This window comes from Brachybacterium horti (genome assembly GCF_054777615.1).
In genome coordinates, this window is sequence record NZ_BAAHAM010000002.1 from 395,216 (window position 1) to 449,823 (window position 54,608).

Sequence of the window (54,608 nt, forward strand, 5' to 3'; positions counted from 1 at the left end):
CGTCCGAGGTCAGCAGCTGCATGGGCTCACGGTAGCGGTGCAGCGGTGAGCTCGAGGGAGAGGTCCCAGATGCGCGAGGCGTCGGCAGTGCTGCGCAGGGGGCGGTACAGCGCGTGCCGGGTCGGCGCGCCGCCCAGATGGCCGAGCCCGCCCGGGCCGTACATCATGCCCTCGACAGGGGAGGGGTCCGTGGCGGCGAGCAGGGCCGGCAGGGCCGCGGACTCCGCGGTGCCCAGCAGGATCCCGCGCGAGGAGAGAGCGCCGATGAGTCGGCGGCTCAGGCTCGTCACGCCGCGGCCGTACTCGGGATGCGCGGCGAGCAGGTTCGTCGCGGCGACCCCAGGATGGGAGAGCACGCTCGTGAGCCCCCAGCCGGCGTCATCGCTGCGCCGCTGCAGCTCGGTCGCGAACAGGCCGAGCGCGATCTTCGAGCTCGCGTAGGCGCGGCCGGCGTCATAGGAACGCGCCGACTGCAGGTCCTCCCAGAGAACGGAGCCGCTGCGGGCGGCGACGCTCACCTGGGTGACGACCCGGGCACGACGCTCCCGCAGCAGCGGCAGCAGTCCTGCCACGAGGGCCACGTGCCCCAGATGGTTGGTGCCGAGCTGCAGCTCGAAGCCGTCGGCCGTCGTACGCCGCCCGGGTGGTGTCATCACACCCGCGTTGAGGACCAGCAGGTCGATGCCCTGCCCGTCCTCGAGGAGCCGTGCGGTGAGGGCGCGCACCGAGGTGAGGGAGGCGAGGTCGAGGGAGCTCAGATCGACCTGCGCGCCGGGGTGCTCGGTGAGGACGCCGTCGCGGGCGGCCGCTCCTTTGTCGGCGCTGCGCACGGGCAGGAGGACCTCGGCGCCCGCAGCGGCGAGACGGGTCGCGATGCGGCGGCCGATCCCGTCGCTCCCCCCGGTGACGAGGGCGCGGCGACCACGGAGATCGAGGAGGTCCAGGGTGGGTGCGGTGCGTGTCATGCGGCCAGCCTCGCGCCGCCCGCCGCGCGGATCCACACCCTGCCGGGGCATGGATACCCGCGGCGGCGCGGGGTAGGAAGGTCACATGGACCCCGCGACCCCCGCGACCCCCGCGACCCCCGCGTCGGCTTCGCTCGCCGACTTCCTGCGCTCGCGCCGGGAGCTTCTCACCCCCATGGAGGTGGGTCTTCCGCCGGGACGGCGGCGTCGCACGCCCGGGCTGCGGCGCGAGGAGGTCGCGGCGCTCGCGAGCATGTCCCCGGACTACTACGGCCGGCTCGAGCGCGGCGACGCCGATCGGCCCTCCGCGGCGCTGCTCGGCGCGCTCGCCCAGGCGCTCCGTCTGGACCGCGACGAGCGCGATCACCTCTTCCGCCTCGCCGGGCAGGCCGCTCCGCCGCGCGGGGCCGACGGCGGCGAGCACGTGGGACCGGGCATGCTGCGGATCCTCGACCATCTTCGCGATGCGCCTGCCGAGATCGTCACCGAGCTGGGCGAGAGCCTCGTGCAGACGCCGCTCGCCGTGGCCCTCACGGGGGACCTGGTGGCGCTCACGGGGCCGATGCGATCGATCGGCTACCGATGGTTCATGGACCCTGCTGTGCGGGAGCTCTACGACGAGCGGGACCACGAGCTGCTGGGACGCTCCTTTGCGAGCGGCCTGCGCGAGGTGCTGGGGCGCCGCGGCCCCGGCTCACGAGCTGCGAGGTATGCCGAGCTGCTGCTCGAGGGCAGCGCGGAGTTCCGGGAGGTCTGGGACCGGCGGGAGATCGGCGTGCGGCCAGCGGACATGAAGCGCTTCCGCCACCCGCAGGTGGGGCCGATCGAGCTGCGTTGCCAGACCCTGCTGGACCCCGAGGAGTCCCATCTCCTCCTCGTCTACACGGCCGCGCCGGGGAGCGGGAGCCGGGAGAAGCTCGAGCTGCTGGAGGTCCTCGGTGACGAGCGCGCGGAGCAGGTGGTCACCGCTCCGGGTGGACCGACTCCCCGGTGAGGTCCGCCTCGACCATGTCGCGGCGCAGCGGCGCCCCGGCCACGTAGCCCACGAGCGCGATCGCGACGATCACGCCGATCGTGCCGAGGGTCAGCGCCTCGAACGCCGCATAGGGCACGCCCATCGCCTCGGAAAAGTCGAAGTCCAGTCCCAGCAGTGTCTCGAGGGTGCCCGGGAACACGGAGACCCACGAGCCGAGCGCCACGAAGCCCGTGGTCACGATCCCGAAGGCGAGCATGACGCCGTTCCCGCCCGGCACCGTGAAGGGGCGCGGCTGGTCGGGGCGGGAGAAGCGCAGGCGGATCGCCGCCGGGATGACGATGAGGTAGCTGAACAGGTAGGTCGTGATCGCGACGGAGAGCACCACGTCGAACAGCGCCGCGGAGGTGCCCGTCAGCTGCATCGCGGCGAGCATGAACACCGTCGAGATCGTGCCGGAGAGCAGGTTCACGCGGATCGGGGTGCCGAGGGTCGCGTGGAACTTCCCGAAGAAGCCGCCGAAGAAGGAGCCGTCGGCCGCGGCGATCGCCTGCATGCGGTCGGACATGATCATCCACGCCGCTCCCTGACCCACGTTCGCGAGCAGGAAGAGCACCACCGCGAGGGTGAGCATGGCCGGTGCGGCCGGGCCGTAGACGTCGAACACCGTCGCGACGGCGGTGATGAGGCCCGTGAGGCCGTCGATGTCCTGGTGCGGGATGACCAGCAGGATCGTCAGAACCGGGACGAGATAGAGGACCCCGGCGAGGGCGGAGGAGCGCAGCACCGCGAAGGAGACGTCCTTCGAGGCGTCCTTCATCTCGCCCGAGGCGCTCGAGCCGGACTCGAAGCCCAGGAACGCGAACAGCAGCAGCGGGGTGAGGGTGATGAAGCCGGAGACGGTGGGGGAGAAGTCCCCGAGGGCGAGGCCCTGCACCCCGTGCTCCGCGGCGTAGACGACGGCCGTGACGATGAAGATCCCGAGGAACACGATCTTGCAGACGGCGCCCATCGAGGGGATCCACTTCGCCCGGCGCAGCGACAGCACCGCGGCGAGCACGGTCGCCCAGATGATGAGCAGCTTCACCGCGTAGTCGGCGACGGAGCCGGCCTCGAAGGCCACGAGGTGCTCGCGCACCGCCTCGGTGCTGAGGAAGGCCATCGACCCGCCCACCCAGACCGGCTGGGTGATCCAGGTGAACGCGGAGGCGACCGCCGCGGCGGGCCGGCCGAACGCCTCCCGCACCCACAGGTACACGCCGCCCTCGCCCACGAAGGCGCTGCCGGTCTCCGCGAAGATCAGCGCGTAGGGCACGAGGAACACGAGGATCAGGATGACGAGCCAGGTGAAGGTCTCCGGGCCCTGCGAGGAGACCGAGCCGAGCATCTCGAGGCCCACCACGGCGGAGACGACGATGAAGACGATGTCGAAGCGGCCCAGGGTCCGATGCAGCACCTCGTTCTGCTTCTGCGCGAAACGGGTGGTGCCGGAGGACCGGGGCGTGGGCATGCGGGAGCTCTTCTCGGATCGGGGAGGGGAGGGGCCGACGGCGGCCCTCGGGCAGGGTAGCGCTCGCGCGGCGGTCCCCGCAGTGCCGTCCTCCCCGGCCACGGCCCGCGGGGCCTGCCCGCCGGTGCCGGGCTCAGTCGCCGTCGGGCAGCAGGCGGTACCCCATCCCGGCCTCGGTGAGCAGGTAGCGGGGGCGGGCGGGGTCCGGCTCGAGCTTCCGTCGCAGCTGGGAGACGTAGAGGCGCAGGTAGCCGGTGTCCTCCACGTGCTCGCCGCCCCAGATCGAGGTGAGCAGAGTGCCGCGGCTCACGAGGGTCCCCGGGTGGCGGGCGAGCACCTCGAGCACCTTCCACTCCGTGGGGGTGAGACGGATCTGACGCGGCGCGGCGTGCCCCTCGTCGCCGTCCGGGGCGGCGTGGACGGAGCGGGCGGCGAGGTCCACCGTGATCGTGCCGAGGCGCACCACGGGTCCCGCGGTCTCGTCCTCCCCGGCGCGGCGGGCCAGGGCGCGGAGCCTGGCGAGCAGCTCGTCCACCGCGAAGGGCTTGGTGACGTAGTCGTCGGCGCCCGCGTCGAGCGCGTCGACCTTGTCGGCGGAGTCGGTGCGGCCGGAGACCACGAGGATCGGGGCGCGGGACCAGCCGCGCAGCGCCTGGATGACCTCGATCCCGTCGAGGCCGGGCATGCCGAGGTCCAGCAGCACAAGGTCCGGCGGATGGTCCGCGGCGTGGGAGACGGCCTGGGCGCCGTCGGCCGCGGTGATCACCTCGTAGCCCTTCGCGCCGAGGGTGATGCGCAGGGCGCGCAGGATCTGCGGGTCGTCGTCGGCGACGAGGATCCTCATCGGGGGCTCCCTCCGGGCGGGGCGAGCGGCAGCGAGATCACCATGGTGAGACCGCCGCCGGGCGTGTCCTCCGGGGTGAGGGCGCCGCCCATCGATTCGACCACACCGCGGGACAAGGCGAGGCCCAGCCCCAGCCCGGCGGTGTTGTCCGTGTCGCCGAGACGCTGGAAGGGCCGGAAGACCGCCTCGAGCCGCTCCGCGGGGATGCCCGGGCCGTGGTCGATCACCCGGATCTCCGCGCGGCCGCCGAACACGCTCGTCGTGACGCGGATCGTGCCGGCGGCGCCCCCGTGGCGGTCCGCGTTCGCGAGCAGGTTCACGACGGCGCGGCGCAGCAGCACGGGATCGGCGAGGACGAGCTCCTCCTCGTGCCCGAGGTCGAGGTCCACCCGGTCCGGTCCCATGCCGAGCTCGTCGAGCGCCGCGGCGAGCGCCTCGGAGGGGTCGCAGGGCCGTGGCCGGACCTCCAGGGCCCCCGCCTCGACGCGGCTCACGTCGAGCAGGTCCGTGAGCAGGGAGGAGAGCGCCACGAGGCTCTGATCGGCCGTGGCGAGCAGTTCGTCGCGCTCCTCCGGGCGGAGGGAGTGACCGGCCTCGCGGAGCCCGCCGACGGCGGTGCGGGCGGCGGCGAGCGGACGCCGGAGGTCGTGCCCGAGGGCGGAGAGCAGCGCCCCGCGCACCTTGTCCGAGGCGGCGAGGGGCGCGAGGTCGCTCGCGGTCTCCTCGAGCCGCTGGTGCTCGAGGGCCGTGCTGAGCTGCGCGGCGGCGACCGCGAGCAGGCGCCGCTCCGAGGCGGGCAGGTCCGGGCCGCGCCAGTCCAGACGTGCCCCGTCGGCGAGCGGCAGGGAGGCGGTGACGCCGCCGGCGAGCGAGCCGACCTCCGCGAGCACCGTGCCCGCCGCGCCGCCCGTGCTGCCACCGCTGGACGTGCCGGCCTCGACGACCGCGAGACCCTCGAGGCGCAGGGCGCGGGCGGTGCGCTCGGCGACCGCCTCGACGGCGTCCCCGCCGCGCAGCACGCTCCCGGCGATGTCCTGGATCAGCTCGGACTCCGCCGCGGAGCGCTGCGCGGCCCGGGTGCGGCGCGCCGCCCGGTCCACGACGAGGCTCACGAGCGCCGCGATGACGACGTACAGGCCGAGCGCGAGCGTGTGGCGAGGGTCCGCGATCGAGACCGTGCGCACCGGGTCGATGAAGAAGAAGTCGAGGGTCACGCCGGAGAGCACCGCCGCGAGGAGCGCCGGCCACAGCCCGCCGAGGAGGGCGACGAGGACCACCAGCAGCTGGTAGGAGAGCACCTCGCCGGTGATCGACTCGGGCCCGCGCAGCGGGATCATCACCGCGGTGAGGAGCGGCCCGCCGAGCAGCGCGAGGGCGAGGCCCAGCAGCCGGCGGCGCACGGAGAGCGCACCGCCGATCCGCGGGAGCGGACCCCCGCGGGCGGCACCCGCATGGGGGACCATGTGCACGTCGATGTCCCCCGCGGCGCGGACCACGCTCGCCCCGATCCCTGGACCGGTGAGCACGGTGGCGAGGGCGCCCCGCCGGCTCGCGCCCATGACCAGCTGGGTCGCGTTGACGGAGCGGGCGAAGTCGAGCAGTGCCGCCGGGACGTCCTCGCCGATCACCTGGTGGTAGCCGCCGCCGAGGGATTCGCACAGCGCCCGCTGCCGCTCCAGGGCGGCCGGGTCCCCGGTGCGCAGCCCGTCCTGGCCGCCGACGTGCACCGCCAGCAGCTCCCCGCCGGAGGAGCGCGCGGCGATCCGGGCCCCGCGCCGCAGCAGGGTCTCGCCCTCGGGTCCGCCCGTGAGCGCGACGACCACCCGCTCCCGCGTCTCCCAGGTGCGACGGATGCCCTGCGCGTCCCGGTAGGCGATGAGCGCCTGGTCGACCTCGTCCGCGAGCCACAGCAGCGCCAGCTCCCGCAGCGCCGTGAGGTTGCCGAGGCGGAAGTAGTTCGACAGCGCCGCGTCGATCCGCTCCGCGGGGTAGACGAGACCGCCGGAGAGCCGGTCCCGCAGCGCCTGCGGGTCGAGGTCCACGACCTCGACCTGGTCCGCGGCCCGCAGCAGGGAGTCCGGGACGGTCTCCTGCTGGGGGACTCCGGTGATCTCCTCGACGACGTCGTTGAGCGAGGCGATGTGCTGGATGTTCACGGTCGTCAGCACGTCGATCCCGGCGTCGAGCAGGGAGGCGACGTCCTCGTGCCGGCGCTCGTGGGGAGAGCCGGGCGCGCAGCGGTGGGCGAGCTCGTCGACGAGGGCGACCTGCGGGGCGCGGGCGAGCACGGCCTCGAGGTCCATCTCCTCGAGCTCGACCCCGCGGTGCCGCAGCCGCCGCCGGGGCACCGTCTCGAGGCCCTCGGCGCGGGCGGCGGTGGCGCGCCGGCCGTGGGTCTCCAGGACGGCCACGACCACGTCGCGGCCCTCCTCCCGGAGCCGGTGCCCCTCCTCGAGCATGGTGTACGTCTTGCCCACGCCCGGGGCGGCGCCGAGCAGCACCCGCAGGTGACCGCGTGCGCTCATGCACCACCGTCCTTCTCGTCGAGGGCCAGGTTAAGCGCGGCGACGTCGACCACGGGCTCCCCGATCACACCGAGCAGCGGCTCCCGGGTGCAGGCGGCGACCTCAGCGCGCACCACCTGCGGGTCCAGTCCCCGCTCCCGGGCGACCCGGTCCACCTGCAGCGCCGCGTAGGCGGGGCTGATCTGCGGGTCCAGCCCGGAGCCGGAGGCCGTGAGCGCGTCCGCCGGGACGGCGGCGGGGTCCACGCCCTCCCGCTCGGCGATCTCGGCCCGGCGCTCCTCGATGCTCGCGACGAGGTCCCGGTCCTCGGGGCCCTGGTTCGATCCGCCCGAGGCGGTCGCGTCGAAGCCGTCGCCGGCGGCGGAGGGACGGGACTGGAAGTACTGCGGCAGGGCGTTGCCCTCCGCGTCGGTGAACGACTGGCCGATGAGGGTGCTGCCCGCGGCGGTGCCGTCGGAGCGGAGCAACAGGGAGCCGTCGGCCCGGCCGGGCATCAGCAGCTGCCCGATCCCCGTGAGGACGAGCGTGTACCCCGCCCCGAGGACGAGCGTGGACAGCAGCAGGGCGCGCACGGCGACGGCCGCGGTGCGCAGCCCCGAGCGGGTGCCAACGGGCCGGCGGCTCCGGGCCGGCGCGATGACAGGGGAGGGGACGGTGGTGGTTCCGGTGGACATGGTTCCTCGATCCGTGGAAGGGACGGGCCGGCTCAGAAGCCGGGCAGGAGGCGCACGAGCTGGTCGATCGCCCAGATCCCGAGGAACGGCGCGATCACCCCGCCGAGGCCGTAGACGAGCAGGTTCCGGCGCAGCAGGGCGGCCGCCCCGCCGGGACGGTGGCGCACGCCGCGCAGGGCCAGCGGCACGAGCGCGACGATGACGAGGGCGTTGAAGATCACCGCGGAGAGCACCGCGGAGGCCGGCGAGTGCAGCCCCATCACGTTCAGCGCCTGCAGCTGCGGCAGCGAGGAGGCGAACAGCGCCGGCACGATCGCGAAGTACTTCGCGAGGTCGTTCGCGATCGAGAAGGTCGTCAGCGCGCCGCGGGTGATGAGCAGCTGCTTGCCGATGCCGACGATCTCGATGAGCTTCGTGGGGTCGCTGTCGAGGTCCACCATGTTCCCGGCCTCCTTCGCGGCGGAGGTGCCGGAGTTCATCGCGACGCCGACGTCGGCCTGCGCGAGCGCGGGCGCGTCGTTCGTGCCGTCCCCCGTCATCGCGACGAGCCGCCCGCCCGCCTGCTCGCGGCGGATGTAGTCGAGCTTCTGCTCCGGGGTGGCCTCGGCGAGGTGGTCGTCCACGCCGGCCTCGCGGGCGATCGCCGCGGCCGTGATCGGGTTGTCCCCGGTGACCATGACGGTGCGGATGCCCATCGCGCGCAGCTGCGCGAAGCGCTCGCCGAGGCCCTCCTTGACCGTGTCCTTGAGGTGGACGACGCCGAGCGCGCGGGCGGTGCCGTCGGCGGTCCGCTCGGCGACAACGAGGGGCGTGCCGCCCGAGCGGGAGATCCCGCCGGTGAGGTCGTCGAGCTGGGCGGCGAGCGGACCCTCGAGCGGGTGGCCGAGCTCCGCGAGCCAGGCGGTGACGGCGGAGGCGGCGCCCTTGCGCAGCACGGCGCCGTCGGCGAGGTCGAGGCCGGACATGCGGGTGGTGGCGGTGAACGGGACGGCCGTGCCGCGGGGGAGGGCGTCGACGTCCGCGCCGCCCTCGCGCACCAGGTCCAGGATCGAGGCGCCCTCCGGGGTCGGGTCCGCGAGGGAGGCGGCGGCCGCCGCGCGGGCGAGGCGGTCGGGGTCGACGTCGCCGAGCGGGAGCAGCGCCGCGGCCCGGCGGCTGCCGTAGGTAATCGTGCCGGTCTTGTCGAGCAGCAGGGTCGAGACGTCCCCCGCGGCCTCGACCGCGCGCCCCGAGAGGGCGAGCACGTTGCGCCGCACGAGCCGGTCCATGCCGGCGATGCCGATCGCGGAGAGCAGCCCGCCGATCGTCGTGGGAACGAGGCACACGAGCAGGGCGACGAGGACCGGCAGTCCGGGGCCCTCCGCGGTGAGCGCGGCGATCGGGCCGAGGGTCACGACGACCACGACGAACACGATCGAGAGGGCGGCGAGCAGGATCCCGAGGGCGATCTCGTTGGGGGTGCGGCGGCGGGACGCACCCTCGACGAGGGCGATCATCCGGTCCACGAAGGTCTCCCCGGGCCAGGAGCTGATCCGCACCACGACCCGGTCCGAGAGCACGCGGGTGCCGCCGGTGACGGCGGAGCGGTCCCCGCCGGACTCCCGGATGACGGGGGCGGACTCGCCGGTGATCGCGGACTCGTCGACGCTCGCGACGCCGTGCACGACCTCGCCGTCGCCGGGGACCAGGTCCCCGGCGCGGACCTCGACGAGGTCCCCGGGCTGCAGCTCCGCCGAGGACACCTCGAGGATCACGAGGTCCGGCTGGCCGAGGCGATCCACCGGGGTGCCCGCGTGCAGGCGGCGGGCGACGGTGCTGCTGCGCGTGGCGCGCAGGGCCTGCGCCTGGGCGGCGCCGCGGCCCTCCGCGATCGCCTCCGCGAGGTTCGCGAAGAGGACGGTGAGCCACAGCCACACGGCGAGCAGCGGGGTGAGGCCGGGCGGGGAGGCGGCGGCGTCCTCGACGAGGCCGAGCGGGGTGAGGAGGGCGATCAGGGTGGTGAGCGCCGCGCCCGCCCACACGATCGCGATGACGGGGCGGTCCCTCAGCGTGCGCGGGTGGAGCTTGCGCAGGGCGCCGGAGAGGGCGGGGCGGAGGGTGGAGCGGGTCATGTCAGGACAGTCCTTCGGCGAGGGGGCCCAGGGCGAGCACGGGGACGACGACGAGCGCGGTGACGAGCACCGCCGTGCCGGCCATGAGGCCGATGAAGAGGGGCCCGTGGGTGGGCAGGGTGCCGGCGGTCGCCGGGGCCGGGCGTTGGGCCGCGAAGGACCCCGCGAGGGCGAGCACGAGCACGATCGGCACGAAGCGGCCCAGCAGCATCACCGCAGCGAGCGAGAGCGTCATCCACGGTGTGGAGGCGTCCAGGCCCGCGAAGGCGGAGCCGTTGTTGTTCGCGGCGGAGGCGACGGCGTAGAGCAGTTCGGAGAGCCCGTGGGGACCGGTCGCGGAGAGCGAGTCCTCCTCGATGCTGCGGCGCAGCGGCGGGACGGCCAGGCCGATCGCGGTCGTCGACAGCACCAGCACGGGCATGACGAGCAGGGCGAGGCCGGTGAGCGTCATCTCGCGCCGCCCGATCCGCTTGCCGAGCCATTCCGGGGTGCGGCCCACGAGCAGGCCGGCCACGAAGGCCGCGAGCACCGCGATCAGCAGCATCCCGTACAGGCCCGAGCCCACCCCGCCGGGGGCGATCTCCCCGAGCAGCATGTTCAGCATCGCGACCATCCCGCCGAGCGCCGTGAACGAGTCGTGCATGGCGTTGACGGCGCCGGTCGAGGTGAGGGTCGTCGCGGCGGCGAAGATCGCCGATCCGATCACCCCGAAGCGGGTCTCCTTGCCCTCCATCGCGGCGCCGGCCGCCTCCGGAGCGGCGCCGTGCCCGGCGAGCTCCGCCGCGCTGAGCGCGAGCACGGAGAGCGTCCCGAGCAGCGCCATGGCGGCGAGCACCGCGCGGCCCTGGCGGAGGTCGCCGGTCATCCGGCCGAAGGCGCGCGGCAGGGACACCGGGATGAGGAGGATCAGCAGGATCTCCACGAGGTTCGTCCACGCGCTCGGGTTCTCGAAGGGGTGGGCGGAGTTCGCGTTGAAGAAGCCGCCGCCGTTGGTGCCGAGCAGCTTGATCGCCTCCTGCGAGGCGACGGGCCCGCCGGGCAGCACCTGGGTGCCGCCCGCGACCGTGGTGACGGTGAGGTCGCCGCGGAGGGTCTGGACGACGCCCCCGGTCATGAGCAGGAGCGCGGCGAGCAGGGCGAGCGGCAGCAGCACCCGGGTGATCGAGCGGGTGAGGTCCACCCAGAAGTTGCCGAGGGTCGGCGTCGCCTGCGGGGAGGCGCCGTCGGCGGGACCGCGCGAGGCGACGCCGCGCACGAGCGCCGCGGCGACCGCGAGCCCCGTCGCGGCGGAGAGGAAGTTCTGGACCACGAGGCCGAGCGCCTGGCCCGCGTCCCCGAGGGTCTCCCCGGAGTAGGCCTGCCAGTTCGTGTTCGTCACGAACGAGGCCGCGGTGTTCACGGCGATCAGCGGGGTCATGCCCTGCGTGCGCAGCAGCGCGTACAGGCCCAGCACCCCCACGAGGGAGAGCAGCAGCACCGAGCGGGCGTAGGCGCGCCAGGACTGACCGACGTCGGGGTCCACGCCGAGCAGGCGGTACACCGCGCGCTCCGGCGCGAGGTGTCCCGGCGCGGTGTAGGTGCGGGCGAGGTGGTCGCCGAGCGGCCGGTGCAGGACCAGCAGGGGGAGGGCCAGCGCGAGCAGGCTCGCGAGCAGGGGCCAGGTCACGGCGCCCATCAGAAGCGCTCCGGGAGGACGAGCGCGAGCAGGAGGTGCACGAGGGAGGCGAGGGCCAGGAGGAGGGCGAGCAGGTCGAGGGGGTTCACAGCCGATCGACCGCCTTCGCGAGGAGGCCGAGCAGCGCGAACAGTCCGAGGACCGCCGCGACGAGGACGAGGTCGAGCATCTGCGACTCCGGTTCCGTGGGGCACGGTGCCCGGTCGGGCACGGCTCGCGATCAGACACCCGCTCTCACGGCCCGTCGCCGATCCTCACGGAATCCATACGGCCGCCTCGGCGGCCCCTCACGGCCTGCTCACACCGGAGGTCCGACAGGGCCGTCGCCGGCTCAGAGGCGGGCGAGCACCGCCTCGGCGAGGATCTCGACGACCTCCGGCACGAGGTGCAGGTTGAAGGTCGGCTCGAAGAGCTCCGCCTCGAGCAGCACGAGCCCGAAGGCGGCGGAGTCCACCATGTCGATCCGGGCGTACAGCGGCAGCGGCGCGCCCGTGACCGCACCGGTGGCGGCGACCACCTGCTCCGCGAGGGCGGCCTCCGCGGCGCTCACCTCCACGAGCTCCGGGTGCTCCTGGTAGACCCCGCCGCGCAGGCCGCCGCCGCGGGCGAGCAGGGCGCCCTTGGAGATCGCGTGGGTGACGCGGCCGTCGACGAGGTACACGGCCTTCTCCGCGCCCTCGGAGAGCTCGGGGACCTCCGGCTGCAGCAGCACGGCCCCGCCGCCGCCGAGGATCGCCCGCGCGGGCCCGAGCAGCGCGGGGTCCTCCCGGGCGAAGAGCCCCGTGTGCAGGGAGCCCGCACCCACGGCGGGCTTGACGACGACGTGCTCCTCGTCGGCCGCCCCGAGGGCCTCCTGCAGGGAGGCCTCGTCCTCGTGGTAGGTCGTGGGGACGACGGGGACGCCCGCGAGGGCGAGCTGGGCGAGGTAGCGCTTGTCCATGTTCCAGCGCACGAGCGCGGGCGGGTTCAGCACCGTCGTCGCCTCCCCGACCTTCGCGAGCCAGCGCGAGAAGCCCTCCGGGTCCAGGTGGTAGTCCCAGGGGCTGCGCAGCACCGCGAGGTCGACGCCGGACCAGTCCACGGAGTCGTCGTGCCAGCTGACCGCCTCGGCCTCCACCCCGCGGAGGCGCAGCGCCTCGACCAGGAGCGGGGAGTCGACGTCCGCGTCGAGCTCGGAGTAGAAGGACGGGTCGGTGCCGACGACGGCGATGCGCGAGGTCATCGCAGAATCGTAGGTCAGCCGGTCATCGCAGCGGCAGCCACACGCGCATCGGACCGATCTCGCGGTTCGCCCACGCGTAGTAGGGCACGGCGCGCCAGGTGTGCGGTGCGGGCTCGGGCGCCGGGGCGTCCCAGGGCAGGTAGCCGTCGCCCGCGGGAGCAGGGCTGATCGCGCCGTCGAGGTCGAGGGCGACGACCCCGTCGAGCGCGTCGATCCGGTGCTCCGTGACGGGGGACGACGGGTCGATCAGGGCGTCGTCCACGGTGCCCCGGCCCTCCTGGTCCGCCTGCTCGAGGGCGTAGACGAGCGGGCCACGCAGCAGGGCCACGGCGCCGCGGGAGGCGTCCACACGATGCGGGGCGCGCACGAAGCGCGGCGTCATGGGCAGCTCGAGCAGGATCTCCTCACCCGGGGTGAGGACACGGCGGATCGTGTGCGCGCCGGGGGAGACCTCGGTGCTCGTGCCGCCCTCGGTGAGCGTGGCGCCCGCGGCCCAGGCGGGGACGCGCAGGCTGATCGCCGCCTCTCCCTGCGGCGCCTCGAGGATCCGCACGGCGACCTGCCCGTCGTGGGGGTAGGCGGTCTTGACCTCGACGGTCAGGCCGCCGCCGCTCCAGGTGCCGCTCGCGTAGAGGTGCAGCTGGAGTCCGTCCTCGGTGGCGGTGGCCATGTACTGGTCGAGGGAGGAGAGGGTCCGCATGACATTGGGCGGGCAGCACGCGCAGTCGAACCAGCCGCGGCGGCCGTGGACGATCGACCGGCCCTCGTCCGCGATCGCGCCGTCGCGCAGCTGCAGGGAGTTGACGTAGAAGAACTCGGTGCCCGCGAGCGAGACGCCCGGGAGGACGGCGTTGTGCAGGAGGCGGTCGATCTCGTCCGCGTAGGCGGGGTCGCCGGTCGCGAGCAGCAGCCGCCACGCCCACTGCACGCCCGCGATGCCCGCGCAGGTCTCCGCGTAGCCGCGGTCCGTGGAGAGCTCGAAGGGGTCGCCGAAGGCCTCCCAGTCCCAGCGCGCGCCCATGCCGCCGGTGACGTAGGTCTTGGTGGCGAGGGTCGTCGCGAAGAGCGCGCGCTGCTGCTCCAGGAGCGCGGCGTCGCCGTCCTCGATCGCGAGATCCGTCGCGCCGGCGGCGAGGTAGAGGGCGCGCACGGCGTGGCCCTCGACGGTGCTCGCCTCCCGCACGGGCACGCGGTCGGAGAAGTAGCCGGGGTTGTCCTTCCCGTTCGCGTTGTGCCCGCGGGCGTCGAGGAAATGGCGGGCGAGGTCGACGGCGTCGGCGCGGCCGGTGAGGCGGTGCAGCTCCACGAGGGCCGTCTCGATCTCGGGGTGGCCGGGCACACCAGGGTGGCCGCCGCGCAGGAACACCTCGACGAGGTGGTCGAGGATCCGCAGCACCACGTCGAGCAGCGCGTCGTCCCCGGCGGAGCGGGAGGTGGCGACGGCGGCCTGCATGAGGTGCCCGTAGCAGTAGAGCTCATGGTTCCAGGCGAGGTCGGAGTAGCGCTCCTCGCGGGTGTGGCGCAGCTGGTGGACGGCGTTGAGGTAGCCGTCCTCCTGCTGCGCGCCGGCGACCGCGGCGGTCACCTCCGCGAGCAGGGCCCGCAGCTCGGGATCGTCCCCGCGGCCCAGCTCGTGACCGACGGCCTCGAGCCACTTGTAGGCGTCGGAGTCCTGGAAGATCATGCCGCGCGCCTCGCCCTGCTCGAGGCCGGCGGCGATGCGGAAGTTCGCGAGGGTGCCGGACTCCTCGAGCTGGCGGTGGCCCGCGCGCAGCGCGTCGCGGCGGTTGCGCTCCTGACGCAGGGCCCAGAACCCGCCGGTGATCCGGGCCGCGCCCGGGGCGAGCGGCCGCAGGGCGGTGCGGGCGGAGGCGGTGGGGGCGACGGGAGGGGCGAGGACGGACGTCGTCGTCATGGGGGAGCTCTCCTGTGAGCGTGCCGGTCGGATGCGCTCCGCCAGTGGCGGAGCCCGGGTCGTCGGCGGAACCTGCACCGTCGACGGAAACAAAGGCAAACGATTGCCTCTTCGGATCAGTATGAGCGACGACGGATGCGGATCGCAAGGGTTCGCAGTACAGTTCCCGCATGTCACCGCAGCGGCCGTCCTCCACCACCGTCAGGATCGGTGACGTCGCGCGCGCCGCAGGAGTTTCCGTCGGCACGGTCTCCAAGGCGCTCAACGGCACCGGGAGCCTCCGCGAGGAGACCCGGCGGCACGTCCGCGAGACCGCCGAGCGGCTCGGCTTCGTGGCCGACGCCCGCGCCCGCGGCCTCGTCGCCGGTCGCACCTACACGGTCGGCTTCCTCACGACGGACAGCTTCGGCCGCTTCATGCTCCCGATCCTCATGGGGGCGGAGGACGCCCTCTCCGTGGGGCAGATCGCCGTGATCCTCGCGGACACCCGCGACGACCACGCCCGCGAGCAGCACCTCCTGCGCTCGCTGCGCTCCCGCCGCGTCGACGGGCTCATCGTCACCGGGCGCACGACCGACGCCCGCGACCCGCTCGACGTCGACATCCCCGTCGTCCACGCCTTCGCCCCCTCGAACGACGACTCCGCCCCCGCCGTGCTCACCGACGAGGCCGGGGCGGCGCGGCTCGTCGTCGAGCACCTGCTCGCGATCGGGCGGCGGCGGATCCTCCACGTCACCGGCCCCGAGCGGCACCGCTCCTCGCGCGTGCGCGCCGAGGAGGTGCGCCGCGTCGCGGGGGAGGCGCTCGTGGGCGAGCCCATGTTCGGCGCCTGGAGCGAGGAATGGGGCCTGCGGGCGATCGACCTCGCCCTCGCCTCCGGCCGCGAGTTCGACGCGGTCTGCGCGGGCTCCGACCAGATCGCCCGGGGGGTGCTGGACCGGCTCCGCGAGCGGGGGCTGTCCGTCCCGGCCGACGTCGCCGTGACGGGCGTGGACAACTGGGACGTCATGGCGCTCGCCGCCCGCCCCGCGCTCACCACCGCGGATCTCTGCCTCGCGGAGATCGGCCGCCGCTCCGGCGAGATGCTGCTGGACCTCGTCGAGGGCCGTGAGCTCAGCGAGCAGCGGGTGGTCGTGCCGCCGCGGCTCGAGGTGCGCGGCTCGACGGTCTGAGGCCCGACGGCGCGCGGCCCGGTGCGGCGGGGCGCGACCGCGCGAGAGCGGCGGCCTTGCCCTCCTCGACGATGAGGCCGTGCAGCTCGGCGAGCTCCGCCACCGTGAACGCCGCCTCCTCGAGGGAGGGCGCGATCCACCGGGCGAAGGCCGTGTAGGAGCGCGGCACCGCGTGACCGCGCTCGGCCAGCGCACGCCGCGCGTACTCGTCGCACAGGAACGCCGGCCGCCCGAAGCAGTACAGGGAGATCGCGTCCGCCGTCTCCTCGCCCACGCCGTCGACCCCGCGCAGCTCCGAGCGCAGCTCGGCGTCCGTCAGCCCCGGCACCTGCGGGGCGCGCTCCGCCCACCAGGTCGCGAGGGCGCGCAGCCGACGCGGCTTCTGCGAGGGGAAGCCCGCCGCGCGCACGAGCTCGCGCACCTCCTCCTCGGGCGTCGCCGCGAGGGCGGCCGCCTCGAGCAGCCCTCGCGCGCGCAGCGCCGTGACGGCGACGTCGGCCTGCTCCCAGCGGGAGCGCTGGACGAGGATCGCGCCGACGGCGATCTCGAAGGGATCCTCCCCGGGCCACCACCACCCCTGCGGGCCGTGCGCACGGAGCAGCTCGGCATGCAGGGCGCGCAGGTCGGGGTTCACGCGCCGGGGTGCTCCGGCAGCAGGCGGGAGTCGTCCGCGGGATTGCGCAGGGTGAGCACGGCCCGGGAGACGGAGGGCTCGCGCTCGAGCAGGTCCTCGATCGCCTGCACCTTCTCCTGCAGCACCGACTCGCGGACGTCCCCCACGAGGTCCACGGAGGCGACGACGAACAGCTGGTCCGCGCCCACCCACTCCGTGTGCAGGAAGGTCACCTGCTCGACGTCTGCGTGCCCCGCGATGATCTGCAGGAGGTGGTCGCGCAGCGCGGGGGAGCCGCCCTCGCCGCTGAGGAACGCGGCGTTGCGGCCCACGAGGATGATCGCGACGATGCCGAGCAGCACGCCCACGAGGATCGAGCCGATCGCGTCCCACACGGCCTGTCCGGTGATCTGGTGCAGGCCCATGCCCGCGGCGGCGATGACGAGGCCGATCAGCGCGCAGGCGTCCTCCGCGAAGACCGCGCGGAGCATCGGGTCCGAGGTGCGGCCCACGTAGTGCAGCAGCGGCATGCGACGGTCCCGGGCGCCCGAGCGGGACTGCCGGAACGCCTGCAGGAAGCTGATCCCCTCGAGCACGAAGGCGATCGCGAGCACGAGGTAGCCCCAGCCGTAGCCGGCCTCCTCGGTGCCCGTCTCGCCGAGGGACTGGATGCCGTGCCACACGGAGACGCCGGCGCCGACGGCGAACAGCCCGATCGCGGCGAACATCGCGTAGACGTAGCCGACGCGGCCGTAGCCCAGCGGGTGGGAGGAGTCCGGCCTGCGACGTGCCCGCCGCTCGCCCACCAGAAGGAAGGCCTCGTTGCCGGTGTCCGCCCAGGAGTGGGTGGCCTCCGCGAGCAGCGAGGCGGAGCCCGTGAGCCCCGCGACCACCGTCTTCGCGATCGCGACGAGCAGGTTCGCCCCGAAGGCGAGGAGCACCGTCAGCGAGCTCCCGCCGCCGGAGTCCTTCCCCTCCTGCTGTGCCGCGTCGATCCCGTTCCCTGTGCCTGCCGGCCGTGCCGTGCTCGCTGCTCGCTCGTCCATCTGCCCCTGCTCTCCTGGTTCACCTCGCAGGGTAGATCGTCACGGCGTCCCGCGGCACGAGCAGGCGCACGTCGGAACCCGGTCGCAGGGTCCCGGCCGCGACCGCCTCGGGCGCGAGGTCCGCCTCGAGATCCGCCGTGCGCACCCGCACGAGGTCGCCGCGGGGCTCGAGGCCCGTGACCGTCCGGGCGAGGACCGTCCCGGCGGGCCGGTCGCCCGTGGAGGCTGCGAGCGCCACGGCGGCGGGTCGCAGCGCGGCGAGGCCGGGGTCGCCCTCGCGGAGGTCGCCGCTGCGGCGGCCTTGGATCAGCTCCCCCGTGGGCAGGCGCAGCGTGGCGTCCTGGTCGGTGCCGGGAACCCCTGTCGGGCCGACGGCACCCGCCCTCTCGGCGACCCCGCCCGCCGTCGGGGCGGTGCCGGCGCGGCCGTGCAGAAGAGCCAGGCCCGCGAAGCGCGCGGCGAAGGCGGTGCGCGGGCGGGCGAGCAGATCCGCCGTCGGCCCGCGGTCCCGGACCTCCCCGCCCTCGAGCACGAGCACGTCGTGCGCCATCGTGATCGCGTCGAGCACGTCGTGGGTGACGATCAGGGCGGAGCGGCCCTCGAGGAAGCGGGGGAGCAGGGCGCGGATCTCCGCGGCGGCGTCCACGTCGAGGGCGGACATCGGCTCGTCCAGCAGCAGCAGCTCGGGATCCGCGGCGAGCGCGCGGGCGATCGCGACGCGCTGCTGCTGACCCCCGGAGAGCCGGCCCGGTCGGCGCTCGGCGAGGTCCGCGGCGCCCACCTCCGCGAGCAGCTCGTGCGCCCGGGCCCGGGCGTCGCGGCGCGGGACCCCGCGGGCGCGCAGCGGGAACGCGACGTTGCCGAGCGCCGTGAGATGGGGGATCAGGTGCGCCTCCTGGCCGAGCGTGGCCACACGCCGCGCATGCGCGGGGACCCGCACGGTCCGGCCCCCCGGGCGCACGGACGTCAGCACGCGCCCCCCGAGCACGACCTCCCCGCGGGCGGGGCGCAGGTCGCCTCCCAGCAGTGCGAGCAGGCTCGACTTGCCGGCGCCGTTGGGGCCGACGAGCGCGAGGGTGCGGCCGGCGGGGAGGTCCAGCACGAGATCCAGCCCCCGCTCCGGTGCGTGCGCCTCGACGTGCAGGCTCATACCCGAGCCCTCCGATGCGCGAGCAGGATGACGACGAGCGCGACGAGCACGAGCAGCAGCGACAGGGCCACCGCGGCGTCCGGGTCCGTCTCCCGCAGCAGGTAGATCTCGAGCGGCAGCGTGCGCGTGGTCCCCTCGAGGGAGCCGGCGACGGTGATCGTCGCACCGAACTCGCCGAGCGCGCGGGCGAAGGAGAGCACCGTCCCCGAGGCGAGCGCCGGCAGCACCCCGGGCAGGGTCACCCCGAGCAGCACGCGGGTGGGCCGTGCCCCGAGCGCGGCGGCCGCGCGCTCCGCGCCGCCGCCCGTGCTGCGCAGCGCCCCCTCGAGGGTGAGGACGAGGAAGGGCAGGGCGACGAAGGTCTGGGCGAGGACGACGGCGGCGGTGGAGAACGCCACCTGGAGCCCGAGCGCCTGGAGCGGCCCGCCCAGCAGCCCTTGGCGACCCACGGTGAAGAGCAGCGCGAGACCGCCGACGACGGGCGGGAGCACGAGCGGGATCAGCAGCAGCGCCCGGAGCAGGGACAGCGCCGGCCCGGGGATCCGTGAGCGGGACAGCACGAGGGCGAGCGGCACCCCCAGCAGGAGGCACAGCACGGTGCTGCAGGCGGCGGTGACCAGGCTCAGGCGCAGGGCGGAGAGCGAGGACGGCGCGCTGATCAGGGCCAGGAACGTCGATGGGTCGACGCGCACGAGCACCGCCGCGAGCGGCAGCAGCACGAAGAGCGCGCCGATCAGGGCGGGCGGCCAGGCCCAGCGGGGCAGCGCGCTCGTCACGGCGCCTGGAACCCCTGCGCCGCGAGCACCTCCTGGCCGCGCTCCCCGAGCACCTCCTGGGTGAACTCCGTCGCGAGCTCCTCCTGCGAGGTCCCGGCGACGACGGCGAGCGGGTACGTGTTCACGGCGGCCTTCGCCTCGGGGAGGTCGATCTGCTCGACGGCGTCCCCGGCGGAGGCGGCGTCGGTGACGTAGACGAGGCCGGCGTCGGCCTCGCCGGAGGTGACCTTGCCGAGCACGTCGGTCACGCTCTGCTCCTCGCTGACGGGGGAGAGCGTCACGCCGGCGGACTCCTCGACCTTCTGCGCGGCGCGGCCACACGGCACCTGGGGTGCGCAGAGCACGAGCTGGACGCCCGGCTCGGCGAGCGAGGCGAGGTCGGTGATCCCGGCGGGGTTGCCGGCGGGCACGGCGATCGTCAGGGTGTTCGTCGCGAAGTCCTGCGGGGTCCCCGTGACGAGCTCCTGCTCGACGGCCTGGTCCATGGTGGCGGTGTCCGCGGTGGCGAGGACGTCCGCCGGGGCGCCCTGGCCGATCTGGGTGACGAGGTCGGAGGAGCCGGCGAAGGAGAGCTGGACGTCGACCCCGGGATGGTCGGCCTCGAAATCGGTGGCGATCTCCTCGAAGGAGCTCTTCAGGCTCGCCGCCGCGAAGACGGTGAGGGTCGTGGAGCCGCCGGCGTCGCTCGCCCCGGCGGTGTCGGAGGAGGAGCCCGAGCAGCCCCCGAGCAGCAGGGCGCCTGCGAGCGCTGCGGCGAGGGCGGGGACGGTGCGGCGGATCATGCGGGGACTCCGATCGATTCGGCCTCGACGAGGACGGTGGTGGCCTTGACGACGGCGGTCGCGACGCTGCCGGGGGCGAGGCCCAGCTCCCGGACCGCCTCCGTGCTCATGAGGGAGACCACGCGGAAGGGGCCGCACTGGAGCTCGACCTGCGCCATGACCGTGTCCGTCGTGACGGCCGTGACGAGGCCGGTGAAGCGGTTGCGGGCGGAGGTGCGGGCGTGGCGGCCGCTCGGGGTGCGCGCGTGCTCGCGTGCCGCGCGGGCGACCTCCGCGCCGTCCAGGACCTTGCGGCCGCTCTCGTCGGTGCCGGCCGTGAGCGTCCCCCGCTCGATCCACCGTCGCACCGTGTCCTCGCTGACCCCCAGGAGGTCGGCGGCTTCTCTCACCCGCAGCTGCGTCATGGTCAGGCATCCTAGCCGCGCAGATGCGTGTTGCGGGGCCGCGTCCATGCGCGAGTGCGGGTCCAGGCGGCGGGAGGCTCAGGAGGCGAGCAGGACGCCGCCGAGCGCCACGAGCGCCACGAGCACGCTCGAGCAGAGTGCGAGCAGCAGCGGCCGCACGCCCACGCGGAGCAGCTCCCGCACCCGCACCCCGCAGCCCAGCGCGAACATGGCCGCGGCGAGCAGCGTGGTCTGCAGCAGGTGGGCGGTGTCGAGGACCGCCGTCGGCACCGGGAGCCCGGTGCGCGCGAGCACCAGCGCGAGGAAGCCCGCGACGAACCAGGGCACGATCGGGGGGAGCCGCGGCGCGGTCGCCCCGGTCCCCGGATCGGGCGTCCGACGCACCCGCGCCCGCTCCCGCAGGGCGAGGATCGTCATCACGGGGGCGAGCATGAGCACGCGGGCGAGCTTCACGACCACCGCGAGGGCGAGGGCCCCGCCGCCGATCAGCCCTCCGGCGGCGACCACCTGCGCGACCTCGTGGATCGCCGCGCCCGCCCAGAGCCCGCCGGTCGCGGTCCCGAGGTCCAGCAGCGTCACCGCGGCGGGCAGGATCAGGATCATCGCCGTCCCGCACACGACCACGAGCGCGATCGCCGTCGCGGTGGGCGTCTCGTGCTCGCCGTCGGGGTCGGTGACGTCGGCCGCCGCGGCGACCGCCGCCGCCCCGCAGATCGAGAACCCGCACGCGACGAGCAGGGTGAGGCGCGGATCGACCCGCAGCAGCCGGCCCAGCAGGAGCGTCCCGCCCACGCCGATCCCCACGACCGCGACGACGACGAGGATCATCCCGGCGCCGAGGGCGAGCACGTCGCCGAGGGCGAGCTGGAGCCCCAGGAGCACGATCCCGAGCCGCAGCAGCAGCTTGGCGGCCACGCCGATCCCCGGGGTGAGCGCGGGGAGCGGCGGGAGAAGATTCGCGGTCACCACCCCGGCGACGATCGCGAGCAGCAGCGGGCTCAGCAGGGGCAGCGGCGCGGTGAGGAGCTGGGCGGCGACGGCGACGGCGAGGCACACCCCGATCCCGGGGAGCGCGGCGGCGAGGCGCGCGCCGCGGCCCGGGCCGGCGGGGCGGGGGGCGGGGCCCGAGGTGGGGGTGCTGAGGGGGGTGTGGCCGCGGGCTTGGAGCATGGATCCACCCTGGCCCGCTGCGCGGCCATGCAGTAGACCCCGATCCGGCACGGGGGCATATCCTGCTGATATGACGTCGTCGCTGCCGAACCTCCCCGCCCTCGCGCTCTTCGTCGCCGTGATCGACGAGGGCGGCCTCGGCGCCGGAGCCCGCCGGCAGGGCATGGCGCAGCCCAATGCGAGCCGCATGATCGCCCGGCTCGAGGCGCAGGCCGGGCAGGCCCTGCTCGAGCGCAGCCCGCGCGGCGCCCGTCCCACCTCCGCCGGTGTCGTGCTCGCCGCCCACGCCCGGGAGCTGCTCGAGGCCGCCGCCGCCTTCACCGAGTGGATCGAGCACGGCACCGAGGAGGAGACCACGCTCCTGGAGATCGGGGCGAGCATGACGGTCGCCGAGCACCTGGTGCCCGCCTGGCTCACCGCGCTGCGCTCCGTGGAGCCCGCCGTGCGCGTCACCCCGCACGTGCTGAACTCGACCGGCGTGGTCTCCCGGGTGCGCGAGGGCTCGTTGCGGCTCGGCTTCATCGAGACCCCGCACCTGCCCGCCGGGCTCCATGCGCTGACGGTCGGGGAGGACGAGCTCGTCGTGGTCGTCGCCCCGGGCCATCCCTGGGCGGGGCGCACGGACCTCTCCCGTGACGAGCTCGCCGCGACGCCGCTCGTGGTGCGTGAGGGGGGCTCCGGGACGCGGGAGGCCTTCGAGCAGCTCGTGCCCGCCGCCGCGGGGACCGAGCCCGTGCAGGTCCTCGGCAGCAACGCGGCAGTGCGCGTCGCCGTCGCGGGCGGCGCGGGACCGGCGGTGCTCAGCCGCCTCGCCGTGCGCTCCGCGCTGAGCGGGGGAGACCTGCTCGAGGTGGGACTTGCCGGAGAGCCGCTCCGCCGGCCGCTCACCGCGGTCTGGGGCGGGCCGCGCCGTCTCTCCGGTGCGGCGGCGGAGCTCGTCGCCCTCGCCCGGCGGCACGCCCCCGCGAACCGCTGACATCTCCCGCCGGGCGGAGCATACTGGCAGGCCCGGCCGCCCGTGCCGCGGGGAGGAGGTGCTCGAATGAACGTCGTCCTCTGGGTGCTCGCGTTCGCCCTCGCCGCCGTCTTCGTGGCGTCCGGGATCATGAAGCTCACCGTCCCGCGCGAGAAGCTCATCGAGCGCACCCCCTATGCGGCGGACCTCCCGCACTCCGTGGTGCTCACGATCGGCGTCGTCGAGGTGCTCGGCGCCGCGGGGCTGCTGCTCCCCGGGCTGCTCGGCATCGCGCCGGTGCTTGTCCCGCTCGCCGCCGCGGGCCTCGCGATCACGATGGCCCTCGCCTTCCTCACCCACATCCGGCGCGGCGACCAGCTCGCCCAGACGCTCCCCGCGATCGTGCTGCTGGTGCTCTCCACGCTCCTGGCCTGGGGCCGCTTCGGACCGTACCCGCTCTGAGCGGGCGGCCTCAGCGACCCAGGATGTCCTCGAGGTCGAAGCCTCCCAGCAGGCCGCCCAGCAGCCCGGCGTCCCCGAGCAGGTCGGTGTCGCCCTGCGCCCAGAAGTCCTCTCCGCCCGGCGGGCCGACGGGGGCGCCGAGCAGGTCGTGACCGGGGGAGACCGCCCCGTGCAGGAGCGAGGAGGCGGCCGACGAGACGACGGCCCCTCCCGCCACGGCGGCGAGCAGGCCGCCCACGCCGAGCAGTCCCCCGCCCCCGAGGGTCGCGGCGCCCGCGGAGAGCGAGCCGGCGAGGTCCTCGACGCGGGAGGAGCGGGGACGCTCCTCCTCGGGCAGCCCCGCGCGGAGCCGGGCCTCGACCTCCTGCCGCTGGAGCGGCGTGAGGCGCTCGAGCGCCTCGCGGTGCACGGCCTCGAGCTGCTCGGGGCTCGCCTCCCGGACGAGCCGCTCGTACTGCGCGATCGCCTCGCGGTCCTGCTCGGTGAGCGCGGCGGAGTGCGGGGTGAAGGAGCTCTGCCAGAGGCCGGGCGATGACGTCGCAGGGGAGGTGGCGGCGGTCGTGCCGGTGGTGGGCACGGCGGAGGTGGGTGCGGCGTGCTCCGCCTCGCGGAGGGGAGTCGGGGCAGAGGTGCTCGGGGTGCTCACCCCGAGGGCGCGGCGCAGCTTCTCGGTCAGGCGGTCGAACGTGCTCATGGTGGCCTCCGGTCCTCGGGCGCCGCCGGCTGCGACGCGGGACCCAGTCCATCGCGCGGACCGGGGAGGGCGCTGTGGCGCGGCCCAGCGGAACCTGTGCGCCCCGCCGCGGGGCACGCGCCGGAGGTCCTGCCGTCCGTCGTGCCGCCGTCGGCCGTGGTCCGAGGACAGGGCCTGTCCTCCCGGCGTCGAAGACTGGTCCCTGACGGCGGGGAGCGGCCCCGCCCCACCGGACGGAGTCCCGATGTCCTTCCTCACCCGCCACGACGTCACCGGGGCGCGCGAGCTGCTCGCCGTCTTCGTCGAGCAGCAGGCCGATCAGATCGCCACGAGCCTGTACGGGCTCTCCCAGGAGGACCTCGCCCGCGCCGCGAGCGCCTCCGCGATGACCCTCGGCGCCCTGGCGCGGCATGCGCTGCTCATGGTCGAGGGCACCGTGCTGCGCGTGCAGGCCGCGCCGGAGGCCTCCGCCCCCGCTCCGCGCACCCCCGAGCAGGCAGAGGCGGAGGGGTCGATCGACCCCTCCGCCCTGCGCGAGGGGGACACGGCGGAGTCCCTCGCCGCGGCGCTGCGCGAGGCCGGCGCCGCGCTCGGTGCCGCGCTGCTCGCGGCGGACCCGGCGACGAGCGTGCCGATCCCGCAGGCCCCCTGGTTCCCGACCGAGGGGGAGTGGACCGTGCGCTGGGTGGCCCTGCACCTCGTCGAGGAGCTCGCCCGCCACGCCGGGCACGCGGACATCCTGCGCGAGAGCATCGACGGCAAGGGCACCTACGAGCTCAACGCGCGCTCCGACGGCGAGCCCTGGCCCGCCGAGTGGGCGCAGGGCTGAGCGCCCGAGGTCGGGGCCCGGGTGCCGGGCCGTTCCGGAGGTGGCAGGATCGAGCCATGATCGACGCCGACCTCCGGACCTGGCTCCTGGACACCGACCCCGCCCTGCGCTGGCAGGTGGAGCGCGACCTGCTCGACGCCCCCGAGCACGTGTGGCTCGCGACCCGGGCACGGATCGCCACCGAGGGGCGCGGGGCCCGCTTCCTCTCCCTCCAGGACGAGGACGGCCGCTGGGCCGGCGGCTCGTTCTTCCCGGGCGGCTTCCTCGACGACCCCGCGAACCAGCAGCTGCCCGGTCAGCCCTGGACCGCGACCACCTGGACCCTCACGACGATGCGCGAGGACGGCATGGACCCCGCGCCGCTGATCGCGAACGACACCGCCGGCAAGCTCGAGCGGAACGCCCGTTGGGAGTACGACGGCCTGCCCTACTGGGACGGCGAGGTGGACTGCTGCATCAACGCGATGACCCTCGCCAACGGCCTCTGGCTGGGCCGCGACATGGAGGCGAACGCCGCCTGGTTCGTCGAGCACCAGATGCGGGACGGCGGCTGGAACTGCGAATGGGTCGAGGGCTCCACCCGCGGCAGCTTCCACTCGACGCTCAACGCCCTCAAGGGTCTGCTCGACCACGAGATCGCGACCCGCGGCACACCCGCCACGCGTCTCGCCCGTCGCCGCGGCGAGGAGTACCTGCTCTCGCGCGGCCTCATGCGCCGCGCCTCGACCCACGAGGTCGTCGGCAGCTTCATCCCGTGGTTCGGCTACCCGTTCCGGCACATCGCGAGCGCCCTGAACAGCGCGGACCACATGCGCCGCGCCTCCCTGCACGACGGCACCCCGCCCGATCCGCGCATGCGCGAGGCGATCGAGATGATCCGCGAGTCCCGGGAGAGCGACGGCACCTGGCACCAGGGCCGGGTGCTGCCGGGTGAGGTGTGGTTCCCGCTCGACGTCCCCGAGGGCGAGCCCTCGCCATGGGTCACGATGATCGCCCTGCGCGTGCTGCGCTGGTACGACGAGGGGACCGGCGCGAGCGGGCCCGCGGCGCTGCCCTTCTCCTGAGCCGCGTTCAGCGGGCGGCGGCGTCCTGCGCGGTCGTGCGCACGCGGTACAGGCTCGTCGTCGCCGTCATGTAGAGGGTGCGGCCGTCGTCCCCGCCGAAGCAGAGGTTCGAGACGGTCTCCGGGACGGGCAGGTCCAGCAGCGGCCAGCCGTCGGGGGAGAAGACCTGCACGCCCGAGGCGCTCGAGCTCCACACGTTGCCGGCCGTGTCTACGCGGATCCCGTCGGGCACGCCCGGGGAGACCTCGACGAAGGGGCGCCCGTAGCGGGCGCGGTCCCCGCCGATCACGTCGTAGACGCGGATCGTGTGACCACGCTCCGGGCCGGCGGAGTCGGCGACGTAGAGCAGGGAGGCGTCCGGGGAGAAGGCGAGCCCGTTGGGTGCCTCCATGTCCGTGACGACCGGACGCAGCTCGCCCGTCGCGGGGTCGAGGCGCAGCACCCAGCGGTCGCCGTACTCCTCCTCGCCCAGGTGTCCCTCCTCGGGCTTCTGGATGCCGTAGGACGGATCGGTGAACCAGATGGCGCCGTCGGGTGCGACGACGACGTCGTTGGGGGAGTTCAGGCGCACCGGCCCCAGGCGGTCCACGAGCACCTCGGGTCGGTGTGCGTCCCCGGGGCCGGCGGAGTCGTCGCGCTGCACGGCGCGGCGGCCGTGGGAGCACTCCACGACGCGCCCCTCGAGGTCCAGGGTGCGGCCGTTGGTGAACTCGACGCCCTCGGCGAAGACGCTCAGCTCCCCGGTCTCCTCGGAGTACTCGAGGATGCGGTCCCCGGGGATGTCGCTGAAGCGGAGCGCCCGACGGTGGGGCAGCCAGAGCGGCCCCTCGGCCCAGGTGGCGCCGGTCGCGACCTTCTCGACGGCCGCCCCGGGCTCGAGCAGCGGCGCGCTCATCCGCGCCGCTCCAGGAGGGCCAGGTGATGCGGGGTGACGGCATCGACGGCGCCGGCCACCTCGTCGTGCGTGGTGAGCCAGCGCTCGACATAGGGGCAGACGGGGACGATCCGCCGCCCGGCGTCCACGGTCTGGCGCAGCGCCTCCCGGGTGAGGGTCGAGGCGAGGCCGCGCCCCTCGAAGGCGTCCTTGATCGCGGTGTGGAAGAAGATGCGCTGCGCCGCGCCCTCGACCTCGGTGTCGAGGTAGTGGGAGGTCCCAGCGAGGGTGCCGTCGACCCGCACCTCGTAGCGTCGACGGTCCGGCACATCCTGGACGATGATCTGCTCGCTCATGCGGGAAGCGTAGCGGGGGAGAGGGCCCGCCCCATCTGGAGGGTCGCCGCGCCGATCGCGCCGACGTCGTCGCCGAACACCGAGGAGCGGATCTCGACCTCGGGGGCGCCGCGATCGGTGGAGCGGGCCCGCTCCAGCAGTCCCGGGAGGGCGTGCGGGGAGAGCAGCTCCCAGTAGGGGCCGCCGATGATCACGAGGGACGGGTCGTGGACGCTGATGAGGGTGCGCAGGGCCTCGCCGAGCGCCGTGCCGTGACCGCGCACCTCGGCGAGCGGGCCCTCCTCGCCGGCGTCCGCCCGGGCGACGAGCGCGGCGACGTGCGCGGAGGTGGGCGCGCCGCCGGAGAGGGGCCCGCCCTGCGCGGTGCGCTCAAGCATCCCGGCGACGTCGGTGAACATCGACAGGCAGGCGAGACGGCCGCAGCCGCAGCGCGTCCCCGGCAGGCCCGTGGGGAGGTGGCCGATCTCGCCGGCCTGCGTGGTCGCGCCGGCGCGGACCCTCCCTCCGGAGGCGACCGCGGAGCCGACGCCCGCGCCGACGTACAGGTACAGCACGGTGCCCTCGACGGTGCGCCGGCCGGACCAGAGCTCCGCGGTGAGCGCGGCGTTGGTGTCCTTGTCCAGCATGACGGGGCGACCCGTGGCCGCGCCGAGGAGCTCGGTGAGGGGGACGTTCCGCCAGCCGGGCAGCCACGGCGGGCTCTCGACGAGGCCGAGGCGGGCGTCGAGGCTGCCAGGGGAGGCGACGCCGATCCCGAGCAGCGTCTCGGCGGGGGTGCCGCCGTCCGGTGCGCGCCAGCCCTCCCGCTCGAGCCGGTCGAGGACCGCGTCGAGGCCCGCCGCGATGCGGGCGACGTCGGCCTCCGGGTCGGTGGTGGGGGCGGGGAGCGTCTCCTCTGCGACCACCCGCGCCTCGAGGTCCACGATCGCGATCGCGATGCCCGAGGGGTCCAGGTGCACGCCGGCGGCGAGCAGCGCCGTGGGCACGACCTTGAGCAGCGTGCGGGGCTTGCCGCGGGCGCCGCCCAAGGTCCCGGCCGTCTCCACGATGCCGCGCTCGAGCAGGCGGCGCGTGATGAGCGAGACCGCCTGACGCGAGAGACCGCTGCGCCGGATCACCTCGGACTGGGAGCTGCCGTCGGGATCGCTGCGGATCGCATCGAGCACCACGAGCTCGTTGCGTGCGCCGATATCCACCATCGAGGAGCCGCGCATGACCGTCCTTCCGCACTCATTGCCTTTAGTCCAACAGTGTGAGTAATGTACGACACGTCCCGGACGGCCGCAGGTCGTCCCACCCCGGATCCGACGCACGACACGGGACCACCACGGCCCCGACACGCAGGACGGCACCGACGGCGGCGCCGTCACGGACCCGATCCCCGCCCCTCTCCACTCCGCAATGTCGCGGAGGAAGGAAGCACGATGAGTGTCCCCGACACCGTCGGCCCCCAGATCACGGAACCCGGCGCGCAGCGCGCAGCGGCTTCGGACCGGGCGGCCGCCCGACCACCGGACCGACCCCGGCGGATGAACTCCGGCCAACGGCGCAAGCTGCGCACGGGCCTGCTGTTCATCTCGCCCTGGATCATCGGCGTGGTCGTCTTCATCCTGTACCCGGTGATCTACTCGATCTCGCTGAGCTTCACGCGGTACTCCGGCATGGAGGCACCCACCTGGGTGGGCATCCAGAACTACGTCACCGCCGTGACGGACCCCCTCGTCGCCAAGGCCGCGAGCAACACGATCTTCTACGCGATCATCGCGGTGCCGCTGGGACTGATCGTCGCCCTCTCGCTCGCGATCGCGATGAACCAGAACGTGCGCGAGGTCGCCCTGTACCGGACGATCTTCTACGCGCCCTCGCTCATCCCCGCCTTCGCGATGTCCTTCATCTTCATCGTGTTCCTGAATCCCCAGTTCGGCGTCTTCAACCAGGTGCTGAACCTGTTCGGCGGCGCGAACGTCAACCTCCTGGGCGACCCGACGGGCGTGAAGATCGCGATCATCCTCATGGCACAGCTGGGAGCGGGCAACGCGGCCCTGATCTTCCTCGCCGGACTGCGCAACGTCCCGCGCACCGTGTACGAGGCAGCCCGCGTGGACGGCGCCGGCCCGATCCGGCAGTTCTTCTCGATCACCTTCCCGCTGCTGACCCCGGTGCTGCTGTTCAACCTCATCACCGGCGTCTCCGGCGCCCTCCAGGTGTTCACCGAGGCCTTCATCGTCACCAACGGCACCGGCGACCCCGACGCCGGCGCGCTCTTCTACATGATGTACCTCTACAAGAACGCCTTCGGCTTCGCGGAGCTCGGCTACGCCTCGGCACTCGCCGTGCTCCTGTTCCTCGCAGGCCTCGCCCTGGCCCTGCTGATCTTCTGGCTCTCGCGCCGGTTCGTGAACTACGACGTGGAGGCCGGCTGATGACCAGCATGATCCAGACCGATACCGAGAACGTCGTCCGACGCAAGAAGTCCGACGCCGAGCTCTACAACCGCCGGGCCGACGGCACCCGTCGCCCCTGGTACTCCACCGTGATCGCGCGAGTCGTCATGATCGCGCTGAGCATCCTCTTCCTGCTGCCCCTGTACTGGATGATCGCCTCGGCGCTGAAGTCCGACGAGGAGCTCGCGAAGTTCCCGCCCACGTTGTGGCCCCACGTCCCCGAGTTCGGGAACTTCGTCAAGGCCGTCACGGCGATGCCGTTCCTGCAGTTCTTCGCGAACTCCGCGATCATCACGATCAGCGTCGTGATCCTCTCGGTGATCTCGAACTTCGTCATCGCCTACGGGTTCTCGTGCATCGACTGGCCGGGCCGGGACAAGATCTTCTACGTCGTCATCGCGACGCTGTTCCTGCCCTTCCCGGTGACCCTTATCCCGATGTTCGACATGTGGGCGCGGCTCGGACTCGTCAACACGCTCTTCCCGCTCATCATCCCGGCGGCATTCGGCTCGGCGTTCTACGTGTTCCTGCTGCGCCAGTTCCTGCTGCAGATCCCGCGGGCGATGCTCGACGCGGCCCGCGTGGACGGTGCGAGCGAGTGGACGATCCTGTGGAAGATCGCGCTGCCCACCTCGATGCCGGCGCTGACCACCGTCGCGATCTTCGCGGCCGTCGGCTCGTGGAACGACTTCATGGGCCCGCTGATCTACCTGCAGGACTCGAAGGTCCAGACCCTCTCGATCGGTCTGCAGACCTTCCGCTCCGTGAACGCGCAGGACGTCACCTTCAACCAGCTCATGGCGGCCTCGTTCCTCGTGATCCTCCCGCTGCTGGTCCTGTTCTTCGTCTTCCAGCGGTACTTCATCCGCGGCATCACGATCGGAGGCTTCAAGTGATCTCGAGGCGTTCCTTCCTCACCGGCACCTCCGCCGCCGGTCTCGCGCTGGGCCTCGGCGCCTGCGCCTCCCGTCCCGCCTCGGGGCCCAACACCATCAGCTACTGGGGTGTGGGCGCGGCGGACAAGGACAAGGACGAGCAGGTCCGCGATGCGTTCCTCGCGACCGACGCCGGGAAGGACGCCCAGATCTACATCGATCAGGTGCCCTCCTCCGGCGTGGCGGACATGTCCCAGATCATCACCGCGGTGCGCGGCGGGACCGCCCCGGACCTGTGGTGGATGGACCGCTTCAACGCGGTGCAGAACGCCTCGATCGGGCTGCTCGAGCCGCTCGACGACCTCATCGAGAAGTACGAGGACGTCTCCCCGGAGGAGTTCAAGTCGCAGTGGATCCAGTTCGCCGTGGACGAGCTGACCTACGACGGCCGCCTCTACGGGCTGCCCTGCACGACCGACGCCCGCGGGCTCATGTACAACGAGGACGTCCTCAAGGACGCCGGCGTGGACCTGGACCTGTTCGACGCCTCCCAGCACACCATCACCTGGGACGAGATGGACGACGCGGTCGAGAAGATCGTGCAGCAGGACAAGCGCGGCAACTACACGCGGTTCGGCTTCGCTCCCTGGCTCTCCGAGGGCTGGCCGTACACGTGGGGCTTCGGCCTCGGCGCGTCGGCCTACGACAACGCGACCGGCACCGTCACCCTCGACTCGCCCGAGTGGCAGTCGGTGTACGAGCTCTACGCGGACTGGGCCGAGCGGTTCCCCTACGCCTCGGTGGACGCGTTCTTCGCGACCTACCAGCCGCCGAACGCCCCGCCCACGCAGACCGCCATGTTCAGCGGACGCCTCGGGATCGACACCACCGGTCCCTGGCAGATCTCCGGCAACGAGAAGTACGCGCCGGACCTCCCGCTGAAGTTCACCTACCTCCCCGTGGCGAAGGAGGGCGACCCCACCTACACGTGGTCGGGCGGCCAGTGCCTCGTCATCCCGCGCGGCGCGAACATCACGAAGACCCTCTGGGAGTTCCTGAAGTTCTACGCCGGCTACGAGGGGCAGTCGAGGGTGGTGCCGCAGTACGGCAACCTTCCCACGAACCTGCAGGCCATCGAGGAGGGGAAGTACAACCCCAAGGCCGAGCTGTTCCGCACGATGCTCCCGAACTCCACCTCGCGGCCCCCGCTGCCGGTGGGCTCGGCGATGTGGGACACGCTCACCCGCACCAAGTCCTCGGTGGCGCTGGGATCATCGACCCCGGAGGAGGCCGTCGCCTCCAACCAGCAGATGATCGAGCCGAAGATGGCGCTGTTCCCCGACTACAGGATGCCGGAGACCTACGGGAAGCCCAGTCCCGTCCCCGGCAGCTGACCCGGTGCGGCAGGGGGCGAGCCCCCTGCCGCACCACCCGACGAGCGAAGGCGCTCCACCATGATCGACAGACGACACCTGCTCCAGGGCACCGGCCGCACGAGCCGGACAGGACCCCACCCACGAGAAGAGAAGAAGGAAACCCTCCCCATGACCCACCCCCTGCGCATCGCCGTGCTCTCCGCATGGCACGTGCACGCCGAGGAGTACGGGCGCGCCGCCCTCGACCACCCGGACACGGAGCTCGTGGCCGTCTGGGATGACGACGCCGAGCGCGGCGCCGCCCTGGCGGAGACCCTCGGGGTGCCCTTCGAGGCGGACCTCGACGCGCTGCTCGCCCGCGAGGACCTCGACGGTGTCACGAACACGACCGCGACCACCGACCACGACGAGATCCTCGGGAAGGTGATCGCGAGCGGGAAGCACGTCTTCACCGAGAAGCTGCTCTCGCCCACCGTCGAGGGCTGCGACGCCCTGACCTCCGCGGCGAGCGCCGCCGGCGTGCAGATCACCGTGTCCCTGCCGCGGCTCTCGCACGGGTACACCGTCGCCCTGCGCGAGGTGCTCGAGGCCGGGACCCTGGGCCGCATCAGCTACTCGCGGGTGCGTCTGGCCCACAACGGCTCGACCGGCGACTGGCTGCCCGCCCGCTTCTACGACCCGGCCGAGGCGATCGGCGGCGCGTTCAGCGATCTCGCCGCGCACCCCGTGTACCTCACCCAGCTGATCCTGGGCGCCGAGGCCTCGAGCGTGCGCGCCGCGTACACCGACATGACCGGCCGCGGCGTCGAGGACAACGCGGTCGTCTCGATCACCACGCCGGACGGCGCGATCGGCGTCATCGAGACCGGCTTCGTGACCCCCTTCAGCCCCTTCACCATCGAGGTGCAGGGCACCGAGGGGACCCTGCTCTACGGGTTCGACGAGGGCCGCATGCAGCTCGGCACCGCCGAGGGGTGGAAGGACCTCGAGGTCCCCGCCGACATCGACGCCCCCTTCGCCCAGTGGGTCACCGCGATCCGCACCGGCACCCCCACCACCGAGAACCTCGAGCGCGCCCGTGCGCTCACCCAGCTCGTCGTCGCCGCGAACGCCGCGGCCTGACCCCTCAGGAGAGACACCATGACCCTCACCCTTCCCGTCCGCATCGGCCTCATCGGCGGCGGCGGCATCGCCAACGCCCACCTCGGCGGCTACGCCACCATCCCCGACCGCGTGAAGGTCACCGCCGTGGCCGACGCCGTCCCCGAGACCCTCGCCCAGCGCGTCGAGCAGCTCGGCGCGACCGGCTACAGCGACTTCACCGAGCTCGTGAAGGACCCGGACGTCGACGCGGTCGACATCTGCCTGCCCCACCACCTCCACAAGCCCGCGATCATCGCCGCGGCGGAGGCCGGCAAGCACATCCTCTGCGAGAAGCCGCTGTGCCTCACCGCCGAGGAGGCGCGCGAGGTGCGCGACGCCGTGCAGAAGGCGGGCGTGACCCTCATGTGCGCCCACAACCAGCTGTTCATGCCCGCCGTCGCGAAGGCCAAGGAGGTCATCGACTCCGGCGTCCTCGGCACCGTCTACGAGGTGCGCACGACGGACTCGTTCTTCAACGACTTCGACCCGGAGTCCATGGGCTGGCGCGCGAAGGCCGCGACCTCGGGCGGCGGCGAGTACATCGACACCGGCTACCACCCGACCTACCTGCTCATGCACCTCTCCGGCGGCAAGCCGGTCGAGGCGTTCTCCATGATGTCCACGCACCGCCTCACCTTCATGGAGGGCGAGGACTCCGCCCAGGTGCTCGTGCGCTTCGACAACGGCTCGGTGGGCCAGCTCGTGACCTCGTGGGCCTACCAGGCCGCGCCGGGCACGGACCGCTTCTCCGTCGTGGGCGAGAAGGGCTCGCTGAGCTCCGACGGCTCGACCCTGCGCGTGAAGCTGCGCGCCGAGGAGGAGGAGCAGGTGTTCGCGGCGGAGCCGATCGACACCTTCGCCGCGGAGATCGCGGACTTCGTCACCTGCCTCGAGACGGGGCGTCGCCCGATCAACACCGAGGAGGAGGGCATCGCGGTGCTCGGCATCATCCTCGCGGCGTACGAGAGCTCCCGCTCCGGCAAGGCGGAGCCCGTCCCCGCCGTGTGAGACCTGTCGGCCCCGCCCCGCACGTCCTGCGGGGCGGGGCCGACGGCCGTCCGGAGGCCCTCGCTCAGGCGGTGGCCCCGCCGGCACCCGGCCCGCGGCGGAGCACGAATCTGCTCCGGCCGCGGGCCGTCGCCGTCCCCGGGGTGAGCACCGTGCGGTGCACACGCTCGCCCCAGGTCCCGCGCAGCCGCGCGTCCGTCAGCGGGATCTCCTCGATGCGCACCGCGAGGTCCGGGGGATCCAGCCGCAGCTCGGCGGGGCCGATGCGCAGCCGCCCCTCGCCGAGCGGCTCGGGCCGGTCCAGGGTCATGAGCACCTGCTCCATCACGAGCGGCGAGGCGGCCTCCCAGTCGTCTTCGATCCGCACCTCCTGGCGTCGCCGGTCGAGGGTCGCGGTGCGGTCGCAGCGCCGCAGGCCCGCCTCCTCCGGGTAGGCACCGGCGAGGTCCGCGGAGAGCGCGGCGCGGTCGCCGTCGTCGGAGAAGGCGGTGCCCGCGGCGCGGAAGCCGATCCCGGCCGGCTGCTCGAGCCCGCCGGGCAACGGGCAGCTGTGGAAGCTGCTGCGCATGGTCCAGATCGTGTAGCGGGTCTCGGGCAGGAAGGTCTCGCGCCGGTAGTCGCCCACGCCGGCGTCGATGAGCACGGGAAGGCCGTCGAGCGAGGCGATCACGCCGCCCACGTCGTCGTGGTTGTGGCTGACGTCGTTGTGGCCGCCCTTCGCGGCGAGGAACCAGCCGCGCACCTCCCCCTCCTTCTCGCGCATCACGGCGAGCTCGGTGCCGGGGGAGTACCAGGAGCGCGGCATGCCGGGCGCCTCGGGCCCCGCCTCGCGCCAGGCGGGGTCGCGCAGCTCGTGGAGCGTGCGCAGGAACTGGGGCGCGAGCTGCTCGGGCAGGCGCAGGGGGTGCAGCCCGCCCATCCAGCGCGCGTGGGCGGCGACCGTCTCGTCCTGCACCCGCTCGCCGAAGCGGCCGAGCAGGTGCCAGGAGGCGTTCGGCGGCAGGGAGGCCGCGCCGTCGGAGTAGTTGACCTGGGAGTCGGCGCTGATCTGCATGCGCATGGGGAAGGCGGCCATCGCCGCGACCGGCTCGACGCGGAAGCCGTCGAGCGCGCCGCCGGTGATCTCCTCTAACAGGTCGAGCGCCTCGAAGAGCGTCGCCCCGGCCCACCACCAGTAGGTGGCGCCCTCGTCGCAGCTGCCGTCGGTCGCATAGCCCGCGCGGAAGCGGTCGAGGATCGCGAGCGCCCGGCGGGCGTCCTCGGCGAGCTCGGCCGGGTCCTCCTCGAGGGCGGCCGCGCAGAGCAGGGCGTTCGAGACGATCCACGGCGCCCAGTTGTTGGGGGTCTCCTCGATCCCGTGCCAGAAGTAGACCTCCTCGCGCCACGGGCGCAGCACGCGGTCGCGGATCTCGTGGTGCATGCGTGCCCGGATCCCCGGGTACTCCTCCTCGAGCGCCTCGCCGGCGAAGGAGTCGACGGCGGCGAGCATCCCGCCCGCGTAGCCGCAGGCGAGGTCGAGCACGTCCCGACCGGGCTGGGGGAGCGGCGGCCGGGAGCCGTCCTCGGGGAGCGCGTAGTGGGAGGGCAGGCACCAGGCGGAGAGCTCGCACAGCCGCCAGACGTCGTCCGCGAGGTCGCGCCGCCAGCGGTCCTCGCCGGTGAGCGCGAGCGCGAGGGCGGCGGAGGCCGTCGCGTTCAGCAGCAGCCGCTGCGCGGTGTCGTAGGGCAGCCGCTCCCCGGTGCGGTGGTAGTGGGTCCACAGCTCGAGGCTCGGCGGGGTCTCCCGCGAGTCGCGCTGCCAGGCCTCCGCCGCCTCGAGCACCTTCTCGCGGTGCGTCGCGGGCACGTGCTCCCAGGCGGCGCGGTCCGCGACGGGCGGGGCCGCACGCCAGGCGCCGGGCCGGAGGGCGGCGAGGACGGGAGGGGTGAGGAGGTCCTCGAAGCGGGAGGGGACGGTCATCGCGGGGCCTCCTCAGGCGCGCAGGGAGAAGGTCGAGGCGGAGATCTCCTCGGCGAAGGTGCCGGTCGTGGCGAAGGAGATGACCTCGTCCACCGCGTGCGCAGAGAGGCGGCCCAGCTCGGTGCCCACGGACCCGGCGATGTGCGGGGTGAGGAACGCATGGGGGTGCGTGCGCAGTCGTGAGCCCAGGGGGAGCGGCTCCTCCTCGGCGACGTCGAGCAGCGCGGTCACGTCCCCGTCGTCGAGACGGTCGGCGAGGGCGTCCTGGTCCACGAGCTCGCCGCGGGCGGTGTTGACGAAGGTGGTCCCCGGCCGCATGCGACGCAGCAGGTCGCGGTCGATCATGCGGGAGGTCGAGGGCAGCAGCGGGGCGTGCAGGGAGATGATGTCGCTGCGCTCCATGAGCTCGGGAAGGGGCACGAGGGCCACGCCGAGCTCCCGGGCCTGGGCGGGGATGAGCGTGGGATCGGCGAGGACGACGTCGAGATCGAAGGCGCGCAGGCGCTCGATGACGAGACGCCCCACGCTCGAGGCGCCGATGATGCCGACGGTGCGGGAGCGGATGCCGACGGCGGGCCAGCTGCCCTCCAGGTCGATCTCCGGGGCGCCCTCGCGCAGGCGCTGCGCGGCCCAGAAGGCGCGCTTCGCGCCGAGCACGATCAGCGCCACGGTGAACTCGGCGACGGGGATCGCGTTGACGCTCGCGCTCGAGCTCACCGCGATGCCGCGGCGGTAGACCTCGTCCGTGACGAGGGTGCGCACGGTGCCGGCGGAGTGGGCGATCGCGCGCAGGGCGGGCATCTCGTCCAGGAGCGCCGCGTCGAGGACGGGGGAGCCCCAGCCGGTCACGAGGATCTCGACCTCGGAGAGCAGCGGGGCGTCCTGCGCGACGGTGCGCAGGGGACGGTCCGTGAGCAGGCGCAGGGCGGGATGGGACTCGAGCCGCTGCAGGTCGACCTGCCCGAAGACCCGTCGGAACGTCTCCTCGGGAAGGAGCATCCCGACGCTGCGACGGGATGCGGAGGCGTGATCGGTCATGGGGTGTGTCTCCTCGTTCGGTGGCCCCGTCATCTCACCGGCTCCCGAACGACCACGTCAACCATCACCGTGCGATCGAACAGATACCGATCACCTGGGGGGCGCGGCCGTCGAGGCGCGGACCGCGAGCGAGGGGCGAACGGCCACGTGACGTGCGGCGAGATCGGCCTGAGTGCCGCTCGAGAGGCGATCGAACACGAGTCCCACCGCGATCCTGCCCACGTCCCGGCGGGGCGGGGAGACCGCGGTGAGCGGCACCGCGGCGAGCTCCGCGATCTCGTCGTCGTAGGAGACCAGCGACAGGTCCCCGGGGATCTCGAGCCCGGTCTCGAGCGCGGTGCCGAGGAAGTCCGCGGCGTAGTGGTCGGAGTGCACGAGCAGCGCCGTCACCCCGGCCTCGAGCGCCCGGTCCAGGCAGCGCCGGGACTGCGCGGCGGTGTCCTCGCCCTCCTCGATGACGATCACGGGGGCGTCGCCGGGAAGGCTCCGGCGCTCGAGCGCCCGCGCGAAGCCCGGGCGCAGCGCTCCGGCGGTGGGGGTGTCGTAGGTGAACATGCCGATCCTCTCGTGGCCGAGCTCGGCGAGGTGGCCGACGGCGAGGGCGGCGCCCGCGGCGTGGTCCGTGCGCACCGACTCGAGGACGGCGCCCTCGGCCTCCTCGGCGACGCCGCGCTCGACCATGACGACCGGCAGGCCGCACTCGACGAGGCGCTCGCGCAGGGCAGGGTTGTCTGCGGAGGCACTGGTCACGAGCAGGGCGTCGGCACCGCCGGCGATCAGACGCTCGAGCTGGATGCGCTCGCGGTCGGCGTCGTAGCGGGAGACGCCGAGCATCATCCGGCCGCCGAGCTCGCGGGTGCGCTCGAGGGCGCCGTCCACGACGGTGGGGAAGTAGTAGCTGGGGTCGGGGCTCAGCACGCCGAGCGTGAACAGCGCCCCGCCCTCGGGATCCGCATCCGGGCCGCGGCGCGCCGAGGGCCGGTGCCGGACGGTCGTGGAGGGCGGCACCTCGATCGCCTCGGCCCCGCCGTGGATCCGTCGCAGGGCGCCGGCGTCGGCGAGCTCGCGGAGGTCGCGGCGCACGGTCATGGGGGAGATCCCCATGCGCGCGGCGAAGTCCGCGACGGAGACGGTGCCGTGCATCCGCAGCTCCATGAGGATGCGCTCCTGGCGCCCCGGGACGTTCATGACAACTCCTGTTCGAGTTCTGTGCGAGTGATCGAAGGTGATTGACCGTGATCGTAACGGTTGCGTTCACTGTCCAGCACCCGGGCCACCGCGACGAGGCGCGCCCGAGCGGGACGGCCGAGTGGCCGCTCCCCAGGTCAGGACAGAACCGTCCCGTGAGCGAGGGAGCCACATGACCGTCAGGACACCGACAAGGCCGCCGGGCACCGGCGTGCTCCGGCGCGCCGGCGCACGCCGCGACACCGGCGACGCGATCCCGCGGCGCACCGTGCCGTGGGCGCAGCGGCTGCGCCGCGACTACACGCTCGCGCTCATGGTCGCCCCCGCGGTGATCCTGCTGCTGCTGTTCGTGTACGTGCCGCTGCTGGGCAACGTCATCGCGTTCATGGACTACCAGCCCTACATCCCGATCCTGCAGAGCCCGTGGGCGGGGCTGTCCAACTTCACCGCCCTGTTCACCGACGCCGCCTTCTGGGCCGCGGTCGTCAACACCCTCGAGATCACGGCGATCCAGCTCGTTCTCTTCTTCCCGGTGCCGATCGCGCTCGCGCTGCTCATCCACTCGCTCGTGTGGCCGTGGCTGCGCGCGGTCGTGCAGTCGGTGCTCTACCTCCCGCACTTCCTCTCGTGGGTGATCGTCGTGGGGTTCTTCCAGCAGAGCCTGGGCTCCGCCGGCATCATCAACCGCTGGCTGCGCGAGCTGGACATCCACACGATCAACATCCTCGCGGAGCCCTCCACCTTCAAGCTCCTGCTCTCCGCGCAGGTCATCTGGAAGGACGCCGGCTGGGGCACGATCATCTTTCTCGCCGCGCTCGCCGCGATCGACGACTCCCTCTACGAGGCCGCCGCGATCGACGGCGCCGGCGCCTGGGGCCGGTTCTGGCACGTGACGCTCCCGGGCATCCGCCCGATCATCGTGCTGCTGCTGATCCTCCGGCTCGGCGACGCGCTGAGCGTCGGCTTCGAGCAGATCATCCTCCAGCGCAGCGCCGTCGGACCGGGCGCCGCGGAGGTCCTGGACACCTACGTCTACTACCACGGCGTGATCGACGGGAACTGGTCCACCGGCATCGCCGCCGGACTCATCAAGGGACTCGTCGGCCTCGTGCTGATCCTCGCGGCCAACAAGGCCGCCCACATGCTCGGCGAGCAAGGAGTGTATGCGAAGTCATGAGCACCGTCGTGCGGCCCGTGTGGGCCGGAAAACCCCAGCCCGTCGTCCTGCTGCTGAAGGCGCTCGCGATCCTCGTCGCCCTCACCGTCGTTCTCTTCCCGTTCCTCATGGTCATCTCCACGAGCCTGTCCAGCGCGGCGGACGTCACCGCCGCCGGCGGCTACGTGCTCTGGCCCCGCTCGGTGACCTTCGAGGCCTATGAGCAGATCCTCTCCGGGGGCCTCGTCACCCGGGCGATCCTCGTGACCGCCGCCGTCACCGCGGTCGGCACCACGATCAGCGTCGCCTCGACGGTGCTCGCCGCCTGGGCGCTCAGCCGGCCCTCGTTCTTCCAGCGGCCCGTGCTGATGTTCGTGCTGCTGACGTTCCTGTTCTCCCCGGGCATGATCCCGCTGTACCTCATGGTCAAGCAGCTCGGACTGCTGGACAGCCTGTGGTCGCTGATCCTGCCCTCGGCGTTCAGCGTCTTCAACATGATCGTCGTGCGAGGCTTCATGATGGGCATCCCGCAGGAGCTCGTGGACAGCGCCAAGATCGACGGCGCCGGCGAGCTGCGGATCCTGCTGCGGATCATCCTCCCGCTCTCCCGCGCCGTGATCGCCGTGGTCGCCCTGTTCTACGCCGTCGGCTACTGGAACTCCTTCTTCAACGCGATGCTCTACATCGACGACACCTCGAAGTGGACGCTCCAGCTGGTGCTGCGCACCTACGTGCTGCAGGGCTCCTCCCTCGTCGAGGCGAGCACGGACTCCGTGACACCGCCCGCCCAGTCGATCCAGATGGCCGTCGTGATGATCGCGATCATCCCGATCCTGTGCGCCTACCCGCTCGTCCAGCGCCACCTCACCAAGGGCGTGCTCACCGGCGCCGTCAAGGGCTGACACCACCGCGCGCCCCCGCCCGTCGTCCCCGCAGACCCCACCGCTACACCATCCCGCCACCCGATCACAGGAGATCACCATGTCCGCATCCCTGCACGCCGCCGACCGTCCCAACCGCGCGTTCACCCGGCGCCGCGCCCTCACCGGGGCCGCCGTCGGCATCGCCGGCATCGCCGGTGCCGGGGCCCTCGCCGGCTGCGGCGGCTCCGCCGCGACCGAGGAGATCGCCACCGAGCTCGCCGCCGTCCCCACCTACACGCCCGTCACCGGCGGCCCCACCCCGGACCTCCCCGGCGACGAGAACGTCCAGCCCGTCTACTTCGAGGCGCCCCAGGAGGCGGACCTCTTCACCTCGGTCACCGACGCGCAGCTGCCGCACACCACGGACCCCGTCTCCGCCTTCGTCATCTCCTACGCCCCGCCGGCGCCCTCCTCCAACAGCTACCTCGAGGAGGCCCGGAAGCGGCTGGACACCGACCTCGAGGTGCAGATCGTCTCCTCGGAGAACTTCAGCGCCAAGTTCGCGACCGTCATGGCCGGCGGCGACATCCCCGACATGGTCGAGTTCATCGCCTTCGATATGCCCACCAACGCGCCGCAGCTCCTGGACGCCCAGTTCACGGACCTCTCCGAGCTGCTCGGCGGGGACGCGATCGCGGACTACCCGAACCTCGCCAACATCCCCAGCTCCTCGTGGGAGAACTGCCGGGTCAACGGCCGCATCTACGGCACCCCCGTGCACCGGCCGCCGTTCGGCAGCATCCTCGTCACCCGCACCGACCTCGTCGAGCAGCTCACCGGCGAGGCGCCCGCCCCCTCCTCGAAGGACGAGTTCACCGCCCTCCTGGACGCGGTGACCGACGCGAAGGCCGGTCGCTGGGCGCTGTGCGGGCAGACCGCCGGCGACAGCGTGGACTGGGGCTACGACTTCATGGCCGCGATGTTCGGCGTGCCCAACGGCTGGGGCCTCGTGGACGGGAAGCTCGTCCACAAGTTCGAGCACGAGGGCTACCTCGAGATGGCGTCGTACATCAAGGAGATGCACGACGCCGGTTACTACCACCCCGACACCCCGAGCATGTCCGGCTCGCAGGCGAAGACCAACATCGCGAACGGCAGCGTGCTCATGCACCTCGACGGGATCTCCGCGCTGCTGGACACCTCGCTCCCGGAGGGCACCGCGACCGGCGCGATCGTCCCCTTCGCGGCGGACGGCGGCGCCGGGATCATCTACCAGGGCAGCTCGCTGTTCTCCTTCACCGCGCTCAAGAAGGCGGAGGAGGGCCGCATCCTCGAGCAGCTCAAGGTCCTCAACTACCTCGCCGCGCCCTACGGCAGCGAGGAGGGCTTCTTCCTCCAGTACGGGACGAAGGGCGAGCACTTCGAGCGCGCGGGCGACGGCTCGATCTCGGTGACCGACGCCGGCACCGCCCAGATCGGCCCGACCTCCCTGAACAGGATCTCCGCGCCGCCGCAGATCCTCACCTCCGCCGTGCGGATCGACGACCAGCTGCGCCGCTCCCACGCCTGGCAGGAGGACTCCTCCCCGATGCTGCTCAAGAGCGCGGTCGCGGGCCTCTACTCGCCGACGGCCGCCAAGAACTCCTCCGCCGCGGGTGCCGTGATGACCGCGCTGGACGAGTACATCCTGGGCCGCGGCTCCCTCGACGCGGTGAAGGAGGCGACCTCGACCTGGACCACCCAGAGCGGCGACACGATCCGCGCGGAGTACGAGGAGCAGCTCTGAGCTCTCTCTCTGCTCCTGCCGTTCCCGCCGCTCGGCCCCACTACCGACCGACACCTCGATCCCTGTCCCGTCCCTGATCCGCTCCCCGGACCCTCCGGGGTGTTCTCGAAGGAGAGAACCATGACCAGCGCATCCCGCATCCGTCGTCGCAGCATGCTCGGCGTGGGCGCCGCCGCGGCCACCGCCGGCGCCGGACTGCTCGCCGCCCCCGCCGCCCAGGCCGCCCCGCCCGGCCGCACCCTCGCCCTCGCGGCGGACACCACCAGCATCCTGCGCAACCCCCTCACCGGATGGGTGCTGTACGGCACCGGGTCCCCGTCGGCCGACTACTGGACGACCTACGACGCCCTCGAGATCGAGGGGCGGGACGAGCCCGTGCGCGTCGCCGACCACGCCCAGACCCTCTACATGCGCCTCAGCTGGACCGTGCTGAACCCCGAGGAGGGCGTCTACGGGTGGGACGTGCACGAGGGCCTGCGCAGCATGATCCAGGGCGCCCGTGAGCGCGACCTCCGCCTCGCCTTCCGGGTGGTCGTCGACAGCCGCGACAAGCCCGGCGACTTCACCCCCGCCTGGGTGCGCGCGGCCGGCGCCGAGGGCTACGAGACCCAGACCGGATCGACGACCGTGTGGACCCCCTACCCGGACGACCCGGTCTTCCAGTCGAGCTACGAGACCTTCCTCGAGGCCTTCGCCGCGCGCTTCGACGACCCCGACGAGGTCGCCTTCATCGACGCCTACGGCCTCGGCAAATGGGGAGAGGGGCATTCGATGCGCTACCTCGACGCCGCGAACCGGGCGGACGTCTTCCACTGGAACATCGACCTGTACCACCGGCTCTTCGACCACGTCCCGCTCGCGATCAACTACCACCGCATGATCGGCGCGGCAGGCGACTGGGGTCCCGCGGACCCGGACTCGCGGGGCCTGCTCGAGTACGCCTTCGAGAAGGGGTGCATGTTGCGCCATGACGCCTTCGGGATGAGCGTCTACTACGGGCAGTGGGAGCGGGACCTCGCCGCGGAGTGGATCGGCCGGCGGCCGATCGTCTTCGAGGGCGGCTGGGTCACCAAGCAGCACGACTTCTCGGTGGACCCGCGCGGCTACGAGACCGTCGAGGACGTGCGCCGCGGCGAGTACGAGGACGCCGTCGAGGCCCACGTGAACATGCTCGACTTCCGGATGGGGGAGACCGAGTCCTGGTTCCGGGACGTCCCCGACCTCGTCGCGGACTTCGAGTCCCAGGGCGGATACCGCCTGCAGCTCGAGCAGGTGGTACTGCCGCCGGCGGAGCGGGCCGGCCGCTGCACGATCCGGCACCGCTGGACGAACCTCGGGTGGGGCATGTTCCCCAACGACCTCCCGCAGTGGGGGCACCGGTACAAGGTCGCCTTCGCCCTGCTGGACGTCGCGGACCACCGGGTGCTGCGCACCTATGTGGACGGGGAGGCGGAGCCGTCGGAATGGCTGCGCGGGGACCACGCCGAGCACGATCTCGCGGTCACGCTCGAGCCCGGTGCGGGCGAGCGGAGGGTCTGGGCGGTCGCGCTCGTGGACACCACGAAGGACGGTGCCCCGGCGATCGCCATCGCCTCGCAGGGGGAGGTCACCGACGACGGGTGGCTGCTGCTCACCGGGAACTGAAAGGAGAAGGCTCGTGGAGGGCGGAGGCTCAGCCGCGGGCGGGGCGCCAGCCGGCGCAGGGCGGCGGTGCCGGGGTGATGCCCCGGCGCCGCCGGCGGAGCCGGTGCGGCGTCGCCTGGGAGGGAGGCGTGCCGCTGCCCCGATCGCCGGTCGAATCGGGGGTGGGCTCGTCCTGCTGAGAAGTCATGGGACGATTCTCTATCCTTGCCCGGACAATCGACTCCCGTGTGATCACACCGTGATGAAGGGGCCCAGCCGGGCGGTCTGGGAGGGCCTCCGCGGCCGTGTCGCTGTGACCGCGGGCACGGTCGGGGGAGGATGGGGCGATGCCCCGGCCCAACATCCTCCTCGTCCTCTCCGACGACCACGCCGCCCACTCGATCTCCGCCTACGGCAGCCGTGTGAACAGCACGCCCCACATCGACCGGCTCGCCGCGGAGGGCGCGCTGATGGAGGCTTGGAGGCGGCCTGCTGCACGAACTCGATCTGCACTCCCTCGCGGGCCTCGATCCTCACCGGCACCTACAGCCATGTGAACCGGGCCTGCTCGATCCACTCCCAGTTCGACCACCGGGTGGGGACCTTCCCCGAGGCGCTCCACGACGCGGGCTACCAGACGGCCGTCCACGGCAAGTGGCACCTGGGGACCTCCGAGGTATCGCTGCCCCGCGGCATGGACGACTGGTCGATCTTCCCGGACCAGGGCGCCTACGTCGATCCCGTGATGATCGACCCCGCGGGGGAGGAGACGGTCCCGGGCTACGCGACGGACAGGTCACCTCCCGCAGCATCGACTTCCTGGACCGTCGCGATCCCGAGCAGCCCTTCTGCCTCCTCGTCCACCACAAGGCGCCCCACCGCCCCTGGATCCCGCACCCCCGCTACGAGGGGCGCTACACGGAGGGCACGATCCCCGAGCCGGAGACCATCGCCGACGACCACGCCGGTCGCAGCGCGTCGGTGCGGCGCGTCGCGATGCGCCTGGACGACCTCACCCTCACCGACGTGAAGGAGCCGGTGCCGCCGGAGCTCGAGGGGGAGGAGCACCTCGCCGAGCGCTCCTCCTGGAAGTACCAGCGGTACATGCGCGACTACCTCCGCTGCGTGCAGGCGGTCGACGACTCCGTGGGCGAGCTCCTGGACTACCTCGACGAGCACGACCTCGCCGAGAGCACCCTGGTCATCTACACCTCCGACCAGGGGTTCTTCCTCGGCGACCACGGCTGGTTCGACAAGCGGCTCATGTTCGACGAGTCACTGACGATGCCCGTCGTCGTCCGCTGGCCTGAGGCGATCGGCGCCGGGACGCGCGTCGGCGAGATGGTCACCAACGTCGACATGGCCGCGACGCTGCTCGAGGCGGCCGGCATCGGATCCTCCGCGCTCCCGGCGCAGCAGGGACGCAGCTTCCTGCCGCTGCTGCGGGGCGAGCGCGTCGAGGACTGGCCGGAGGCCGTCTACTACCGCTACTGGGAGCACGACGACCCCGGGCACCACGCCCCCGCCCACTACGGGGTGCGCACCCGCTCCCACACGTACGTCCACTGCTACAACGACGGGCTCGGCACCCCCGGCTCGAGCGGCGCCGTCATGCCCGAGGAGATCGAGCTCTACGACAACATCGCGGACCCGCAGCAGCTGACCGACATCGCCGACGATCCCGCCGCGGCAGGGATCCGCGAGGAGCTCGCGGCGCTGCTCGCCCGGCTCCAGGAGGAGCTCGGCGACGCCCCCTACGAGGGCCCGGACACCCCGCGCCTGGAGTGGCCCCGCTGACCTGCCCGCGCGAGGGCTCTACGATCGCCGCATGAGCACCCCCGTCCTCCCGCGCGGCATCCTCCTGCTGATCGGCCTCGCCGCGGCCTGGCTGGTCCTCGCGGGGCTCCAGGAGCTGGCCTCCCTCGTCGTGCCGGTCTTCCTCGCGCTGAACCTCATGATCGCGGCGCACCCGCTCGCGGCGGTGATCGAGCGGGCCGGGGCGCCGCGGGTGCTGGGGTCGATCGCCGCGATGCTCGCGGTGCTGCTCGCCCTCGCCGCGTTCTTCCTCTCGATCGCCTGGGCGGTGCGCACCCTCGTGCTCGAGCTGCCCGGCTACTCGGACTCCTTCGACGCCCTCCTGCAGAGCTCGCTCGACGCGCTCGCCGGGGTGGGCGTGAGCCAGGACCAGATCAGCACCTGGCTCGCGCAGTTCAACTTCTCGAGCCTGTTCGGCCTGCTCAACCAGGCACTGTCCTCGGTGAGCGCGATCGGCGCCCTCGTCGCCGCGGCCGTCGCGACGATCATCTTCTTCGGCATGGACGCCGCCGGTCTGCCGGAGCGGATGGCGGTCGTCGAGCGCACGCACCCGCGCTTCGCCCACGCCCTCGTCGACTTCTCCCGGGCCGTGCGCACCTACTGGATCGTGACGACAGTGTTCGGCGTCGTCGTCGCCGTGATCGACGGGCTCGCCCTGTGGGCGCTCGGGGTGCCGCTGCCCGCGGTGTGGGCGGTGCTGCTGTTCGTGTGCAACTACATCCCCAACATCGGCTTCCTCATCGCGATGGTGCCGCCCACGCTCATGGCGCTGCTCGCGCAGGGCCCGTGGACGGCGGTGCTCGTGGTCGCCGTGTGCGTCGTCGTCGCGATGCTCCTGCAGGGCCTCGTGCAGCCGCGCGTCACGGGCCGCGCGGTGGGGCTCGCACCGAGCATCTCGTTCCTCTCGGTGCTGTTCTGGTCCTGGGTCCTCGGGGCCGCCGGGGCGCTGCTCTCGGTGCCGATGACCCTGCTCGTGAAGGAGCTGTTCCTCGACGCGGACCCATCGGCCCGCTGGCTGAACGCCTTCGTCGCGGACACGCCCCGTGCGGCGGTCGAGTCGCCGAGCGAGCGGATCGGGGAACGGGCCGACGAGCCCGCCGACGGCACGGCCGCCGGCTCCGCCGGGGAGCGCGTCAGCGACGCGGGCGCGCCCGCAGCAGCGAGCGCACCACCAGCCCCGCCAGCAGCGCCCAGAACGCCGCGCTGATCCCGCCGACCGCGATGCCGGAGGCGGCGACGAGCAGGGTGATCCCCGCGGGCAGCTGCTCCTCCTCGCGCGCGAGCGCCCCCTTCACCGCGGCGACGAAGGTGCCCAGCAGTGCGAGTCCCGCGACGGCGGGGACGATGCCCTCCGGGGCGAGGGCCACGAGCTGCGCGGCCGACGAGGCGAGCACGCCGAGGACGACCATGGCGATCCCCGAGGTGAGGCTCGCGATCCAGCGGCGCGAGCGGTCCTCCCCGGCCTCGGGCCCGGCCGCGAGGGCCGCGCTGATCGCGGCGAGGTTGATGCCGTGCCCGCCGAGCGGCGCCCCGAGCAGGGAGCCCGCGCCGGTCACGAGCATGGCGGGCCGCCACGGGACCTCGTAGCCGAGGCTGCGCAGCACCGCGACGCCCGGCACGTTCTGCGAGGCCATGGTGACCAGGTACAGCGGCAGCGCGATGCCGATCACGGCGCCCGGGGTGAGCCGCGGCGCGGTGAGCTCGAGATGACCGGCGAGGGCGCCGGCCGGCAGGGATCCGCCCGTCGACACGAGATGCACCACGATGACGACGGCCGCAGCGGCAAAGGCGAGCGGGGAGGCCCAGCGGGGCGCGAGCCGCAGCGCGAGCAGCCACACGATCACGACGGGCGCGACCTCGAGCGGGTTCGCCGCGACGCCCAGCACCGGCTCGAGGCACAGCTGGAGGAGCACCCCGGCGAGCATCGCCTGCGCGAGCGCCGGCGGGATCCGCGCCATGAGGTCCGCGAGGGCGGGCACCAGCCCGGTGAGCACGATGAGCACGGCGACGAGCGCGAAGGCGCCCACCGCGGCGGGCCAGCCGCCCTCGACGGTGCCCGTCGCGGCGAGCAGCGCGGCGCCGGGGGTGGACCAGGCGACCGTGATCGGCAGCCGTGTCATGACGGAGAGCACGATCGAGCCGAGACCCATGAGCACGCTCACCGCGGTGAGCCCGCTCGCGGCCTGCGCGGGGCTCGCGCCGACGGCTTCGAGACCGGTGAGGACGACGACGAAGGAGCTCGTGAAGGCGACGAGGGCGGAGATCGCTCCGGCGCTGAGCGGGGCGGCGTGACCGGAGGGCATGGGCGTGACGATAGCGGGGCGGCGGGCGCGGGGCGGGGCGCGTCCGGGCAGGTGACGGTCCTGTGACCCGGACTCCGCCGAGGTGGGGACAATCCGCGAGGATCGGAGTACCGTCGACGGGGTCAGGCATTACGCTCCACCGACGGAAGGATCGTCATGATGGCCACCAGCTCATCCTCGAAGGCGTCAGTGAAGACCACCCCCACCGAGAACGCCGAGAGCGGGTTCCTCGCGGACGACGCGCTCGCCAAGAACCTCCAGGCGGTCCTCGTGGACCTCATCGCCCTGCACCTCGTGGGCAAGCAGGCGCACTGGAACATCGTCGGCCCCAACTTCCGGGACCTGCACCTGAACCTCGACGAGGTCGTCGCGATCGCCCGCGACAGCTCCGACGACGTCGCCGAGCGCATGCGCGCCCTCCATGCCACGCCCGACGGCCGCCCCGACGTGGTCGCCGAGCAGACCTCGCTCGCCGACTTCCCGGCCGGGGAGGTGCTCACCCATGACGCGATCGACCTCATCACCGCCGCCGTCGAGCAGACCGTGCGCACGATGCGCACGGTGCACGACGAGGTCGACGAGGCGGATCCGACGAGCGCGGACATCCTCCACGGCGTCATCGAGAAGCTCGAGCAGCAGGCCTGGTTCCTCTCCGCGGAGACCCGGAAGCCCGCGAGCTGACTCCTCCGTGACCGGACACCGGCCGTTCGCCGGGCCGACCGCGGTGTGCCGCGGCGATCAGAAGCGGGGGAGCGCACCCGCGACGAGCAGATCCACGATCGGCTGATCCGCCTCGGGCCAGTCCCGCTCCGCGAGCGCGTCACGATCCAGCCATGCGAGCTCGTCGTGATCGGTGGAGCTCGCGGGGCGGTCGCCGAGCACTCGCGCCCAGTAGCAGTCCAGGTGCAGCTCGCGCCCGCCCGCGCCCGTGGTGCCGCGGCCGATCAGCCACCCCACCCGGGTCTCGACGCCGAGCTCCTCGCGCAGCTCCCTCCGCAGCGCCTCCTGCGGGGACTCGCCCGGCTCGATCTTGCCGCCCGGGAACTCCCAGCGCCCGGCCTCGCGCAGGCCGGCGCGCCGCCGCGCCGCGAGGACCCGTTGCTGCGCGTCCACGAGCACCGCGCCCACCACGCGCAGCGGCGCCGCCGGTTCCTCCTCGGCGTCCTCGGGATCGAACTCCTCCTGCTCCGCGTGGCCGTGGTCGTGCTCCCACCAGGTCCAGCCGCAGGAGGTGCACTCACGATCGGGGCCGAGCCCGACGCAGCCGTCCCAGCGCAACCAGTGCGGGGAGGACTCCATGACGCCGGCGAGCGGGAGGCCGATCACGTGCAGCAGCACCTCGGGGCTCTCGCAGCGGGGGCAGGTGCCGCGGTGCCAGGCAGGATCGGTCGCGCTCATGGGGACAGTCTCGCGCAGGGGTGGGACACCCGGCGGGCGCCGCCGATCGGGGCTCCGCGCCCGGCTCCCGCAGCGGCCGCACGCGCTCGCGGACCGCGAGCACCGAGACGCCTGCCCGAGGCACCGGGAGCCGAACTGCGGCACGATGGCCCCATGGCTGACGCAGAACAGACCCTCACCTCCACCGAGATCGCCGCGTCCCTCCCCGACGGCTGGACGCAGAGCGGCGAGAGCATCACCGCCGGCTACGACACCGGGGACTTCGCCACCGGCCTCGACCTCGTGAACCGCATCGGCGCGGCCGCGGAGGCCGCGGGGCACCACCCCGACCTCACCCTCACCTATCCCTCCGTGACCGTGACGCTCACGAGCCACGACGTCGGCGGGGTGACTCGGCGCGACCTCGACCTCGCGGAGATCGTCGCCCAGCACGCCGCGACGCTCGGGGTCTCCCCGGCCCACGGGTGAGCGGCGCCTTCCCGACGGACGCCGCCGTGGTGGTCCGGGACGCGGGCGCCGACCCCGAGCCCGGCTTCGACCCCGTCGAGGTCGGCAACCTCGGCACCTTCACCCGCTTGCCGACGATCGACGAGGCCGGGCTGACCTTCGCCGATGCCTGCGCCCGCACCGACAGCGCCCCGCTCACGGTGCTCCGCGACCGGGACCTCGCCCCCGAAGGGGAGCAGGGCCACCTCCGCGAGACCTGCTGAGCGCGGCGCCGCGCGGCATCCAGGACTGAGACCCCAGATCACGAGAAGGTCACGGCGCCCTCCCGGGCTTCGTGTCCCCGGGACCAGAGCCCACGATGGCCGCACCCCGTTGCAGGCGCACGGGACATGTGAACACTCCCCTTCTCGCTGAGGAGCTGCCATGTCCTCCCTCTCGCCCGCCGAGCTCGTCGACCGCCTCGCCGCCGTCGGAGCCTCCAAGGTCTCCTACACCCGCACGCAGACCCTGGTGCGCTCCTACATGGGGGCCGCGATCCTCACCCTGGGCGCCGCCTTCGCCGTCACGGTCTCCACCCAGACCGGTCAGCCGCTGCTGGGCGCGCTGCTCTTCCCCGTCGGCTTCATCCTCCTGTACCTGCTCGGGTACGACCTGCTCACGGGGGTGTTCACGCTCCTCCCGCTCGCGATGATGATGCGGCGCAAGGAGGTCACCTGGGGCGCGATGCTCCGCACCTGGGGCCTCGTGTTCCTCGGCAACCTCGGCGGGGCGATCACCGTCGCCGTGCTCATGGCGATCTACTTCACCTACGGCTTCTCCGCACCGCCGAGCCCCGTGGGCGAGGCGATCGGCGAGATCGGCCACGGTCGCACCGTCGGCTACGCCGACCACGGCGCCGCCGGCATGCTGACCCTGTTCGTGCGCGGCGTGCTGTGCAACTGGATGGTCTCCACCGGCGTCGTCGTCGCCTTCCTCAGCAAGGACCTCCTGGGCCGGATCATCGCGATGTGGATGCCGATCATGCTCTTCTTCTACATGGGCTTCGAGCACTCGATCGTCAACATGTTCCTGTTCCCCTCGGGCCTGCTCCTCGGCGCCGACTTCACCCTCACCGACTACCTCGTGTGGAACGAGATCCCGACGGTGCTCGGCAACCTCGTGGGCGGCGTGACCTTCGTGGCCGTGCCCCTGTACCTCGCCCACGGCCGCCGCTCGGCCGCGAAGGCGGCGGAGGCCGCCCCCGGCAGCGTGGCCCTCGCCCCGCAGCCCGAGCTCGCGGGTGCCGCCCGATGAGCGCCCGCATCGTCGTCATCGGCGCCGGCATGGTCGCGCACCGCTTCGTCGACTCCCTCGTCACCCGCGCGGAGGAGAAGCTCGAGGTGACCGTCCTCGGCGACGAGTCCCGCCACCCCTACGACCGCGTCGGGCTCACCCGCTTCTTCGACGGCGCCACGGCGGAGGACCTCACCCTCCCCGCGACGATCTTCGAGGACCCGCGCATCACCCTCCACAGCGGGGACGCCGCGACCTCGATCGACCGCGCGGCCCGCACGGTCACCACGGCCGCCGGCACGGTCCACCCCTACGACCGTCTGGTCCTCGCCACGGGCTCCTACGCGGCGAGGCCGCCGGTCGAGGGAGCCGAGCTCGACGGCTGCTTCGTCTACCGCACCCTGGAAGATGTGGAGGGCCTGCGCGCCCACGTCGCACGGCGCTCCGCGGCGCTCGGGCGCCCGGCGCGCGGCGTCGTCATCGGCGGCGGGCTGCTGGGCCTCGAGGCCGCCGGCGCGCTGCAGGGCATGGACGCCGAGGCGACCGTCGTGCAGTCCGGCGACCGGCTGATGTCCGCGCAGCTGGACCTGCCTGCCGGCGGCGTCCTCCAGCGGCTCATCGAGCAGCGCGGCATCGCCGTGCGCACCCGCTCGCGCACCTCCGCGGTGCTCGCGGGGGAGGACGGCGAGGTGCGCGCGGTCGCCTTCGCGGACGGCTCCGAGGTGGAGGCCGACGTCGTCGTCCTCACCGTCGGCGTCCGCCCCCGCGACGAGCTCGCCCGCGCCGCCGGGCTGGACTGCCACGAGCGCGGCGGCGTCACCATCGACGCCGGCTGCGTGACCTCGGATCCCGCGGTCCTCGCGATCGGCGAGGTCGCCTCCTACGACGGGCAGTGCGTGGGCCTCGTCGCCCCCGGCTACGCGATGGCGGAGGTCGCCTGCGACCGCATCCTCGGCGGCGAGGCGACCTTCGGCGGCTACGACCTCTCCGCGAAGCTCAAGCTCTCCGGCGTGGAGGTCGCGAGCTTCGGCGACGCCTTCGCGACGACCCCCGGCGCCCTCGACGTCGTCTACACCGACCCCGTGGGCGGCGTGCACAAGAAGCTCGTGCTCTCCGACGACGCGAAGACCCTGCTGGGCGGCATGCTCGTGGGCGACGCCTCCGCCTACGGCGCGTTGCGCCCGCTCGTGGGCAGCGCGCTCGGCGCCGACCCCGCCGCCTATCTCCTGCCCGCCGACGCCGCCGCCCCCACGGCCGAGCTGCCCGACGAGGCCGTGGTCTGCTCGTGCTCCTCGGTGACCGCCGGGACGATCCGCGACGCCGTCCGCGTGGACGGCTGCACCGATCCCGCGGAGGTCACCGCCTGCACGAAGGCCGGCGCCACGTGCGGCTCGTGCCTGGTCATGGTGAAGAGCCTCGTCGGCACCGAGCTCACCCGCATGGGCCGCACGGTCTCCACGGCCCTGTGCGAGCACTTCGAGCTCTCCCGCCGCCAGCTCTTCGACGCCGTCCGCGTCTCGGAGCTGACCACCTTCAGCGCCGTCATCGAGCGGTTCGGCCGGGGTCGCGGCTGCGACATCTGCAAGCCGGTCCTCGCGAGCATCCTCGCGGTCCTCACCCCGAGCCACGTGCTCGACGGCGAGAACGCGACCCTCCAGGACACCAACGACCACGTCATGGCGAACATGCAGAAGGACGGCACCTACTCGGTGGTCCCGCGGATGCCCGGCGGCGAGGTCACCCCGGAGGGGCTCATCGTCGTCGGCGAGGTCGCCCGGGACTTCGGCCTGTACACGAAGATCACCGGCGGTCAGCGGGTGGACATGTTCGGCGCCCGGCTCGAGGAGCTGCCGCTGATCTGGCAGCGGCTCGTCGATGCCGGCTTCGAGTCCGGCCACGCCTACGGCAAGTCCCTGCGCACCGTGAAGTCCTGCGTGGGCTCCGCCTGGTGCCGCTACGGCGTGCTCGACTCCACCGGCATGGCCGTCCGGCTCGAGCTGCGGTACCGGGGCCTGCGGGCGCCGCACAAGTTCAAGCTCGGCGTCTCCGGCTGCGCGCGCGAATGCGCCGAGGCACGCGGCAAGGACGCGGGCATCATCGCGACCGCCCAGGGCTGGAACCTGTACGTGGGCGGCAACGGCGGCGCGACCCCACGCCACGCCGAGCTGCTCGCCGAGGGACTGGACGACGACACCCTCATCCGCACCCTGGACCGGTACTTCATGTACTACATCCGCACCGCGGACAAGCTCCAGCGCACCGCCCCCTGGCTCGAGGCCCTCGACGGCGGCATCGACGGCCTCCGCGAGGTCGTCATGGAGGACTCGCTCGGCATCTGCGCGGATCTCGACGCGGCGATGGACCGCCACGTCGAGCACTACGAGGACGAGTGGGCGGCGACCCTCGCCGACCCCGCGAAGCTCGCCCGCTTCTCCTCCTTCGTGAACGCCCCGACCACCCCCGACCCGTCCCTGGCCTACGTCCCCGAGCGCGGCCAGGTGCGCCCCGCACGTCCCGATGAACGACGATCCGGCGAGGTCCTCATCGCCGGCACTACCCTGGAGGTACGACGATGAGCACGCAGACCCTCTCCCCGGCCACCCGCTCGAGCACCGAGTGGACGCGCGTGTGCGCGCTCGGCGACCTCGAGGTGGAGCGCGGCCGCGCCGCCCTCGTGGACGGCGACCAGGTGGCCCTGTTCCTCCTGCCCGACGGCAGCCTCCACGCCCTCGACAACCACGATCCCTACAGCGGGGCGAACGTCATCTCCCGCGGGATCGTCGGCACCCGGGGCAGCCGGGCCACCGTCGCCTCGCCCATGTACAAGCAGGTCTTCGACCTCCGCTCGGGCACCTGCGTGGACCCCCGCGGCAAGGAGCACCTGCGCCTGCACGTGTGGCCGATCGAGGACCGCGGCGGCGAGGTCTACCTGCTGCGGGGCGGCGCGCGATGACCCTGCTGCTCGGTGTCGCCCTCGAGGGGCGCGCGGTGCTCCTCGTGGGCGGGGGAGAGGTCGCGGCGCGCCGCGCCCGACGGCTCCTCGACGAGGGCGCCCGGGTGCGGGTCGTCGCCCCGCGGCTCGACCCGGTGCTCGCCGACCTCGCCGCGCGCGGCCGGATCACGTGGACCCCGCGCACCTACCGGCGCCGTGACCTGCGCGGCGCCTGGCTCGTGCACGCGGCGACCGGCCGCCCCGCCGTGGACCGTCAGGTCGCCGCCGACTGCGAGCGACGCCGCCTCCTCTGCACGAACGCCTCCCAGGCGGGACACGGCACCGCGCGACTCGCCGCGCAGACCACCGCCGGGGACGTGGCCGTCGGCGTCGTCTCCGCCGTCGGCGCCGACCCCCGCCGCTCGATGGCCGTGCGCGACGGGATCTCCCTGCTCCTCGCGGAGGGCGCGCTGCCCCTGCAGCCCCGCCGGCCCGCCGCGAGCGGGAGCGTCGCCCTCGTGGGCGGGGGCCCCGGCCCGCTCGACCTCCTGACCGTCCGCGCCCGACGCCTGCTCGCCGAGGCCGACGTCGTCGTCGCGGACCGGCTCGGCCCGGGCGAGGCCGTCGCGGAGATCCTCGGCGCCCGCACCCGGATCATCCCGGTGGGCAAGCATCCCGGTCACCACCCCGTGCCGCAGGCGGAGATCAACCGGATCCTCGTCGAGGAGGCGAGCGCGGGACACCGCGTGGTGCGCCTCAAGGGCGGGGACCCGTTCGTGCTGGGCCGCGGCGGGGAGGAGTACACCGCCTGCCTCGCCGCCGGGATCGCGGTCGACGTGGTGCCCGGGATCACGAGCGCGATCGCCGTCCCCCAGGCCGCCGGCATCCCCGTCACCCAGCGCGGCACCGCGACCGCCCTGCACGTGGTGAGCGGGCACGACGCCCTGGGCCCGCTCGGCGCGAGCCCGGCGACCCTCGCCGCCCTCGCCGACCCCGCCGTCACGACGATCGTGCTCATGGGCGTCGCCGCGCTGCCCGGTCTCGTCGGAGCGGCCCTCGAGCACGGGGTGCCCGCCGCACGGCCCGTCGCCGTCGTCGAGAACGGTCACACCCCGCAGCAGCGCACCACCCGCACCACCCTCGGCGAGGCGGAGCGCGCCGTGCGCGAGGCCGGGGTGCGCAGCCCGGCCGTCGTCGTCATCGGCGAGGTGGCCCGCGAG

53 protein-coding genes and 1 pseudogene (2 of these 54 running past the window's edge) are annotated in these 54,608 nt (G+C 73.5%); 26 read left to right on the plus strand and 28 right to left on the minus strand.

Features of this window, described 5'->3' with window-relative positions; genetic code table 11:
- Positions 1-22 carry the beginning of a DUF1990 domain-containing protein gene (locus ACYVAP_RS07015; protein ID WP_498860108.1) on the minus strand. It extends 533 nt beyond the left edge of the window, so the window shows 22 of its 555 coding nt (coding positions 1-22); the start codon lies at positions 20-22; its stop codon lies off the left edge, out of view.
- A gap of 4 nt (positions 23-26) precedes the next feature.
- Complete coding sequence (locus ACYVAP_RS07020; protein ID WP_498860109.1) at positions 27-965, minus strand: Rossmann-fold NAD(P)-binding domain-containing protein; 939 nt, start codon at positions 963-965, stop codon at positions 27-29.
- Positions 966-1,050: 85 nt separating this feature from the next.
- On the opposite strand from ACYVAP_RS07020, the gene ACYVAP_RS07025 reads away from it, so the two are divergent.
- The gene (locus tag ACYVAP_RS07025) at positions 1,051-1,959 is read left to right on the plus strand and encodes an MmyB family transcriptional regulator (protein WP_498860110.1); all 909 of its coding nucleotides are present in this window, start codon (positions 1,051-1,053) and stop codon (positions 1,957-1,959) included.
- Here ACYVAP_RS07025 and ACYVAP_RS07030 read toward each other — a convergent pair.
- The 9 genes from ACYVAP_RS07030 to ACYVAP_RS07070 form a co-directional block, all read right to left on the minus strand.
- Positions 1,928-3,448 (minus strand): APC family permease, encoded by a 1,521-nt coding sequence (locus tag ACYVAP_RS07030; protein WP_498860111.1) that lies wholly within the window; start codon positions 3,446-3,448, stop codon positions 1,928-1,930. The genes ACYVAP_RS07025 and ACYVAP_RS07030 overlap by 32 nt on opposite strands.
- Before the next feature lie 133 nt (positions 3,449-3,581).
- Positions 3,582-4,292, minus strand: a complete 711-nt coding sequence (locus tag ACYVAP_RS07035; RefSeq protein WP_498860112.1) for a response regulator transcription factor KdpE — start codon at positions 4,290-4,292, stop codon at positions 3,582-3,584.
- Positions 4,289-6,817: a sensor histidine kinase gene (locus ACYVAP_RS07040; RefSeq protein WP_498860113.1), complete on the minus strand. Its 2,529-nt coding sequence runs from the start codon at positions 6,815-6,817 to the stop codon at positions 4,289-4,291. The genes ACYVAP_RS07035 and ACYVAP_RS07040 overlap by 4 nt, the downstream gene beginning before the upstream one ends.
- Positions 6,814-7,491, minus strand: coding sequence for a potassium-transporting ATPase subunit C (kdpC, locus tag ACYVAP_RS07045; protein ID WP_498860114.1), 678 nt, complete (start codon positions 7,489-7,491; stop codon positions 6,814-6,816). The genes ACYVAP_RS07040 and kdpC overlap by 4 nt, the downstream gene beginning before the upstream one ends.
- A 32-nt stretch (positions 7,492-7,523) precedes the next feature.
- Positions 7,524-9,602 (minus strand): potassium-transporting ATPase subunit KdpB, encoded by a 2,079-nt coding sequence (gene kdpB / locus ACYVAP_RS07050; protein WP_498860115.1) that lies wholly within the window; start codon positions 9,600-9,602, stop codon positions 7,524-7,526.
- Position 9,603: 1 nt separating this feature from the next.
- Complete coding sequence (gene kdpA, locus ACYVAP_RS07055; protein ID WP_498860116.1) at positions 9,604-11,277, minus strand: potassium-transporting ATPase subunit KdpA; 1,674 nt, start codon at positions 11,275-11,277, stop codon at positions 9,604-9,606.
- Between the two features lie 85 nt (positions 11,278-11,362).
- The gene (locus ACYVAP_RS07060) at positions 11,363-11,488 is read right to left on the minus strand and encodes a hypothetical protein (RefSeq protein ID WP_259359675.1); all 126 of its coding nucleotides are present in this window, start codon (positions 11,486-11,488) and stop codon (positions 11,363-11,365) included.
- 120 nt (positions 11,489-11,608) lie between these two features.
- Positions 11,609-12,499: an ATP-grasp domain-containing protein gene (locus ACYVAP_RS07065; protein WP_498860117.1), complete on the minus strand. Its 891-nt coding sequence runs from the start codon at positions 12,497-12,499 to the stop codon at positions 11,609-11,611.
- Positions 12,500-12,521: 22 nt separating this feature from the next.
- Entirely contained in the window at positions 12,522-14,414 is a 1,893-nt protein-coding gene (locus ACYVAP_RS07070) for a glycoside hydrolase family 127 protein (protein ID WP_498860118.1), read from the minus strand.
- Positions 14,415-14,584: 170 nt separating this feature from the next.
- Here ACYVAP_RS07070 and ACYVAP_RS07075 point away from each other — a divergent pair, with 170 nt between their 5' ends.
- Complete coding sequence (locus ACYVAP_RS07075) at positions 14,585-15,586, plus strand: LacI family DNA-binding transcriptional regulator (RefSeq protein WP_498860119.1); 1,002 nt, start codon at positions 14,585-14,587, stop codon at positions 15,584-15,586.
- On the opposite strand, the gene ACYVAP_RS07080 is transcribed toward ACYVAP_RS07075, so the two are convergent.
- The 7 genes from ACYVAP_RS07080 to ACYVAP_RS07110 form a co-directional block, all read right to left on the minus strand.
- Entirely contained in the window at positions 15,528-16,220 is a 693-nt protein-coding gene (locus tag ACYVAP_RS07080; RefSeq protein WP_498860120.1) for an endonuclease III, read from the minus strand. The two genes, ACYVAP_RS07075 and ACYVAP_RS07080, sit on opposite strands and share 59 nt — an antisense overlap.
- Positions 16,217-17,245, minus strand: coding sequence for a cation diffusion facilitator family transporter (locus tag ACYVAP_RS07085; protein WP_498860121.1), 1,029 nt, complete (start codon positions 17,243-17,245; stop codon positions 16,217-16,219). The genes ACYVAP_RS07080 and ACYVAP_RS07085 overlap by 4 nt, the downstream gene beginning before the upstream one ends.
- A gap of 19 nt (positions 17,246-17,264) precedes the next feature.
- On the minus strand, positions 17,265-18,395 hold the full coding sequence (locus ACYVAP_RS07090; RefSeq protein WP_498860122.1) for an ABC transporter ATP-binding protein: 1,131 nt from the start codon (positions 18,393-18,395) through the stop codon (positions 17,265-17,267).
- Positions 18,392-19,171, minus strand: a complete 780-nt coding sequence (locus ACYVAP_RS07095) for an ABC transporter permease (RefSeq protein WP_498860123.1) — start codon at positions 19,169-19,171, stop codon at positions 18,392-18,394. The genes ACYVAP_RS07090 and ACYVAP_RS07095 overlap by 4 nt, the downstream gene beginning before the upstream one ends.
- Positions 19,168-19,953: a molybdate ABC transporter substrate-binding protein gene (modA, locus tag ACYVAP_RS07100; RefSeq protein WP_498860124.1), complete on the minus strand. Its 786-nt coding sequence runs from the start codon at positions 19,951-19,953 to the stop codon at positions 19,168-19,170. Before modA ends, ACYVAP_RS07095 begins: the two co-directional genes overlap by 4 nt.
- Entirely contained in the window at positions 19,950-20,357 is a 408-nt protein-coding gene (locus ACYVAP_RS07105; protein WP_259359687.1) for a TOBE domain-containing protein, read from the minus strand. Before ACYVAP_RS07105 ends, modA begins: the two co-directional genes overlap by 4 nt.
- 78 nt (positions 20,358-20,435) lie before the next feature.
- Positions 20,436-21,527 carry a YeiH family protein gene (locus ACYVAP_RS07110; protein WP_498860125.1) on the minus strand — a complete coding sequence of 364 codons (1,092 nt, stop codon included), beginning with the start codon at positions 21,525-21,527 and terminating at the stop codon, positions 20,436-20,438.
- 70 nt (positions 21,528-21,597) lie between these two features.
- Between ACYVAP_RS07110 and ACYVAP_RS07115 the strand changes: the two genes are divergently transcribed.
- Both ACYVAP_RS07115 and ACYVAP_RS07120 read left to right on the plus strand, forming a co-directional pair.
- Positions 21,598-22,503, plus strand: a complete 906-nt coding sequence (locus tag ACYVAP_RS07115; protein ID WP_498860126.1) for a LysR family transcriptional regulator — start codon at positions 21,598-21,600, stop codon at positions 22,501-22,503.
- Positions 22,504-22,569: 66 nt separating this feature from the next.
- Positions 22,570-22,944 carry a DoxX family protein gene (locus tag ACYVAP_RS07120; RefSeq protein WP_498860127.1) on the plus strand — a complete coding sequence of 125 codons (375 nt, stop codon included), beginning with the start codon at positions 22,570-22,572 and terminating at the stop codon, positions 22,942-22,944.
- Between the two features lie 10 nt (positions 22,945-22,954).
- On the opposite strand, the gene ACYVAP_RS07125 is transcribed toward ACYVAP_RS07120, so the two are convergent.
- Positions 22,955-23,638 carry a hypothetical protein gene (locus ACYVAP_RS07125; protein ID WP_498860128.1) on the minus strand — a complete coding sequence of 228 codons (684 nt, stop codon included), beginning with the start codon at positions 23,636-23,638 and terminating at the stop codon, positions 22,955-22,957.
- Between the two features lie 244 nt (positions 23,639-23,882).
- Between ACYVAP_RS07125 and ACYVAP_RS07130 the strand changes: the two genes are divergently transcribed.
- Both ACYVAP_RS07130 and ACYVAP_RS07135 read left to right on the plus strand, forming a co-directional pair.
- A complete protein-coding gene (locus ACYVAP_RS07130; RefSeq protein ID WP_498860129.1) occupies positions 23,883-24,467 on the plus strand; it encodes a DinB family protein in 585 nt (194 codons plus the stop codon).
- Positions 24,468-24,523: 56 nt separating this feature from the next.
- Positions 24,524-25,531, plus strand: coding sequence for a squalene cyclase (locus ACYVAP_RS07135; protein ID WP_264451066.1), 1,008 nt, complete (start codon positions 24,524-24,526; stop codon positions 25,529-25,531).
- A 7-nt stretch (positions 25,532-25,538) separates the two neighbouring features.
- On the opposite strand, the gene ACYVAP_RS07140 is transcribed toward ACYVAP_RS07135, so the two are convergent.
- From ACYVAP_RS07140 to ACYVAP_RS07150, 3 genes are read right to left on the minus strand one after another with little or no spacing between them, the layout of a single operon-like run.
- Complete coding sequence (locus ACYVAP_RS07140; RefSeq protein WP_498860130.1) at positions 25,539-26,426, minus strand: SMP-30/gluconolactonase/LRE family protein; 888 nt, start codon at positions 26,424-26,426, stop codon at positions 25,539-25,541.
- Positions 26,423-26,761 (minus strand): GNAT family N-acetyltransferase, encoded by a 339-nt coding sequence (locus ACYVAP_RS07145; protein WP_264451064.1) that lies wholly within the window; start codon positions 26,759-26,761, stop codon positions 26,423-26,425. The genes ACYVAP_RS07140 and ACYVAP_RS07145 overlap by 4 nt, the downstream gene beginning before the upstream one ends.
- Complete coding sequence (locus tag ACYVAP_RS07150; protein WP_498860131.1) at positions 26,758-27,975, minus strand: ROK family transcriptional regulator; 1,218 nt, start codon at positions 27,973-27,975, stop codon at positions 26,758-26,760. Before ACYVAP_RS07150 ends, ACYVAP_RS07145 begins: the two co-directional genes overlap by 4 nt.
- A gap of 210 nt (positions 27,976-28,185) precedes the next feature.
- On the opposite strand from ACYVAP_RS07150, the gene ACYVAP_RS07155 reads away from it, so the two are divergent.
- The 5 genes from ACYVAP_RS07155 to ACYVAP_RS07175 all read left to right on the plus strand — a co-directional run bounded on the left by ACYVAP_RS07155 (position 28,186) and on the right by ACYVAP_RS07175 (position 33,607).
- Complete coding sequence (locus ACYVAP_RS07155) at positions 28,186-29,184, plus strand: carbohydrate ABC transporter permease (RefSeq protein ID WP_498860132.1); 999 nt, start codon at positions 28,186-28,188, stop codon at positions 29,182-29,184.
- A complete protein-coding gene (locus tag ACYVAP_RS07160; protein ID WP_498860133.1) occupies positions 29,184-30,101 on the plus strand; it encodes a carbohydrate ABC transporter permease in 918 nt (305 codons plus the stop codon). Before ACYVAP_RS07155 ends, ACYVAP_RS07160 begins: the two co-directional genes overlap by 1 nt.
- The gene (locus ACYVAP_RS07165) at positions 30,098-31,474 is read left to right on the plus strand and encodes a type 2 periplasmic-binding domain-containing protein (RefSeq protein ID WP_498860134.1); all 1,377 of its coding nucleotides are present in this window, start codon (positions 30,098-30,100) and stop codon (positions 31,472-31,474) included. The genes ACYVAP_RS07160 and ACYVAP_RS07165 overlap by 4 nt, the downstream gene beginning before the upstream one ends.
- Positions 31,475-31,624: 150 nt before the next feature.
- The gene (locus ACYVAP_RS07170) at positions 31,625-32,578 is read left to right on the plus strand and encodes a Gfo/Idh/MocA family protein (RefSeq protein ID WP_264451059.1); all 954 of its coding nucleotides are present in this window, start codon (positions 31,625-31,627) and stop codon (positions 32,576-32,578) included.
- Between the two features lie 18 nt (positions 32,579-32,596).
- Positions 32,597-33,607 carry a Gfo/Idh/MocA family protein gene (locus ACYVAP_RS07175; RefSeq protein WP_498860135.1) on the plus strand — a complete coding sequence of 337 codons (1,011 nt, stop codon included), beginning with the start codon at positions 32,597-32,599 and terminating at the stop codon, positions 33,605-33,607.
- 64 nt (positions 33,608-33,671) lie between these two features.
- On the opposite strand, the gene ACYVAP_RS07180 is transcribed toward ACYVAP_RS07175, so the two are convergent.
- From ACYVAP_RS07180 to ACYVAP_RS07190, 3 genes are all read right to left on the minus strand, one after another.
- A complete protein-coding gene (locus ACYVAP_RS07180; protein ID WP_498860136.1) occupies positions 33,672-35,567 on the minus strand; it encodes a hypothetical protein in 1,896 nt (631 codons plus the stop codon).
- Positions 35,568-35,579: 12 nt separating this feature from the next.
- Positions 35,580-36,605, minus strand: coding sequence for a hydroxyacid dehydrogenase (locus ACYVAP_RS07185; RefSeq protein ID WP_264451056.1), 1,026 nt, complete (start codon positions 36,603-36,605; stop codon positions 35,580-35,582).
- 90 nt (positions 36,606-36,695) lie between these two features.
- Positions 36,696-37,793, minus strand: a complete 1,098-nt coding sequence (locus tag ACYVAP_RS07190) for a substrate-binding domain-containing protein (RefSeq protein ID WP_264451055.1) — start codon at positions 37,791-37,793, stop codon at positions 36,696-36,698.
- Positions 37,794-37,965: 172 nt separating this feature from the next.
- Between ACYVAP_RS07190 and ACYVAP_RS07195 the strand changes: the two genes are divergently transcribed.
- The 4 genes from ACYVAP_RS07195 to ACYVAP_RS07210 all read left to right on the plus strand — a co-directional run bounded on the left by ACYVAP_RS07195 (position 37,966) and on the right by ACYVAP_RS07210 (position 43,242).
- Positions 37,966-38,970: an ABC transporter permease gene (locus ACYVAP_RS07195; protein WP_264451054.1), complete on the plus strand. Its 1,005-nt coding sequence runs from the start codon at positions 37,966-37,968 to the stop codon at positions 38,968-38,970.
- On the plus strand, positions 38,967-39,851 hold the full coding sequence (locus ACYVAP_RS07200; protein ID WP_137770621.1) for a carbohydrate ABC transporter permease: 885 nt from the start codon (positions 38,967-38,969) through the stop codon (positions 39,849-39,851). The genes ACYVAP_RS07195 and ACYVAP_RS07200 overlap by 4 nt, the downstream gene beginning before the upstream one ends.
- A 79-nt stretch (positions 39,852-39,930) precedes the next feature.
- Positions 39,931-41,598 (plus strand): extracellular solute-binding protein, encoded by a 1,668-nt coding sequence (locus ACYVAP_RS07205; protein ID WP_264451053.1) that lies wholly within the window; start codon positions 39,931-39,933, stop codon positions 41,596-41,598.
- A gap of 120 nt (positions 41,599-41,718) precedes the next feature.
- A complete protein-coding gene (locus ACYVAP_RS07210; RefSeq protein WP_498860137.1) occupies positions 41,719-43,242 on the plus strand; it encodes a hypothetical protein in 1,524 nt (507 codons plus the stop codon).
- Positions 43,243-43,270: 28 nt separating this feature from the next.
- Here the strand turns inward: ACYVAP_RS07210 and ACYVAP_RS07215 are convergent, their stop codons facing one another.
- Complete coding sequence (locus tag ACYVAP_RS07215) at positions 43,271-43,429, minus strand: hypothetical protein (protein WP_264451051.1); 159 nt, start codon at positions 43,427-43,429, stop codon at positions 43,271-43,273.
- A gap of 139 nt (positions 43,430-43,568) precedes the next feature.
- Between ACYVAP_RS07215 and ACYVAP_RS07220 the strand changes: the two genes are divergently transcribed.
- The 4 genes and pseudogenes from ACYVAP_RS07220 (at position 43,569) to ACYVAP_RS07235 (ending at position 46,243) form a co-directional block, all read left to right on the plus strand.
- A complete protein-coding gene (locus ACYVAP_RS07220) occupies positions 43,569-43,778 on the plus strand; it encodes a sulfatase-like hydrolase/transferase (protein WP_498860138.1) in 210 nt (69 codons plus the stop codon).
- Positions 43,775-43,834, plus strand: a pseudogene (locus ACYVAP_RS07225) (hypothetical protein); the annotation flags it as partial. The gene ACYVAP_RS07220 and the pseudogene ACYVAP_RS07225, both read left to right, overlap by 4 nt.
- A 41-nt stretch (positions 43,835-43,875) precedes the next feature.
- Positions 43,876-45,018, plus strand: a complete 1,143-nt coding sequence (locus ACYVAP_RS07230; RefSeq protein WP_498860139.1) for a sulfatase/phosphatase domain-containing protein — start codon at positions 43,876-43,878, stop codon at positions 45,016-45,018.
- Positions 45,019-45,049: 31 nt separating this feature from the next.
- Complete coding sequence (locus tag ACYVAP_RS07235; RefSeq protein WP_498860140.1) at positions 45,050-46,243, plus strand: AI-2E family transporter; 1,194 nt, start codon at positions 45,050-45,052, stop codon at positions 46,241-46,243.
- On the opposite strand, the gene ACYVAP_RS07240 is transcribed toward ACYVAP_RS07235, so the two are convergent.
- Positions 46,170-47,339, minus strand: coding sequence for a benzoate/H(+) symporter BenE family transporter (locus tag ACYVAP_RS07240; protein WP_498860141.1), 1,170 nt, complete (start codon positions 47,337-47,339; stop codon positions 46,170-46,172). The two genes, ACYVAP_RS07235 and ACYVAP_RS07240, sit on opposite strands and share 74 nt — an antisense overlap.
- Before the next feature lie 159 nt (positions 47,340-47,498).
- On the opposite strand from ACYVAP_RS07240, the gene ACYVAP_RS07245 reads away from it, so the two are divergent.
- On the plus strand, positions 47,499-48,020 hold the full coding sequence (locus ACYVAP_RS07245) for a Dps family protein (RefSeq protein ID WP_498860142.1): 522 nt from the start codon (positions 47,499-47,501) through the stop codon (positions 48,018-48,020).
- Between the two features lie 57 nt (positions 48,021-48,077).
- On the opposite strand, the gene ACYVAP_RS07250 is transcribed toward ACYVAP_RS07245, so the two are convergent.
- On the minus strand, positions 48,078-48,737 hold the full coding sequence (locus ACYVAP_RS07250; protein WP_498860143.1) for a (deoxy)nucleoside triphosphate pyrophosphohydrolase: 660 nt from the start codon (positions 48,735-48,737) through the stop codon (positions 48,078-48,080).
- Positions 48,738-48,890: 153 nt separating this feature from the next.
- On the opposite strand from ACYVAP_RS07250, the gene ACYVAP_RS07255 reads away from it, so the two are divergent.
- The 6 genes from ACYVAP_RS07255 to cobA all read left to right on the plus strand — a co-directional run.
- Positions 48,891-49,205 carry a 4a-hydroxytetrahydrobiopterin dehydratase gene (locus ACYVAP_RS07255; protein WP_498860144.1) on the plus strand — a complete coding sequence of 105 codons (315 nt, stop codon included), beginning with the start codon at positions 48,891-48,893 and terminating at the stop codon, positions 49,203-49,205.
- Positions 49,202-49,447, plus strand: coding sequence for a hypothetical protein (locus ACYVAP_RS07260; protein ID WP_498860145.1), 246 nt, complete (start codon positions 49,202-49,204; stop codon positions 49,445-49,447). The genes ACYVAP_RS07255 and ACYVAP_RS07260 overlap by 4 nt, the downstream gene beginning before the upstream one ends.
- A gap of 160 nt (positions 49,448-49,607) precedes the next feature.
- Complete coding sequence (locus ACYVAP_RS07265; protein ID WP_264451042.1) at positions 49,608-50,477, plus strand: formate/nitrite transporter family protein; 870 nt, start codon at positions 49,608-49,610, stop codon at positions 50,475-50,477.
- Positions 50,474-53,032, plus strand: coding sequence for a nitrite reductase large subunit NirB (nirB, locus tag ACYVAP_RS07270; protein WP_498860146.1), 2,559 nt, complete (start codon positions 50,474-50,476; stop codon positions 53,030-53,032). The genes ACYVAP_RS07265 and nirB overlap by 4 nt, the downstream gene beginning before the upstream one ends.
- Positions 53,029-53,409 (plus strand): nitrite reductase small subunit NirD, encoded by a 381-nt coding sequence (gene nirD, locus ACYVAP_RS07275; protein WP_259359728.1) that lies wholly within the window; start codon positions 53,029-53,031, stop codon positions 53,407-53,409. The genes nirB and nirD overlap by 4 nt, the downstream gene beginning before the upstream one ends.
- Positions 53,406-54,608, plus strand: the 5' portion of a protein-coding gene (cobA, locus tag ACYVAP_RS07280) for a siroheme synthase family protein (protein ID WP_498860147.1). The gene runs 87 nt beyond the window's last position; 1,203 of the gene's 1,290 nt are visible here — the first part of the coding sequence; its start codon is at positions 53,406-53,408; its stop codon lies off the right edge, out of view. Before nirD ends, cobA begins: the two co-directional genes overlap by 4 nt.

Bases quoted from the DNA above. Each gene is read 5' to 3' on its own strand.
- ACYVAP_RS07020 (WP_498860109.1), bottom strand. From the start codon at position 965: ATGACACGCACCGCACCCACCCTGGACCTCCTCGATCTCCGTGGTCGC.
- ACYVAP_RS07025 (WP_498860110.1), top strand. From the start codon at position 1,051: ATGGACCCCGCGACCCCCGCGACCCCCGCGACCCCCGCGTCGGCTTCG.
- ACYVAP_RS07030 (WP_498860111.1), bottom strand. From the start codon at position 3,448: ATGCCCACGCCCCGGTCCTCCGGCACCACCCGTTTCGCGCAGAAGCAG.
- ACYVAP_RS07035 (WP_498860112.1), bottom strand. From the start codon at position 4,292: ATGAGGATCCTCGTCGCCGACGACGACCCGCAGATCCTGCGCGCCCTG.
- ACYVAP_RS07040 (WP_498860113.1), bottom strand. From the start codon at position 6,817: ATGAGCGCACGCGGTCACCTGCGGGTGCTGCTCGGCGCCGCCCCGGGC.
- kdpC (WP_498860114.1), bottom strand. From the start codon at position 7,491: ATGTCCACCGGAACCACCACCGTCCCCTCCCCTGTCATCGCGCCGGCC.
- kdpB (WP_498860115.1), bottom strand. From the start codon at position 9,602: ATGACCCGCTCCACCCTCCGCCCCGCCCTCTCCGGCGCCCTGCGCAAG.
- kdpA (WP_498860116.1), bottom strand. From the start codon at position 11,277: ATGGGCGCCGTGACCTGGCCCCTGCTCGCGAGCCTGCTCGCGCTGGCC.
- ACYVAP_RS07065 (WP_498860117.1), bottom strand. From the start codon at position 12,499: ATGACCTCGCGCATCGCCGTCGTCGGCACCGACCCGTCCTTCTACTCC.
- ACYVAP_RS07070 (WP_498860118.1), bottom strand. From the start codon at position 14,414: ATGACGACGACGTCCGTCCTCGCCCCTCCCGTCGCCCCCACCGCCTCC.
- ACYVAP_RS07075 (WP_498860119.1), top strand. From the start codon at position 14,585: ATGTCACCGCAGCGGCCGTCCTCCACCACCGTCAGGATCGGTGACGTC.
- ACYVAP_RS07085 (WP_498860121.1), bottom strand. From the start codon at position 17,245: ATGGACGAGCGAGCAGCGAGCACGGCACGGCCGGCAGGCACAGGGAAC.
- ACYVAP_RS07090 (WP_498860122.1), bottom strand. From the start codon at position 18,395: ATGAGCCTGCACGTCGAGGCGCACGCACCGGAGCGGGGGCTGGATCTC.
- modA (WP_498860124.1), bottom strand. From the start codon at position 19,953: ATGATCCGCCGCACCGTCCCCGCCCTCGCCGCAGCGCTCGCAGGCGCC.
- ACYVAP_RS07105 (WP_259359687.1), bottom strand. From the start codon at position 20,357: ATGACGCAGCTGCGGGTGAGAGAAGCCGCCGACCTCCTGGGGGTCAGC.
- ACYVAP_RS07110 (WP_498860125.1), bottom strand. From the start codon at position 21,527: ATGCTCCAAGCCCGCGGCCACACCCCCCTCAGCACCCCCACCTCGGGC.
- ACYVAP_RS07115 (WP_498860126.1), top strand. From the start codon at position 21,598: ATGACGTCGTCGCTGCCGAACCTCCCCGCCCTCGCGCTCTTCGTCGCC.
- ACYVAP_RS07120 (WP_498860127.1), top strand. From the start codon at position 22,570: ATGAACGTCGTCCTCTGGGTGCTCGCGTTCGCCCTCGCCGCCGTCTTC.
- ACYVAP_RS07125 (WP_498860128.1), bottom strand. From the start codon at position 23,638: ATGAGCACGTTCGACCGCCTGACCGAGAAGCTGCGCCGCGCCCTCGGG.
- ACYVAP_RS07130 (WP_498860129.1), top strand. From the start codon at position 23,883: ATGTCCTTCCTCACCCGCCACGACGTCACCGGGGCGCGCGAGCTGCTC.
- ACYVAP_RS07135 (WP_264451066.1), top strand. From the start codon at position 24,524: ATGATCGACGCCGACCTCCGGACCTGGCTCCTGGACACCGACCCCGCC.
- ACYVAP_RS07140 (WP_498860130.1), bottom strand. From the start codon at position 26,426: ATGAGCGCGCCGCTGCTCGAGCCCGGGGCGGCCGTCGAGAAGGTCGCG.
- ACYVAP_RS07145 (WP_264451064.1), bottom strand. From the start codon at position 26,761: ATGAGCGAGCAGATCATCGTCCAGGATGTGCCGGACCGTCGACGCTAC.
- ACYVAP_RS07150 (WP_498860131.1), bottom strand. From the start codon at position 27,975: ATGCGCGGCTCCTCGATGGTGGATATCGGCGCACGCAACGAGCTCGTG.
- ACYVAP_RS07155 (WP_498860132.1), top strand. From the start codon at position 28,186: ATGAGTGTCCCCGACACCGTCGGCCCCCAGATCACGGAACCCGGCGCG.
- ACYVAP_RS07160 (WP_498860133.1), top strand. From the start codon at position 29,184: ATGACCAGCATGATCCAGACCGATACCGAGAACGTCGTCCGACGCAAG.
- ACYVAP_RS07170 (WP_264451059.1), top strand. From the start codon at position 31,625: ATGACCCACCCCCTGCGCATCGCCGTGCTCTCCGCATGGCACGTGCAC.
- ACYVAP_RS07175 (WP_498860135.1), top strand. From the start codon at position 32,597: ATGACCCTCACCCTTCCCGTCCGCATCGGCCTCATCGGCGGCGGCGGC.
- ACYVAP_RS07180 (WP_498860136.1), bottom strand. From the start codon at position 35,567: ATGACCGTCCCCTCCCGCTTCGAGGACCTCCTCACCCCTCCCGTCCTC.
- ACYVAP_RS07185 (WP_264451056.1), bottom strand. From the start codon at position 36,605: ATGACCGATCACGCCTCCGCATCCCGTCGCAGCGTCGGGATGCTCCTT.
- ACYVAP_RS07190 (WP_264451055.1), bottom strand. From the start codon at position 37,793: ATGAACGTCCCGGGGCGCCAGGAGCGCATCCTCATGGAGCTGCGGATG.
- ACYVAP_RS07195 (WP_264451054.1), top strand. From the start codon at position 37,966: ATGACCGTCAGGACACCGACAAGGCCGCCGGGCACCGGCGTGCTCCGG.
- ACYVAP_RS07200 (WP_137770621.1), top strand. From the start codon at position 38,967: ATGAGCACCGTCGTGCGGCCCGTGTGGGCCGGAAAACCCCAGCCCGTC.
- ACYVAP_RS07205 (WP_264451053.1), top strand. From the start codon at position 39,931: ATGTCCGCATCCCTGCACGCCGCCGACCGTCCCAACCGCGCGTTCACC.
- ACYVAP_RS07210 (WP_498860137.1), top strand. From the start codon at position 41,719: ATGACCAGCGCATCCCGCATCCGTCGTCGCAGCATGCTCGGCGTGGGC.
- ACYVAP_RS07215 (WP_264451051.1), bottom strand. From the start codon at position 43,429: ATGACTTCTCAGCAGGACGAGCCCACCCCCGATTCGACCGGCGATCGG.
- ACYVAP_RS07220 (WP_498860138.1), top strand. From the start codon at position 43,569: ATGCCCCGGCCCAACATCCTCCTCGTCCTCTCCGACGACCACGCCGCC.
- ACYVAP_RS07235 (WP_498860140.1), top strand. From the start codon at position 45,050: ATGAGCACCCCCGTCCTCCCGCGCGGCATCCTCCTGCTGATCGGCCTC.
- ACYVAP_RS07240 (WP_498860141.1), bottom strand. From the start codon at position 47,339: ATGCCCTCCGGTCACGCCGCCCCGCTCAGCGCCGGAGCGATCTCCGCC.
- ACYVAP_RS07245 (WP_498860142.1), top strand. From the start codon at position 47,499: ATGGCCACCAGCTCATCCTCGAAGGCGTCAGTGAAGACCACCCCCACC.
- ACYVAP_RS07250 (WP_498860143.1), bottom strand. From the start codon at position 48,737: ATGAGCGCGACCGATCCTGCCTGGCACCGCGGCACCTGCCCCCGCTGC.
- ACYVAP_RS07255 (WP_498860144.1), top strand. From the start codon at position 48,891: ATGGCTGACGCAGAACAGACCCTCACCTCCACCGAGATCGCCGCGTCC.
- ACYVAP_RS07265 (WP_264451042.1), top strand. From the start codon at position 49,608: ATGTCCTCCCTCTCGCCCGCCGAGCTCGTCGACCGCCTCGCCGCCGTC.
- nirB (WP_498860146.1), top strand. From the start codon at position 50,474: ATGAGCGCCCGCATCGTCGTCATCGGCGCCGGCATGGTCGCGCACCGC.
- nirD (WP_259359728.1), top strand. From the start codon at position 53,029: ATGAGCACGCAGACCCTCTCCCCGGCCACCCGCTCGAGCACCGAGTGG.